This is a genomic window from Maritalea sp. YIW29 (assembly GCF_057219265.1).
Window position 1 is genome coordinate 57194 of the sequence record NZ_JBXVVF010000002.1, and the last position, 57671, is coordinate 114864.

The following is a 57671-nucleotide window of genomic DNA, read 5'->3' on the forward strand; positions in this document are numbered from 1 at the left end:
GCGCATAGCCTCAGTTAGCGCGATGCGTTCTTCCAGTTCCATATTCTGAAAAAAAACGGCCATCGCGAACGCTGCGGCCTGTTCAGGCTTAACCGCTCCTGACACCATGCCCGCGATGAAGTCGCTGATTTCTTCTTTAGAAAGTCGTTCTCCATCGCGTTTTCTGGCGATCACTTCTTGTGGCAAAAAGACCATAATACATCACCTTTATGCGCCGTAGGGCACCCAAACATTTTTGATTTGGGTCGTGCGTTGCAAGAAATACGGGCCATCGCAAATTTGCTTGTTGGTCCAGTCAATCTGCTTACCCTTGTTGGTCCAAGTTTGCTTGAGATTGTGGATTGAAAGCTCTTCAACGCGCTTTCCACCCGCTTCATCGCCAACATAGAATTGTGCGTCCACGCCATCATGCTCAACTAAGGTTTTGGTCAGGCTGTCTTTTTCACCGGTTACGATGTTCACAACGCCACCAGGCAAATCAGATGTTTCCAAAATTTGGTAGAAATCCGTCATCGCCAAGGGTGCATGTTCAGATGGCACCAACACCGTGGTGTTGCCCATAGCAATGGCTGGGGCCAACAGTGAAATAGCGCCAAGCAATGGCGCTTCATCTGGTGCTGTAATTCCGATTACGCCAATCGGCTCGACCATTGCAACCGTCATATTGCGCACAGGTGGGTTGTGCACCGCACCATCATATTTGTCTGACCAGCCAGCAAAGGCAAATAGGCGTTCGATGGAAAGATCGACTTCTTTGTTTGCAGCAGCAGCCGTCGCGCCCGTCATTGCCCGCAAACGATCCGCAAATTCGCTTTTTCGATAGTCGAGATTTTCACCCATGTAATAAAGGATTTGCGCGCGCAGGTGGGCCGTCTTGTTGCCCCAACCTAAAGAACCGCGTGCCGCTTCCACCGCATTTCGAATGTCTTTGCGGTTACCTTCACCAACTTCAGCAATAAGCTTGCCATCTGTTCCGGTGATTGGTCGTGCATATCCGCCATCAGGGCGTGACTGTTTTCCGCCAACATAAAGCTTCGCGGTACGGTCCACACCATCAGTTTCGAACAGTTTTGGTGCGGCAGGTTTCGGTGTCGCTGGAAGCGGCTTGAGTTTGGTTTCCCAAACCGGGCGAAGATAGGCCGCCATGCCCTCTTTACCGCCCTCGCGACCGAAGCCACTTTCTTTGTAACCACCAAATCCACATGCGGCATCGAATTGATTTGTGGAGTTAACCCACACAATCCCAGCCTTCACGCGCGGTGCGATATCAAGCGCTAGATTAATATTTTCACTCCAAACACTGGCCGCCAATCCATAACGAGAATTGTTAGCCAAAGCGACAGCTTCGTCTGGCGTGCGGAAACTAATCGCCACCAAAACGGGGCCAAAAATTTCTTCGCTAGCGATAATGTTGGCTGGGCTGACATTGGTGAACAAGGTCGGCTTCATGTAGCAACCATCATTTGGCACATCGCCATCTGGCTGATACTTAATCGCGCCTTCTGCTTCACCCTTTTTCATCAACTCAGTAACGCGCTCAACCTGAATTGGCGCAATTAGAGCGCCAATATCGATGGCTTTATCCAGCGGATCGCCGACCCGCAATTTGGCCATGCGTGCTTTTAGTTTTTTGATGAAACGCTCTTCAATGCTCTCTTGGATGAGAAGCCGTGATCCAGCACAACATACTTGCCCTTGGTTGAACCAAATGGCATCAACAAGCCCTTCAACAGCGCTATCTAAATCCGCATCTTCAAATACAATAAATGGCGACTTGCCGCCCAGTTCAAGCGAAATGCCTTTGCCTGATCCGGCCGTTGCTTTGCGGATAGCTTTTCCGACACCTGTTGATCCCGTAAACGCCACCTTGTCGATGCCATCATGTTCCATGATCGCCGCGCCGACTTCGCCATTGCCTGTGACGATGTTCACTACACCGGCTGGCAAATCAATTTCCTTGCAAATTTGAGCGAACAGTAATGCAGTAAGAGATGTCAGTTCCGCCGGTTTAAGCACCACCGTGTTGCCAGCAGCCAAAGCAGGCGCAATTTTCCACGCCATCATCAATAGGGGGAAATTCCAAGGAATAACCTGCCCACACACACCGTATGGCTGATGGTCAGGGAATTCGCGATCAATATGCTGTGCCCAACCTGCATGGTGATAGAAATGGCGAGCCACCAATGGGATGTCTAAATCGCGGCTCTCGCGAATTGGTTTTCCGTTGTCCATTGTTTCAAGCACCGCAAACAAACGCGCATGTTTTTGCAACTGACGCGCGATGGCATAAAGATATTTAGCGCGTTCAAATCCCGACAAAGCCTGCCATGGGCCCGTTGCTTTGCGCGCAGCCTTCACCGCGCGGTCAAGATCCGCTTTTGTGCTCTGTGTGATTTTTGCCAGTTCCTTGCCATTGGCAGGGTTCGTCGTCGCAAAGGTTTTGCCCGGTTTTGTAAAGTCGCCATCAATGAAGCTGCCGAACTTGCGGCCATGGCTTTCAAGCCACGCCATCGCTTGCTCATCACCCTCTGGGGCTGGACCATAATCTAGGTTCTTAAAAATCTCAGGAATGTTCATTGTCCCGCCTTAGACCATCGGTTGGCGATAATCCGCCGCATAGCGACCGGTCGCGTTATGTTCGAGTTGTCGTTCGATATCTGTCAAAAGGCTTGACGCGCCAAAGCGGAAAAGGTGTGGCTGCAACCAATTATTGCCCAGTTCCTCTTTCATCAACGCCATGTAAGTCAGCGCATCTTTCGCCTTCGAAATACCACCGGCTGGCTTATAGCCAATTTCAATGCCGGTTTCTTCATGGAACCAGCGGATCATGCGGATCATCGACAGGGATGTTTGCAAGTCTGCGTTGACCTTTTCCTTGCCCGTCGATGTTTTGATGAAGTCAGCGCCCGCCAACATGCAAACCAAAGAGGCTTTTGCCACATTGGTTTGGGTGGCTAATTCGCCAGTGCCCAAAATGGTTTTCAAATGCGCTTCACCGCATGCTTCGCGGAAGGCCTTCATTTGATCGTAGAGCGCTTGCCAATCACCGTTCAGCACATGATGACGTTCGATAACGACGTCGATCTCTTTCGCCCCCGCAGCAACAGAAGCTTCAACTTCTTTCACTCGGGTTTCAAACGGGGTTAAGCCCGCAGGAAAACCAGTGGAAACCGCAGCAACGGGAATGTCAGATCCCTTCAACGCCTCAACGGCCGTTGCAACAAAATTGTGATAAACGCAAACTGCACCAGGATTAACTTTGAGCCCGTTGGCACCCACCGCATCCAAAATCTCTGGACGCACCGGTTGGCGTGCTTTTGCGCATAGTCGTTCGACACGCCCCGCACTGTCGTCGCCATTTAGCGTTGTCAGATCAATCATGGTGATCGCCCGCAGCAACCAAGCGGCTTGCCATTGTTTTTTAACCGAACGGCGGGTGCCGATGGTTGATGCGCGACGCTCAAGTGCTGAGCGGTTCATGCGTACCTGACGCATCCAGCCCAAATCCAAATCAAAACCCGGGTTTCGTTTGTGATTGTGGTTGTGCGCGTCGATTTCTACAGCTTTTAGGGTCATAACTCCCCAACCAATCTCTCAAGCAATTGCTCGAGTTTTTTCGCGCCTTTAAGCGCCATTTCTTTCGTGTGGTGGTGCGAGATATTTTCGTCAGAAAGCCCCGCACCCATATTCGTAACCGATGAACATGCCCAAACGCGCATACCCAAAAATCGTCCCAATATCGCCTCAGGTACCGTCGACATGCCGACTGCATTTGCGCCGAGGGTTTGAAACATGCGAATTTCAGCAGGCGTTTCAAATGTTGGACCCGAATACCAAGCGTAAACGCCCTCTTTCAACGTGATCCACAGTTCGTCGGCAATGGCTTGCGCCTGTTTGCGGATTTGTGGGTCATAAGCATCAACCATATTGACGAACCGGTCGTCGGTTGGCTCGCCAATTAGCGGGTTGGTGCCATTATAATTGATATGATCGGCGATCATCATCAATTCGCCCGGCGGAATGTCTTTTTCCAATGAACCAGCAGAATTGGTAAGCATCAGCGTGTTCACGCCGACGGCCTTCATTGTTTCAAGCGGCACGCGCATGACGTCCGCTCGACCTTCTTCGTAAAAGTGCGCGCGGCCAGTCAAGATTGCGATGCGTTTGCCGTTCAACAGACCAACAAGAAGCGACTTGCCGTGTCCGGAAACGCCACCGGTTGGAAAACCAACCAATTCGTCATATGCGATTTCGATGCGATCACTTAAAAGGTCGCCGACGCCGGATAAGCCTGAGCCGAGCACCAAAGCAATTTCAATTGGCTCACTTCCCGCATGATCATGAATAATCTCGGCATTTGCTTCTGCAACACTCATTTTACAGCCTCTAGGCTTTCCGGACCAAAACTATCCGGCAAGATTTCATCCATCGTATAGCTTTTCTCGTCGCCGTCTTCGCCTGTGCAAATGATGACGGTGTCCTTTGTGGCGAATTCCCGAATGCGCTGGCGACAACCACCGCATGGTGTCACAGGATCAACCCCCTTGCCGATCACAAAAATGCGGTGAATTTTCTTACCGCCTGCGCCAACCATGGCAGAAATTGCAGATGCTTCAGCGCAATTGCCCTGCGGATAAGCAGCATTTTCAACATTGCAACCGGCATAGACGTTACCATCGTCAGCAAGAATTGCCGCACCAACAGGAAATTGAGAATATGGCACGTGTGCATGCTTGCGTACCTTTTGGGCCGCATCATAAAGGGCTTGCGTTACCGCATCCATTTTATCTCTCCTTGACGTAGGGAACACCCACCGCTTTTGGTGGCACCGCACGGCCGATAAAGCCAGCGAGCAACACAACTGTCAGCACATATGGCGCAGCCTGAATAAATTGCACTGGCACCTCGCCGATCAGCGGGAACTCAACACCCTGCAGACGAATTTGAGCTGCACTGAGGACACCGAACAACAGGCACGTCCACAGTGCGTTCCAAGGTTTCCACTTCGCGAAAATCAAAGCCGCAAGCGCGATAAATCCACGGCCAGCAGTCATGTTATCGCTAAAACTCGCGCCCTGTGATGTCGATAGATAAGCCCCTGCAATACCGCAAAGCACGCCAGTGACGATCAAAGCCTGATAACGCAGCGCGAACACCGAAATACCTGCTGTATCCAATGCTTTAGGGTTTTCACCCACAGCGCGAAGGCGAAGGCCAAAGCGTGTTCTAAACAAAATCCAGGCGGTTATCGGCACAGCCGCAAAAGCGAAATAGACGATAATTGAATGTCCAGAAATCAGTTGTTCATAGATTGGGCCTACAAACGGAACTTGTCCTATTTCTTGCGCAAATGGCAATTCAATTGGGCCAATACGCGCGTCTTTGGGTAGGTTTGGCGTACTGCCGCCGCGCTTAAAGAGCCAGTGACCAACAAAAACAGTGCCGCCTAGCGCCAAGAAGTTCAAGGCGACCCCTGAGATCACTTGATTACCACGCAAGTTAATCGACGCAATCGCGTGGATCATCGACATGCAACATGAAACGAAAATCGCTGCGAGCATGCCTAGCCAGACATTGCCTGAAATGGCTGCAACGGCGGCAGCGGCGAACGCCGCGCCCAGCATTTTGCCTTCAAGTCCAATATCCACAATGCCTGAGCGCTCAGAATAAAGGCCTGCGAGACAAGCGAGGAGAAGCGGTACGGCAAATCGTACGCTGGAATTAAGCAGAGATAGAATATCGTTCAAGTCCATTTACGCCTCCTTCGCTTCAGTCTCAGCGTCGTCCTTCGGTCGTCGAAACACACCAAACACACGTTCCAGCATCGGCTTAAACATCTCGTCCATAGCGCCAGAAAACAGGATAACCAGAGCTTGGATCACCACGACTAGATCGCTTGGCACTGATGGCATCACAAAGGCCAATTCTTGTCCGCCTTGATAAAGTCCACCAAACAACAAAGCAGCAAGCGCAATCCCGATTGGGTGCGCTCGTCCCATAAAGGCCACCGCAATCCCCACAAATCCAAAGCCTTGCACATAGCCGACGACCAATCGTTTTTGCACACTAACGGCTTCGTTGACCGCCATTAGACCTGCAAGCGCGCCAGCGATCGCCATGGCAATCATAATGATTGTAACAGCAGAAATACCCGCATAGCGCGCAGCATCTGGGTTTGAACCCAATGTACGAATTTTGAAACCAAGTTTGGTGCGCCAGATCAACACATAGACGAAGAACAAAGCCAAAATACCAAAGATGAAAGTGATATTGACCGGAGAGTGTTTGAAGAACTCAAAATATTCGGACAGGAGTGGAATGCGTCCGGTTTCTGCAATCGTTCGCGTCTCAGCATTTGCACCCGGATTGGTGATTACTTGGGCGAGCATGTAGCTCATGAATGCTGACGCAATAAAGTTGAACATGATCGTGGTGATCACGATATGGCTGCCACGCTTAGCTTGCAAATAGCCAGGTATAACTGCCCACAGCGCCCCAAGCGTCATTGCACCAACTGTGGCGCCAACGAGCACGAAAACCCAATGGGTTTGATCAAGCCACAAAGCCATCATAATCGCGCCAAGTCCGGCCACATAGGCCTGCCCCTCGCCACCAATGTTGAATAGCCCAGCATGGAACGCCACAGCGACCGCCAACCCCGTGAATGTGAGGCTTGTGGCATAGTGCAACGTGAACCCTAAATTGTATCCGCTGCCGAATGCGCCATAGGCCAGCACTCTCATGGCTTCAATAGGATTTTCGCCGATAATTGCGACCGCGAGGCCGCCAACAAATAGTGCCAACAGCACATTCATGGCTGGCATCAGGACGTTCAACGCCCAATTTGGCAATGGTTGTCTTGCGCTCATTGCTACTCCCCGACTTATTGTTGGGCTGGGTCTAACCCGGCCATTGCCAATCCAAATTCTTTTTCGCTGGCTGTTGGTGGCAGCTCCGTGACGACTTCGCCGTCAAACATCACAAGCACTCGATCTGACAATGCGCGGATTTCATCCAGCTCGACGGATACGAGCAGCACTGCTTTTCCTTGATCTCTTAGTTCAATGATTTGTTTGTGAATGAACTCGATGGCGCCAATATCAACACCACGTGTGGGCTGACCGATCAGCAAAATGTCCAGATCCCGGTCCATCTCCCGCGCCAGCACAATTTTTTGCTGGTTTCCGCCAGAAAAGTTTGCAGTTTTAAGCCGTGCATTTTGCGGACGAATGTCGAATTTTTCGATACGCTTGTTCGCTTCAGCACGGGCAGCATCCAGTGACAGAATAAGACCTGATCCATATTTATCTGCGTCTTCATAGCCCAGAAGGGAATTTTCCCATTCCTCAAATTGAGTAACCAGGCCCATTTTGTGACGATCTTCAGGTACATGGGCAAGCCCCATGCGCCGCACTTCATCGGCTACACCATCACCATCAAAAACGATGGGTTTCCCATTAATCCGTACTTCACCCAGCAGCGGTGCAAACATGCCTGAAATGGTTTCAAGAAGTTGGCTTTGACCATTGCCGGCGACGCCCGCAATACCAACGATTTCTCCTGCGCGCACATCAAACGACACGTTTTTAACGCGCGGCACGCCAATATCATCGGTTACGGAAAGGCTTTCGACCTCAAGCACTTTATCTGTCGGTTTTGCTTCAGTTTTTTCAACTTTCAACAACACACGACGGCCAACCATCATCTCAGCCAATTTGTCTGGCGATGTGTCTTTAGTGTCCACGGTTCCCACCATGGTTCCACGACGCATTACGGATACCGTGTCCGTAATTGCCATAATCTCACGCAATTTGTGCGTGATCAAAATAATGGTTTTCCCCTCGTCTCGCAGTTGCTCCAAAATGCGGAAAAGCTGATCTGCTTCGGTAGGAGTCAAAACACCGGTAGGCTCATCTAAGATGAGCACATCTGCGCCACGATAAAGCGCTTTTAGGATTTCGACACGCTGCTCTTGGCCTACAGAAAGATCCTCAACAATCGCGTCAGGATCTACATCCAGACCATAATCGTCAGCTAGTCGCGCCAGTTCTTTGCGCGCCGCAGCCTTGCTTGGTGCGAGAAGATTTGACCCTTCAACGCCCAAAATTATGTTCTCTAAAACCGTGAAATTTTCAACCAACATAAAATGCTGGTGCACCATGCCAATACCCAATTCGAGCGCATGGCTTGAATCTTTGATTTTCACCTTTTCGCCATGGACATAAATGTCTCCGGCGTCGGCCGTGTAGAAGCCGTAAAGGATTGACATCAAGGTCGATTTTCCAGCACCATTCTCCCCCACGATACCGTGGATTGAATTGCGCTTAACCGTCAAGTTGATGTCTTTGTTGGCCTGCACCGGCCCAAAGGATTTTGAAACGCCCTTTAGGTCAATTGCAGGAACTGACCCAGCAGCCTGATGAGGCTGCTGGGCTGATTGTGTTTGGTTCTCAACCATGTCGAGTTACCGTTCCCAAGTCCAGATTAAGAAACTGGGCAAGAATTATCTGAACGATAATCGTGCACTGCAATTTCACCCGAAATGATATTCGCGCGCAATTCTTCTAGAATCTTTTGCATATCAGCAGTAATGAGGTCCGCATTGTAACGATCCACCGCTGCATCAACACCACCTTCGGCCAAACCAAGCACCTGAACGCCAGATGTCCACTCATCGTTCAGCTCGTCTGTGAATGCAGATTGCACAGCCAAATCAACGCGTTTAACCATTGAAGTTAGCATGTTGCCTGGGAACAAATAGTTTTGGTTGCTATCAACGCCAATGCCTAACTTGCCTGCATCAACAGCGGCCTGCAAAGCGCCTTCACCAGCAGCACCTGCCGCGGCATAAATTACATCTGCGCCGCGCTCAAGTTGAGAACGTCCAACTTCGCCCGCTGTGTTAACATCGTTAAACGCGCCGAAGTCAGTGCCAATGAAGTTTTGCAGAACTTTAACATCAGCATTTGCTGCTTTTGCACCCTGCACATATCCGCAACCGAATGCCTGCAACAATGGAAAATCAAACGCAGTAACAAAACCGATTGTACCGCTTTCAGATTTCATTGCAGCCATGGCACCAACCATGAATGAGCCTTCTTGCTCTTTAAACAACACTGAACGCACGTTTGGAAGGTCAACAACACTATCGATAATGGCGAAGTGTGTATCTGGGAATTCCTGAGCAACAACTGTTAGTGGCTCTGCCCATGTGAAGCCTGGCACAACGATTGGGCTTGCGCCTTGTTGTGCGAAACGACGAAGCGCTTGCTCACGTTGGGCGTCTGTTTGAATCTCTAGATCTTGATATGAATTGCCGGTTGCTTTGGTGTATGCTTCAGCACCATTCCAAGCCATTTCGTTGAATGACTTATCGTTTTTGCCAGCCGCGTCATAAATTAGCGCAGGGTCAGCAAAAGCTACCCCGGTCATTAGAGCTGCAAATGTCGCTACGCCAAGAACGGCTTTCGCGCCACCTGAAATTTTCTTATGGACAGTCATTGAATTCTCCCTTGTCACATCTTCATATGGTTAAGCTCCCCAAGTAGGAATACTTGAAAGGCGTCCATCTGATATTTTTAATTCAAGCGCTTTATGAGTTCCTCCGCAAGCAAAAACGCCAACTTGCACCCCTCAATCGATAACGGGTGAAGAATTCAAATTCAAGTGTTTTTTGACCGAAAGGTCAAATTCATTGTCAATAATGTGCGATTTCAGTGTGTTTTACCGTATGGTAAAACTTTACAGTGTGATGATCTGGCCACCGGATTTATCTGCGTCGGCCTGATCGTGCGTGACCAAAAGTGTGGGTAAATTTTTTGCTTTTGCTTGGGAAAATACAAAATCCCGAACTTTGTCACGCAATCCAGAATCAAGGGCCGAGAATGGCTCGTCCAGCAAAAGCGCTTTTGGTTCAGAAAGCAAAACACGAATGAGTGCAATGCGAGATTGCTGGCCGCCTGATAACGTCATTGGATCACGATGACCAAGATCCGCCATATTTACCGCCTCAAGCGCAGCGTTCACTTTCGCGCATCGTTCCATTCGGCTGCCCTTGGCAGGTAAACCGAACAGCAGGTTTTCTTCAACGCTAAGATGCGGAAACAAAAGCGGGTCTTGAAACATCAAGCCGACTTTGCGATCCGCTGGGTCCGCATGCGTTATGTCGGCGCTCGCAAGCATTACAGACCCCGTGAACGTAAAGCTCGGCGGAAGAAATCCCGAAATCAGGTTGAGCAATGTCGACTTACCAGACCCCGACGGCCCCATAATCGTTACCACTTCGCCTGGTGAAATATCGACGTCCAGCTCAAAAAGTTTTTGCCTGTCCTGAAACAAAACAAGTTCTTTGAGGCAGAGGGCGTTTTTGTGCGGCTGATTTATGGTCATTTACTTGAAAAATACTCTATTGGGATAAGCAAGTCGCGGAATAAGCGCTGCCGCCACAAATCCAATGGCTGGCAACAATGTCTGCACAAGCGCGTAAATACCGATGATACGCCTGTCGCCACCCGATGCCAATGCCACAGCTTCAGTTGTTATGGTCGGTACGCGCCCAGCGCCGATTAACAAGGTGGGCAAATATTGTGCAATCGAAATCGCCACGCCAAGCGCCGTCGCAAGCAAAATTGGTTTTAGCAACATCGGCAAACGCACCATAAACAAAGCTTTATTTTCACTGGAACCTAATGATGTCGCGACACGCAAGTAACGCAGATCAAAGTTTCGATAGGGCGCTGCGAGCGACAAGAAGACATATGGCAGAACAAAGACGGTGTGCGCCAACGCGACAGGCCAGAAACTTCCATCTAGGTTGAACCGGACAAGCAGCACAGAAATGCCGAACAGGAATGCAATTTGAGGCACTATGAGTGGCAGATAGAGAATGCGCATGGCTGTCGGCGTGAAAGTGACATCGCGCCGATATTCGTTTTCAAGGCACGCGACGGTCAAGGTGATAGAAATTAATGTTGATGTGATCCCGATTGCCATGGCGTTGGTTGCCGGCGTCAGAATTGCCGGCAAGTTTGCAACCCATCGGGAGATCGTAAACGCAGATGGCAAGGCGTTTGGGAACCGCCAAAAACCTGCAACTGACCATATTGCTAAAATCACCAATCCAAGAATTGAAGTCAGCACCGTTAGACCCATCACGCCCGTGGACGCTGCCTTGAACCAGACGTCAGATTTATGCCGATGTCCATTGATGATGGCGCGACGTCCCACATAGGAAACGACAGCTTCGCCAATACGCCACAGCACCAAAGCGGTGACGGTCGCCCCCAATTGCCAAACCGCACCAGCGGCAGCAATAAAGCGCATTTCCAACTGTGGATCGTTCATCCAGCGCAACAACTGAACCGGCAGCATTGCAGGGAAATTTGGCCCCAAGATCAAAGCCACGTCCACGACAGAAGACGAAAAGGCGACAACCGCATAAATAGGTAGTCGCATTTGCTTGTAGAACGAAGGAAACACCGTCGAGAACCAAGCCCACACTTGTCCGTAACCGAATGAACGCCCAACTTTTAGACGTTGATCGACATTAATCTGGCTGGAGACTGACAAGCCTACCAAAAACAGAAACGGAATTTCCTTCAGCACCAAACCCCATAGCAACGCGTTACCAATCGGATCGTTGACGATCAGCCAATCAGGCGGGTGGTGGGTGAACCCGGTTGCCCACGGCGATAATAGTCGAACGATCCAGCCTGAAGGAGCGATTAAAAACGCGAAGCCGAACGCTGCTGCTGCATGGGGCACCGACATAAGGGGTGAAATGAAATGGGTGAGCGTGCGAAATAGTTTGTTGCCCCATTGGGACGCAAAGAAGCTAACAACGATGACCAACGACAAAAATGTCGTCGCCAGACCGATCCAGATCGACAGATGAACCGAGTGCCAAAAGCCCGGTTTATGGGTCACGTCATGTAGATATGTGAACGTGAGCTGTTCGCCACCAAGAGAAGGAAAGAAGCCAAATGCAGGCAATAGAACGCCGACCAGCCCCGCAACCAGCGGCCCAATCAGTGCAAAAATCATCAAGACTGGGGCAAAATCCAGCGGCTCTTTGCCCCAGCTTTTCACGTGTAACTTCATAAGGGTCTAGGCCCTAATTTGCACGGACGTATCTTTTTGCCCATTCTTCTTCAAGCTTAACAGCCCAAGTGGCGTCGGGTTCAAGCAATGTTGCGCCAAACTCATCGGCGGCCAAAGTGGCAGGTCCACGCACCAAGGCATCAAACAATGCTTTGCCTTCAGCAGGCAATGCGTTGATGTTTAATACAGATGGGTCACCCCATACATTCTCGTCAGCCTTCTTGGCTTGCGCTTCAGCGGACAAAAGGAAATCTGCCACAACCATCGCGCCTGCCCTGGCGTTTGCATTATATGGAATGGTCACAAAATGAGAGTTACCCATTGAGCCATAATCAAGAACGAAGGAACGTACAGTATCCGGCAATTCAGATGCCGCGATCGCAGATGAAGCTTCACCTGGGTTAAACGTCATCGCAATGCCAATTTCGCCATCTGCCAGCAAATTCTTCAGTTGCGTCGTATCGGCTGCATAGACTTCGCCTGAACGCCATAGATTCGGTTTTAGACGATCCAAATAAGCCCAAAGGGGCGCCGTCACCGCGTCAAAATCTGCTTCGTCTGCTGAAGTGCGCAAAATAGCTTGGTCTTCAACCAAACCATAAAGCACTTGCTTTAGAAAAGTTGTTCCGATGAAGTTCGGGGGAGCTGCGTAAGTGAAACGACCGGGGTTTGCTTCAACCCACTTGGCCAAGTCTTCTAAGTTCGTTGGCGGTGTTTCCATCCATGCACTATCGTAATAAAAAGTCAGCTGCGCCATGCCCCATGGGCTCTCTTGCCCATCAACTGGCACGGTAAAATCATAAGTCAGCGTTGGTTTGCCGGCGACATCTGCATATTGATAGTTAGGCAATTTTTCGGCCCAATTGCCGCCCACCAGCAGGTCCTGACGTTTCATCGAAGCAAAATTTTCACCATTGATCCAGATTAGATCAACCGATCCGCCTTCATCGCGCCCTGCAGCTTTTTCTGTCACCACCCGGTTTACCGCGTTCGCAGTGTCGTCCAATTTCACATGATTGAGGGTGACGCCATATCTGGCTTTCACTTCGTCACCAACCCACGCGATATAGGCGTTGATATTAGGCGCACCGCCCCACGCATTGAAATAGACCGTCTGCCCTTCGGCTGCTTTGGTGACTGATGCCCAATCGGATGGATCAAGCTCTTGTGCAAGGCTCGTTCCAGCGAGTACCGTCGATGCTGCAATGCCCAATGCAGCCACTTTTTTTACAAGTGTTTTCAAGATTTTCCCTCAACAAAGTTCATTTAGTTCGCTGCACAAAAGCACCTGCGCGTAAAAGAATGCAACACACTTTGATGTTATAGCAATGTGAGCAGAAAAACTGAAATGGCTTTCAGCAACGACCGTTAATCGTCGTCTTTGTTGACTGGCGTCGCGGTTGCGCCAAACTCGGCGGCAAATGTTTCAAAGAACCTATCGATTACCCCTTGGGCAGCTCCGCTTACCAGTTTTGAGCCAATTTTCTCAACAGAACCGGATAATTCACCAAAAGCGGAGAACTTTAGTGTTGAACCATCTTCATGGTCCCCAAGTTCAATGTCTGCAAAGCCTTTGGCAAGGCCTAAAATACCACCCCGACCTTGCCCAGAAAGCGTATAACTTTGCGCGGGTTTGATGTTGGAGAGGACCAAGTCGCCAACGATCTTGGGCTTGAAAAGGCCCAAATTGACTTTGATAGTTGCCTCAAGGGCGTCATCTTCAATCCACTCAATTCTTTCACAACCAGGAATACAGGCTTTAAGGATATCGGTGTCATTTAGGGCTTCCCAAACAGCCAATTTGGGTGCGGAAATGATGTAATGTCCAACAAATTTCATGAAAGCCCTTTACCTCTGCCGATAATGACACAATATCTCCAACACATGGTAACATGGTTGCAAGCTGTCAATTGTTAGCTGTAAAAAGCTTTGAGGGCATTAATTTTTAAGGGCGGAACGCCCAAACATTTGGGAAACATCATCATGGCAAATGAACTTGCAGAAAAGCCGTTGCAATATTTGGACAAAGCAATGGGCGCAATTCGCGAAATGGGCTTGTGGCCCGAAAATACCGAAGAAGCACCAATTACTGCGCTTCTGGAACAAATTACAGAGTTGGACGAGACCCGAGTCATTCTGATTGGTCGAACGTTAAACCAGGCCAGCATCTTCAACGAAGTTGTTCGCACCCAAATCGCAGCGATGAGCATTGGTGAGCGTTACGAGGATATCACCAACGGGTTTGATTCCATTCGTGACGATGCCAAAGGCATGGTTGACCAACTCGAAGATGGCAAGTTGGACATTTTTGAGCGCGCGTCGAACGTGTGGATGAAAGTTTCTCGCGGCGATATTCCAACGCGCTTTGATAAAATTCGTGACATTTATCTAGCGGTTACCGCCGACACTAAAGATCAGATTGATCGCGAGCACACCATTTTGGAAGCCTACCGTGATTTCCGTGGTGCGCTTAAGCAATCCGAAGTGATGGCACTTGAAGTGTTCGAAAAGGCTGAAGTTGCTTTGCAGGAACGTAAAGACGCTTTGTCTGCTGCAACAAAAAAGCTTGAAGATTTTGCTGACGGCACCCCAGCTGACCGTGCGCGCCTCGAAATGGGACGCGACGAACGCCTTCGGGAAATGCAGAACGAAGAACGTCGTTATCAGATCGCGAAAGACCTTTCCGACAACCTGACCATTTCTTACAACACTTCAGAAGTTGTGATGGCGCGTTTGATGCAAACAACGAATGCAAAAGAGCGCGTATATCAACAATCGATCTCGTTCTTCTCTACCAACGAGACAGTTTTGACTGCCCTAAGCGCGTCATTTACCGGTCTGTTCGGCTTGCATGAAAGCACTGAAACTTTGAACGCGATGAAAGAAGGCATGTCCAAAAGCCTTGAGACATTGGCTGATATTGGCGACACCGTGCAGGAAGAAGCGCTTAAAGCAGGCTATGGTCCTACTATTCGTGCCGATGCTGTCACCAAGCTCGTGGATAGTGTCGTGAATTTCCAAGAAAAATCTCGCACCATCATCAATGAAATGCGCGATCAGGCGACGAAGAACTCTGCCGAAATTCGCGATTCTGTAGAAGATGGCAAGCAGCGCTTGGCGAAGCTGGCCGCCGAAGGTAATACAATTATGCTTGAGCAAAAAAGCTAGTAAAACGAAAAAGCATCTGGCGTGTTTTAGCGAACGCATGGTGAGTTGAGCTGAATGAACAAAACCAAAACAAATAATGCAGCACCGCTTGATGAGGTGATGTTGGCAATGGATGTGGTGGACACACTACGCCATAGCGAGAAACTTGTGGCTCGGGAATTGAGCGAAGAAGATCGTGCCAGCGCGCTAACAGAGCGGCTGCGCGAGGTTTATCGTCAGCAAGGCATCGACGTGCCAGATCGCATTTTAAACGAAGGTGTGGCCGCGCTTAATGAAGCGCGGTTCGCCTATACCCCACCGTCTGGCGGTTTGGGCTACATGCTGGCACGGCTTTATGTTTCTCGTGCCAAATGGGGGAAGACCTTTTTGGGCTTGGCCCTAGCCATAATCGTTGGCGTAGCGGGATACAATTTCGTTTATAAACCATTTGTCGCCGGGCAATCTGTGGCAGAAATCGCGCGGGTGCAAGTCGAACTTCCGGCGCAAATGGACGGCCTGTTGGCTCAAATTCAATCCATCTCAAAGGTTGAAAGTGCCGTCGTTTCTGCTCAACAAACGGTGGACCGTGGCAAAAGCGCAGCTGCCGCTTCAAACAAAGAACGCGCTGAGTTAGCTCTCGCAACGTTGACCGGCACCCTCACTCAATTGCAAGACGAATACCGGCTGCAAATTGTAAATCGCGAAGGCGCGGATACTGGAGTTTGGACATTTCCAGATGTCAATCAAGAGGCACGCAACTTTTATGTAATCGTTGAAGCGATAGGAAGCGATGGCAGTGCCCAATCGCGCAGCATTACCAATGAAGAAACAGGTCAGGCTGAACAAGTTGACCAATGGGGTGTGCGTGTGAGCGAAGTTGTTTTCAACGGCGTGCGCGACGATAAGTTGGATGATGGTATCATTCAAAATAACATTCTTGGACTGAAGCAATTTGGCTATTTGGATGTCGATTATGTCATCCCAGTTTTGGGCGGTGAGATAACGCAATGGTAAAAAGACGCAAAAAAGTTTCCGGCCCCGAAGCGCTGCGCTCGCTTGATCGCGCACTTGACGAAATTCGTCACGAAGAAAAGCAATTAACTCGGCTATCGGCCGACGCATCGTCGCGCATTGGACGTTTGCGCGAAGTTGAAGCAGAACAATTCCTTTCCCTGGCAGAACTGCGCCTTGATCCGGCCCGAAAAACAGAAGTCTCCGGCGAGCTATCTCGCGCTGAGAAACAAGCACGTTCGATTCTTGAAAAGCACGAAAGCCAAAGCAAAGATATTGGCGAACGTTTAGACGCCATCGATGACGAAATTAAGAGCATTTCCGCCAAACGCGATGACGCGCAGGCCATTTATGAAAAAGCGGAAGCGGAACTCGATGATCTAAGCGGCGAAGTTTTTCGTGGGTTGAAGTCTGACGAGAAATATCAGGCGCAACTAGCAAAGTCTGACGAAGCGAAAAGCATCGCGGAACATGCTTTAAAGAAAACTGAGACTGCCGAAGCCGACAGAGAAGAAAAGGGTCGGCCATATCGGGAAGACCCACTTTTCATGTATTTGTGGGAAAATGGCTATAACACCAGTTCCTACAGCGCCAACAATCTGGCTCGGTTCTTCGACAAAATGATCGCCGATATGGTGCGCTATCATGATGCGAAACCAAATTTTGCGATGCTCAACGAAATACCGATGCGCCTGCGCGAGCATGCGGAGCGGTTGCTGGTGGAAGCCGATGACGAACACCAAAAACTCAAAAAGCTAGAAGACAAAGCCTTTGATGCTGCAGGGGGTAAGACTTACCGCTTAAACTCGGAAAAAGCGGCAAAGGAAATTAGTGCTATTGATGAGGCGCAAGTACGGCTTGAAGATGAACGCGACGACCTTGCACGTAAGCAGGCCAAACTTTCTGACGGTAGCGATGGCGCCTACAAAGAAGCTATAGAGACATTAACAGACGGACTTCAACGCGAGACGTTGGACGAACTCTACGCGGCGGCACGCCAAACTTCGTCTAGAGAAGATGATCTAATTGTCCGCAAAATCGATGCAGTACGTGATCAAATTGTTGAACAAGAAAATGAGATATCTGAATCAAAAGGCCGGCTGAAAACCCTCGCTTCGCGTCGCCGTGAGCTGGAAGACATTGAATGGGAATTCAAGAAGTCCAACTTTGATGATCCGCGGATGAAATTCGACGATGATCTGGTTGAAGACCTGTTGGGCGAATTCCTGAAGGGCGCAATTTCAGCTTCCGGATATTGGGGTCAGTGGCAAGACGCTCAGCGTGGTTCGGGCTACTCCAAATCCAAGAGTAAATCCAAACGCTCTAAATCCGGCCCTTGGAGCAAGGGCAATTTGGACTTTGGTTCATTCGGCACGCCCAGCGGTGATTTTTCACGTCCGCGCAGATCGTCGCGCAAGGGATCAAAAGGCAGCCGCAAGCATGGAAATTTTAAGACAGGCGGCAAATTTTAGTCTGGGGAAAATATGACAGGTGTCCATGAAAGTGCGGCAGCGGGATATCAGTCTGCTGCAGAAACCTATCAACGTGGACGCCCCACTTATTCACCGAAAGTTCTAAATTGGCTGCGCGACGAGCTTGGTATCAAGCCAACAAACATTGCCGTTGATTTAGGCGCCGGCACCGGAAAATTCACGCAACGCCTTATAGAGATTTGCGACAATGTCATTGCAGTCGAGCCAGTCAACGAAATGCGCCAGCAGCTAACGAAAGCTCTACCCGACGTTGGAACATTTGAAGGCACGTCAACCAAGATCCCACTAGAAGATTCATCTGTTGATTTTGTGATCTGCGCCCAAGCATTTCATTGGTTTGCAACTCCAGAAAGTCTGACAGAAATTGAGCGTGTCCTAAAACCTGGCGGGCGACTTGGCTTGGTGTGGAATGTCCGGGATGAAAGCGTTGATTGGGTTGCCGAACTGACTAAAATCGTCACCCCTTATGAGGGTGACGCGCCGCGTTATTACAAGGGCGATTGGAAAAAAGTGTTTCCGAGCGATGGTTTTAGCTCGCTCAAAGAAACCAGTTTCGTCCATGCGCAAACTGGCACCCCCGCCGACGTCATCCGAAATAGGTTCATGTCCGTCAGTTTTGTCGCCGCACAAAACAAAGAAACGCGCGCGTCAATTAAAGGTCAAATTGATGAACTGATGGCAACACACCCAGCGCTTATAGGCAAAGAAGAGATTTCTTTCCCTTACGTCACAGAGTGTTTTTGGTGTGAGAAATCCGCTTCCTAGCAGTCACGAACCGATTTATTTTTCGTTTGTTCCAACAGCTTCTTGAGAGAAAAATTCTCTAGGAGTGGCATAAGGTCTGATGAAGGTGAACGCGCAATATAGATGCTGAATTTTTCGCGATCATAGTTCAGTTGCACCGTTTTACAGAAGTCTGGTTCAACACCGATAGACAGGCTTGTGCCCTTGGTCCTCTTCGACTTCATGTCGCGCATCAAAGCTTGATGTTCTTTGACCTTCACTTTTGCATCTTCAGAGAATTTGAACAGGTGTAGAACTTGATTGCGATCTTGTGGAAGGTTTGTCAGCGCTAGGCCGCTGGCTTTAACAGGTACCAGCGCAAATCTAGTTTCAACCGGCGCGCCGCCTTCCGCCTCAATATTCATTGTGAATTTTGTCGTTTCAGGGTGCACTTCCAACATTGGCGAAGCCTGAACGCCAAATATCATGCTAGCGATATCATCTTCCAACGGATCGAAACTCGACATGGCATGCATGGTTCGTACTGTATTTAGGGACATACATGCGCTTAGCGTTAGAGCCAGCGCTGCTGCTGAAATCAATTTAAAGTATAACAAATTTTCCACCCACGAAATTATCTTTCGCGGGTGAATTAATCTTGCAATTTTGACTTTATTAGGGCGTTACCTAAACGAGTTCACCCAATGCACTAGCGCCTTTATCCGCAGAGCCTACCATCGCACGGAATCCAGAGAACAATTCACGACCAAGTCCATGGTGCGAAGCGCTGAGATCTTGTGTCGCCAAAGGACGTGCGTTGAACTCGTGTGCATCCACAAGAACTTCCAGCGTGCCCGCTTCTGCGTCCAGCCGCAGCATATCGCCGTCCTGAATTTTTGCGATAGGGCCACCATCAACTGCCTCTGGTGTAAGGTGAATGGCGGCAGGGATTTTGCCTGATGCGCCGGACATACGTCCGTCGGTCACCAAAGCAACCTTGTAGCCACGACCTTGAAGAATACCAAGCGGTGGCGTCAATTTGTGTAATTCTGGCATCCCGATAGCTTTTGGACCAGAGAAGCGCACTACGGCCACCATATCGCCCTCTAGCTCGCCTTTTTTGAACGCCTCCTGCATTTCATCTTGTGAATGGAACAAACGCGCTGGGGCTTCGACAAACCTATGTTCTTCTTTCACCGCAGAGATTTTGATCACGGATTGACCAAGATTGCCGTTGAGCAATTTCAGGCCGCCAGTTGCAACAAAAGGTGCTGAAGCTGGCGCTAGGACTTTATCGTTGCCCGAAGTCTTTGGCGCGGCTTCAAATCTGATTTTTTCACCATCCAATTTTGGTTCCTGTGCATAGGTGCTCAGGTTCGAACCCCAAATGGTTTTTACGTCATTGTGCAACGCACCATCATTGAGCAATTGATCAATCATGAAGCCCATGCCACCTGCGGCGTGGAAATGGTTCACGTCTGCCATGCCGTTCGGGTAAACCCGCGCGAGCAAAGGTGTGCAGTCAGAAAGATCTGACATGTCTTCCCAAGTGATTTGTATACCTGCTGCAGCAGCCATCGCAATCAAATGGATCGTATGATTGGTCGACCCGCCTGTGGCGTGCAAACCGATCATGCCGTTGACGATGGCTTTCTCGTCGATCACTTGACCAGCAGGTGTAAACTCGTTGCCAAGCGCCGTAATGGCCAGTGCCCGTCGTGTCGCTTCCTTGGTCAATGCAGCACGCAATGGCGTGCCCGGGTTTACAAAGCTAGAGCCGGGAATGTGCAAGCCCATAATTTCCATGAGCATTTGGTTGGTGTTGGCCGTGCCATAGAATGTACAAGTGCCGGGCGAATGATAGCTGTCGCTCTCAGCTTGCAGCAGTTCATCCCTGCCAATTTTACCCTCAGCATATAGTTGGCGAATGCGTGCTTTTTCGTCGTTCGGCAGACCAGATGGCATAGGGCCCGCTGGCACGAAAACGGCCGGGATATGACCAAAGGTAAGCGCTGCAATAACCAATCCGGGAACGATCTTATCGCAAATGCCCAAGAACATCGCCGCGTCGAACATATTGTGGCTCAAACCGATGGCCGCTGACATGGCAATTACATCGCGCGAAAACAGCGAAAGGTCCATGCCCGGCTGACCCTGGGTCACCCCGTCACACATGGACGGGACGCCGCTTGCCACTTGTGCCGTTGCGCCTGCTTCACGCGCTGCCGCTTTAATCACATCAGGATAGTCATAATAGGGCTGATGGGCGGATAACATGTCATTGTATGACGTGATGATACCGATATTTGGGGTAATGCCGTCCGATAGCTTTTCTTTGTCTCCGGGGGCGCAAGCCGCAAAGCCGTGGGCTAGGTTGCCACAAGAAAGCGCTGAGCGGTGAACACCGCGTTTAACCTGCGCATCCATGCGATCAAGGTATATGCGGCGGGTTCGTTCGCTGCGCTTAATAATCCGGTCGGTGACGTCCTTGATTTGTTGATTAACGCTCATCGGTCATCTCCATCTATTTGATTGTGGCACCAACTATGGGCACCAATATACATTCAGTGGTGTCTGGTTTTGGCGCAAAACGGCGCGAACTGGCATACCCTGCGTCGCGCCTTCACCAAGCGCATTTTCAAGAACTTCAGCTTTGGCATCGCCTTCAATATGAAGCGCCAAAAAGTCTGTCTTCAACAAGGCCGGTAGCGTAAATGTGATACGTTCTTCACCCGCACCTGCGGCGCGCATAGAAGAAAACATTGCGCTTGAATTCATGTCTATTGAAGCGTCAAGATTATCGCCACCGGGGAAGAAACTTGCCGTGTGGCCATCTGTTCCCATGCCCAAAATCACGACTGACACTGGTTGTGCCATATCATCAAATTGAGCGCTTAGTTCAGGAATGCCCTGATCAGCAGACTTGCCCTCGACAAACAGCGGTTCAAACCGTGCCGCGGCGGCTGGACCTTGCAGCAGGTTATCTTTGACCAATTTTGCGTTGGATCGGTCAGAAGTTGGCGAAACCCAACGTTCGTCTACAAGCGAGATAAACACTTTAGACCAATCTAACTCCGCCGTGCCGAGATGTTGAAACAACAGTTTGGGTGTTGAGCCGCCGGACACCAAAAGGCTTGCCTTGCCATTTCGGGCAATTGCGGACGACAACGCTGCAGCAATATCGTTTGCTAGCGCTACAGCCAATAGATCTCTATTTGCAAATTCTGACTTAGAGGGCTTGGGGGTCATCAGATTCCTCGTGCCATGTGCGGCCATCTCGTTCAATTAGGGCGATGGAACTGGTTGGTCCCCATGTCCCGGCCGTATAGGTGTGTAGCGGGGAGCTATCGTTGTCCCATGCTTCACGGATTGGATCGATCCAACGCCATGCGGCTTCTAGTTCATCACGGCGCATAAACAATGTTTGGTTGCCACGTACTACGTCCATCAACAAGCGCTCATAGGCTTCAGGTGTCCGCTGCACAAATGTATCGGCGAAACTCAAATTTAGTGGAACCTGACGCAAGCGCATGCCACCGGGACCGGGGTCTTTAATCATGAGGAACATTTTCACGCCCTCATCAGGCTGCAATCGCAACACTAAACGGTTGGCTTTTGGTGCACCTTCAGACCGAGAAAACATCGAGTGCGGGATCTCGCGGAATTGAATGACAATTTCAGAAGCCCGCGTTGCCATCCGTTTGCCGGTGCGCATGTAAAACGGCACGCCGTTCCATCGCCAGTTTTCAACTTCAGCCTTAATCGCAACAAAAGTTTCCGTGTTTGATGTCGCGCCTTCGCCCAACTCTTCAAGATATCCGGGAACTTTTGTTTCCTCAGAAGCAACGCCGCGATATTGGCCGCGAACTGTCAGTTTTTCAACTTCGTCGCCGGTAATGGGCTTAAGGGCACGCAAGACTTTTAGTTTTTCATCGCGCAACGCATTTGCCTCGTCAGAAGCAGGCGGCTCCATCGCCACAAGGCACAAGAGTTGCAACATATGGTTTTGCACCATATCGCGCAGCGCGCCTGATTTCTCGTAGTAACTACGCCCACCAGAACCAACGCTTTCAGAAACCGTGATCTGAACATGATCGATATGGGCAGAGTTCCAAATCGGCTCAAACAGCGCGTTGGCAAATCGCAGGGCCAACAGGTTTTGCACTGTCTCTTTGCCCAGATAATGGTCGATCCGATAAACCTGCTCTTCGCTGAACACTTTCGCCACTGTATCGTTGATGTCGATCGAAGATTCCAAGTCCCGGCCAAGCGGCTTCTCCAGAACAACCCGAGCATCAGGCGTCCAGTAATTTCTGGTCGCTAAATAATCGCAAATTGGTTCAAATAGGAAAGGCGCAACAGCCAGATAAAAGGCCCGTACAACTTCAGGGTCATCGCGCAAAGCATTGTCTAGTTCTGACCAACCATTCTTGTCAGTAACGTCGTTCGCAATGTAGGAAAAACATGACGTAAAGACTTCGAGTTGCTCTTCATCAACCGCATCGGCTTCTACAAATTGATTTACCGCATCTTTGGCGAAGGCACGAAACTCATCGTCTGACATTTTAGTCCGCGAGACGCCGATAATGCGAGAATTATTGTCAAATTGGCCATCGACAAAGCGGTGATACAAAGCTGGAATAAGCTTTCTTTGAGATAAATCACCGTTTGCGCCAAACACCACATAATCAAATGGCTTTACTGGAATTATTCGGCTCGACATATCTTGCCTCCTAGCTCTGTTGAGCGGCTTTTGCCATCAAAAGCGCTCCATGCTGTGCATCTGCGCGCGCGCCCAAAACGAAATTGGGGTGACGTTCTTCTAAAACTGGCAGCAACCGCTCACCAAATCCACCAACGATGGCCAACTTCTTAGCGCCGCGTGCCTTGAACCAAGTCGCAAATTGATCGATTTGTGCGAACTCAAAAGCCATCATTTCATCAGCGATTGGATCGCCTTTTTCATAAAAATCCATGAACAATGGCACCAAACTGGCAAAATCTTTCGGCCAAGCCTTAAACGACCAAGCCATAATTTCATCACAAGAACCGCCAAGTTTTTTCGCGATTGCATCTGTTAGTGGCGAGCCGGAAACCAACCCGTCCAAAGCCTCAATTGAGCGACGTGCCAAAGCGCGGCCCAAGATCGCTCCAGAAGCTGTATCTGAGATATGAAATCCCCAACCACCGACAGGATGAAGCTTGCCGTTGACCTTAGCCAACCCAGCGGACCCCGTGCCAACGATTAGCACGGCGCCATCTTCGCCCATATGCGCGCCTTCGCGTGCTGTCTCTACATCATTGTGGACAAGCGTTTGCGCAAACGGATAGCTGCGGGCGGCAAAGTCGCGGCGCGACGATTCAAGGTGTGCGCCAGCAAGCCCCAAACAAGCAACCGTTTTGCTCATCTCGGCTTCGCCCAATCCGGCCATTTCAAACACTTTTTGGCCGACTTCGATTATTGAACCATACGCTTGCGAGCCATCACCAATGGTGGTGTTCGCTGGACCGCCACGGGCTTCCGCAATTGTCTCAAGATTTTGATTGGCAAGTCTGGCGCGGCAATTGGTGCCGCCGCCGTCTATTCCGAGGTAATAGTTTTGCCCATTTTTTTGGTTTAGCACCTGGCGCTCTCCTGCATTGTGCGCGGGTGGGAAGACACGATGCGATACATAATGGCAAATCATCTTAGACGAAAGTATTATTCGCGCCTTTTGTAACAAAAAGTCCACCTCTTGCGTTTTTTTACGTTTCGACGCAGTTTCAGCCGCTGATATCACCTCTTGACCCACCGAGTAGAAATTGACCCAAAAACTAACCATCTGCACCACCTGCAAGTTCTCAAAAGAGAGCGCATTTGATCAAAATGGACAAACCGGCGGTGAGATATTGCGCGATAAGTTGATCCAAAAACGGGATGAGCGGGAACAGCATTTGGAGATCATTGGGCACGAATGTTTATGGGCTTGCAAACACTCCTGCGCCATATTGTTAGAAGACGAGACACGCACCGGCTATCTTGGTGGATATTTTAGACCCGAGGACGATGACGCAGAAACGCTGTTGGACTGGTGCGAGGCCCACGCCAAAACGAGCGACGGCAATGTGCCGTTTATCGAATGGCCCCAAGGTATGCGTGGTCATTTCATCGCGCGTATCCCGAATTATGATAAAGGCAATAAAGAATGAGCGGACACCATCTGGTTTTAGGCGGCGCAAAATCGGGCAAAACTCGTTTTGCAGAAGAGTTGGTTTTAAATGAAGGCGAAAAGCTCGCCTACATCGCCACCGGTCGCGCATGGGATGACGAGATGACATCGCGCATCAGCAACCATCAGCAAAGCCGCTCCTCAAGATTCAAAACTATTGAAGCGCCGATCAATCTGATTTCAAGTTTGGAAGAAGCCCGGCGCAAGAAATTCGACATGGTGTTAGTGGATTGCCTAACACTTTGGATCACCAACTTAATGATGGCGGAAATGGAACCGGGCGAAAGCGTGGACGCTCTCGTTCATTGGCTTGAGACAAACACAAGCTTGCGCGTTGTTTTGGTTTCAAACGAAGTTGGTCAAGGCATTGTGCCCGACAATCCAATGGCCCGCGCATTCCGCGATCATGCAGGTGCCAGCCACCAAAAACTGGCCAAGATTTGCAGTGAAGTCACTTTCGTAACCGCTGGCATTCCCCAACGGCTTAAGGGCTAACCAAAGATCAGCGCCAGACCGAGCAATAGGGCCAATGTTAGCGTTAGCATGTGTCCATAAAGCTTTAGTGCGCGATCAATGTCGTCCGCTTCGAGCACGTCTTTTCCCTCACCCATTGTCGCCAACTCAATGGTTTCACCATCATAGGCACGCGCGCCGCCTAGTTTCACGCCAATTGCACCCGCAAGTGCGGCTTCCGGCCAGCCCGCATTTGGCGAACGATGATGCTTTGCATCTCGTTTCACACTGCGCCATGCCGCATCGCTATCCATCTGTTTGGAGAACCGCGCTGTTGCCGCGAACAGGAATGCACTCAGGCGTGCGGGGAGAAAATTGGCAAAGTCATCAAGTTTCGCGCTTGCAAAGCCAAAAGCAGAGAACCGGTCATTTTTATGGCCAACCATGGAGTCTGCAGTGTTAATCGCCTTGTAAACAGCGATACCCGGCAGCCCGAAAAAGAAGAGATAGAATATCGGCGCGATAATGCCGTCTGAGGTGTTTTCAGCTAGGCTTTCAATAGCGCCTCTTGCGACACCATCTTCATCAAGTTCTTTCGCATCGCGCCCAACGATATGTGAAACAGCCTCACGCCCCTCAGTGAGCGAGCTACGCAAACCTTCCGCTACTGCGCCAACCGCCCGGCCAAGTTCTTTTTGCGCAATTAGAGTACTGGCGAGGAAAATCTTGATGGCCAAACCTATTGGCCCTTCTGGCAACAAAGCCGAAATAAAGAGCGTGATCACAAGCGTGACAGCAATGAGCACAGCGAGCATGATATAGCCATTTCGACGGCGACGCTCTTCAGAAAGAAGCGGATCATTGCCGCGCTGCTCCATAATATCAATGAGCTTACCCATCCACATAACTGGGTGGCCAACTGTGTTGAGCAACGGTCTTGGATAACCGATCACCCGCTCCAACAGTGTCGCCGCAAAGACTGAAATCACACTCAACATTTATTTTCCCGTCGCTTTTCGCATTGTGTTGGCAATGGCATTCAAATCCACATGTTTTTCAAGATGGGCCGCGAACCCGTCTAATATCTGGTCTATCCGGCGCTCATATTCAAGCGTTTGCGCAGTTTTGGCACCCAACTCCTGCAAATAAGCACGCCTAAACTGATCCGAGCCAAATAGACCGTGCAAGTAGGTCCCCATCACCAAGCCATCTGCCGACGTGGCGCCTTCAGCCTGTTCGCCAACATTCGCGAAAGGGGATTTAGTATCATCCCCAGCTGTTTCACCCATATGCATGTGATAGCCGGTCAGCGGAATAGACGTAGCGCCGTAGGACGCACCTTCAAGCCGCAATTGTTTTTGCTCTGAAAGCACGGTTTCAACATGCAGCAGGCCCAACCCATCAACCTCGTTTGGCACACCCTCGATCCCATTTGGATCAGACAGTCTTTCCCCAAGCATTTGATATCCGCCGCAAATCCCCAATACCGGCTTACCGTGGCGATGATGGGCTTTGATATCAATAACCCAGCCTTGCAGTTTCAAAAATTCCAAATCGGAAATCGTGGATTTTGAACCCGGAAGTATAACTAGATCAGCATCAATTGGCAGGGGATTGCCCGGCTCAATGATATGAACACTAACGCCTTCTTCCTGTCGAAGGGGATCAAGATCGTCAAAATTCGCAATTCGGGGCAGGCGTGGAACAACAATTTTGAAACCACCCGACACTATGTCAGTGGGGTGATCTAGCGCCAACACATCCTCAGGCGGTAGCAATCGCGCATCTGGATAATCCGGCAATGGCCCCCAACATGGCAGATTGGACCGTGATTGGATGAAAATCTTTCCATCCTCGAACAGGCTTGGATCACCATGAAAACGATTAATCAGAGAGCCGACCAGCAGGGCTTTGTCATCTGGATCGATAACCTCTAACGTTCCAATAATCGAGGCGATCACCCCGCCCCGGTGAATGTCGCCGACCAACATCACCGGCAGGTTTAAAGCACGAGCAAAGCCAAAATTGGCGATATCGGAACTACGCAAATTGATCTCAGAAGCGCTACCAGCGCCCTCAACAAAGATCAGGTCTGCTTGGTCTTCCAACTCGCGAAACGCTTCGATTGTTTGCGGCAAATATTCGCTGCGTTTTTTGAAATACTCGCGGGCGGTCATTGACGCAACCCGTTTACCCCGCACCACGACTTGCGCACCGGTTTCTTTTTCGGGTTTCAACAAAACGGGATTCATCGCTGTAGTCGGCTCAGTTCTGCAGGCACGCGCTTGCAGGGCCTGCGCCCGACCGATTTCCCCCCCATCAGCAGTCACCGCAGCGTTGTTCGACATATTTTGCGGCTTAAACGGGCGAACTATCAGCCCTCGATTGGTGAAAGCGCGACATAGGCCCGCGGTGACAAGGCTTTTGCCAACGTCTGACCCAGTGCCCATAATCATCAGCGCTTTGGCCATCAGCTCTGTTCCATCACTTGATCGATTATATGAGCGTATGAGCCCATAACGTTTTTGCTGACGCAACCCATAGTCTTCAGATTTTCGCCCTGCGCGTCACTTGCATCAAATAAATGCTTGGATGCGCCCCCGGATTGGGACGAATAATGAAATTCATGACCGCGCAGATTTTTAGGCCAAGGCAACGGACTGTTATGGGTGAGCTGTCGATAACCAAGTTGGCGTCTGGGGCGGTCAATCGCTGAACTATGGGGCAAAAGGCCAAGCATGTTGAATGTCTCGCCAGCCTTGTTTGTTAGCGCCTGCCCCAACACCATATAGCCACCGCACTCGCCATAAATAAGGCTTCCGCGGTTCGCCGCATGGCGCATCATTGTTGAAAAATTGCTGGCATTCGCCAGTTTTTCACCGTGTAGTTCCGGATAACCACCCGTCAGAAAAACAGCATCCGCATCAGAAGTTGGCCCTTCATCTGCAAGGGGAGAAAAGAAAGCCAATTCAGCACCACGGGAGCGCCAGTCGTTCAAGATATGCGGATAGATAAAGGCAAATGCCTCATCTTTCGCAACGGCAATTTTTTGCCCCAACGGTGCGAGGGATTGAACTTCATCGTTTGTGGCAATCGGCTTGGACAAAGATTGCAAGGCAGCTAGATCGATTTGTTTTTCGATCCGATCAATTGATGCTGTGGCAACGGCTTGAGCAGCATGAAAATCATGCGGCAAGGTGAGGCCTAAATGACGCGATGGAATGCTCAATTCATCATCACGACCCAGCGCACCAAGATAGGCTATATCGAGCGGCTTTAATGCAGACTTCAGCATTTGCTCGTGCCGTGCGCTTGCAACACGATTGAGGATAACGCCTGCAACATCAATGTCTGCACGTAGGGTTGAAAATCCATGTACAAGTGCGGCGATGGATTGCGCCATTGATCCAACATCGACAACCAAAATCACTGGCAAGTTTAGCGTTGCGGCGAGATCGGCAGTTGAACCGTCGCCGCTTACCGCGCCGTCAAATAGGCCCATAACGCCTTCGATCAACAGTAAATCGCATCCGCTTGCAGCCTCTGCTGCACGGGCGCGGAGTTGGCTTGATGACATGGCCCACGGGTCTAGGTTCGTCGCCGTTTTGCCTGTCGCCAACGCATGAAACGACGCATCAATATAATCAGGCCCTGTTTTGGCTGACCCTACTGATACGCCACGATTTTTCAACGCGCCAAGCAGCCCTATTGTGATCAGGGTTTTGCCAGAACCAGAACTAGGTGCAGCGATGATCAATCCGTTAGCCAAGACGGTTCTCCGATGGCTGATACCAGTTCAAAATTTCCCGGTAATTGACAACATCGCCCACCACGACGATAGCAGGGGTTGGTACGTTGTCTTGTTCCACAAGATCACCAACATGGGCCAGTGTTGTTGTCAGCACCGTTTGCTCCGGCAATGTCGTATTAGAAAGGATCGCTAGCGGATCGCTTGGTTTGCGGCCTGCATTCACGAGTTTTTGCGAAATTGATCCAAGATGTTTGACGGCCATAAACATAACGATCACTGGCGCTGCGGTGGCAATCGCATTCCAATCCACAGCTTGAGGCACGGCGCCCGTTTCATCATGTCCGGTGAGGAAAATAACCGCCTGATTAGTGTCACGATGGGTAACGGGAATGCCAGCATAGGCCAACCCGCCAATGCCTGAAGTGATACCCGGCACGATGCGGAATTTAACGCCTGCTTTAGCGAGGGTTTCACTTTCCTCACCACCACGACCAAACACGAACGGGTCACCGCCCTTTAGCCGCAATACCTTTTTGCCCTCTTTTGCCCAATCAAATAGGCTTAAAGAAATATCTTTTTGCTTAGGTGAAGGTTTACCGCCGCGTTTACCTGCATAAATGCACTGTGCTTTTGGGTTTGCATATTTAAGCAGTTCTTTGCCCACCAAAGCGTCATAAACAATAATATCTGCCTCGCCCAGCGCGTAATATCCCAACATGGAAATCAAACCAGCAGCGCCGGGGCCCGCGCCAACAAGCCAAACGGAACCCGTCTCAAATGGCGGGAACTGCGCGTCATCCATACGCGCAAAATGGCCTTTTGGCTCATCTGCGGCGAATAGATTTTTAATGCGGTTCCAAAGGCTCATCGAAAGTTCTTTCTTTGCGCTAAATACCTATCGCTAAATAGGGGCATGGCGCTATATAGATTATTGATATGAGTGCTGACCAAGAAAAACAAGCTGATCAATTGCGCCGTGGCTGGACGACGGGCGCATGTGCGACTGCCGCGACCAGCGCTGCTCTTGAAGCGCTTTTGAGTGGTGAGTTTCCGGATTTCGCGGCGATCACCCTGCCCGGTAGTCAAACCCCTAGCTTTGCTTTGGCTATTGAAGAGTTGGGCCAAGATTTCGCGCAATGTGGGATTGTAAAAGATGCTGGCGACGACCCGGACGTTACCCATGGCGCAATGATTATCTCGACTGTTCGCCGAGCGGCCAAAGGTTCCGGCATCATTTTCAAAGCTGGTGTTGGTGTTGGCACATTTACCAAACCCGGTTTGCCATTGCCGCCTGGCGAGCCCGCGATTAATCCCGTTCCGCGCAAAATGATGAGCGAACATGTCACGGCCATCTGCAAAAATTTTGACATCGTGCCGGATATTGAAATCACGATTTCCGTGCCAACCGGCGAAGAAATGGCGCAAAAAACGTGGAACCCACGGCTTGGCATTTTGGGCGGCATTTCGATTTTGGGCACCACGGGCATAGTGATCCCCTATTCCTGCGCGGCGTGGATCCATTCCATTCACCGTGGCATCGACGTGGCCAATGCCATCGGGCTCACCCATGTCGTCGGCTCCACCGGTGACACATCCGAGAAAGCAGCGCAGGCGCACCTCAAATTGCCGATTGAGGCCTATTTGGATATGGGCGATTTTGTTGGTGGCTTGCTGAAATATCTCAAGAAACACCCGGTGCCTAACCTGACCATTTCTGGCGGTTTTGCAAAGCTTGTAAAACTGGCGCAAGGACATTTGGATTTGCATTCAGGCCGTTCCCAAGTTGATTTCAACTGGTTGGCAGAAAAAGCCAAACTGCTGGGTGCGTCGGACGGGCTTTGTGGTGAAATAACTAAAGCCCAAACGGCGAAACATGTTTTGGAACTGTGTCAGGATGACGGCATAGACATTGCTAGCCGTGTAGCGAAATTGGCCAATGATAAAGCGCAAAAGACCCTGAGCGGTACCGGCATTAAAACAAGTATTTTGGTGGTTGACCGAAAGGGCGTTATAATCGCACAAAATTAATCGAAAACGGGAGATAAGCGCATGAGAATTTTGATTTTTGGCGGTACCGGAGAAGCGATTGATTTGGCCGATGCGATGGTTCGACAGGGTCATCAAGTCACGACTTCGTTGGCCGGTCTCACCCGTAAACCCAGATTGCCGAATGGGCATATCCACACTGGTGGGTTTGGCGGCGGTGACGGCTTGGCGGACTATATTTCGCGCAATGGTTTTGAAATGGTCGTGGACGCAACTCACCCATTCGCCGCGCAAATGTCGGCCAACGCTGTAAAAGCGTGTGCGCAATTGAAAGTGCCGATGCTGCGTTTGACGAGAGAAGCTTGGCAGGCCGGGGTGGCAGACAATTGGCATCATGTGCCCAATATTGAAGCAGCGGCAGAGCTTTTGGACGCAGGATCCCATGTTTTGGTGACTGTTGGTCGCCAACATATCGAACCGTTTGTTCTGCGCACTGATTGCACAATTTTCATCCGCGCCATCGAGCATCCCGAAGTAATTTTGCCTGCTCATGTCAATGTGATTTTGGAGCGCCCGCCGTTTCGCCTGTCCGACGAGTTGGCGTTTATGCGCACCCATGAAATCACCCATTTGGTGACCAAGAATGCCGGTGGCGTCCAGACCGCTGCTAAGCTGGAAGCCGCACGAATGGTCGGCGCGAGCGTGATCATGATTGAACGCCCAGCGCTTCCCGAAGCGGTTGAAGTCTATTCTGTTGAGGCCGCGCTGCAACATATTGGCGATCATTCGGCCTCTGCAGCCTGACGCTTTTTCTTTTTGCCTTTGTTGCGCAGCACATGGGCAAATTCAGCACTGTAAAGTTCGCTATCGCGGAATTCTTTTTGGCCGAAAACCTTGCCGACAAAAATCAACGCTGTTCGGGTAATCTTTTCTGCCCGCACGTCAGCACGCATATCTTTAAGCGACGTTGTGATGAACTTTTCATCTGGCCAAGTCGCGCGATAAGCGACCACTACAGGACAGTCAGCACCGTAAAATGGTGTCAGTGTTTCTTCGACATATTTCAAATTGCGGATCGAAAGATGGATCGCCAATGTGGCCCGCGATTGGCCGAGCACTTCAAGCGTTTCATGCTCTGGCATGGAAGAGGCTTTGCCGGAAGTGCGCGTGATGATGATGGTTTGCGCAATCTCAGGCAGCGTTAATTCGGTTTGCAGTTTCGCCGCTGCACCTGCAAATGCGGGTACACCGGGCACAACTTCATATGGGATTTCTAGAACATCTAGCCTGCGCATTTGCTCGGCCACAGCTCCATAAATCGATGGATCACCAGAATGCACCCGCGCGACATCTTCACCCCGGTCATGGGCGGCTTTCATGTCATCTATAATTTCACCCAAATTCATCGGCGCTGTGTCTTTCACCAATGCCGTATCAGGCGCAGCTTCAACGATTTCTGCAGGCACCAGAGATCCAGCGTAAAGGCACGTCTGGCAGCGTTCGATCAGTTTAAGGCCGCGCACTGTGATGAGGTCAGCCGCACCGGGCCCCGCCCCTATGAAATAAACGGTCATGATGCTTCTTCCAATTTGGCGGCTTTTTTCGCATAGCCGCGCGGGGTGTAGGCGACATTTTCGCCCGAACCGCGTTTAAAACTTTTCGATTGAGACGAGCCGAACATCACAATGGTCAGCATATCGATCTCTTCGGGATTGAAGGCACTTAGTTCCACCACACGCACTTTCTCCGCTGGGCGCCCCAAGTTTGAAGCAATCACTACTGGGGCGTTTGCAGGGCGATGCGCCAAGAATTTTTCCTTAGCGATTTCGATCAGGTCGGTGCGGCGCATGGATCGCGGATTGTAAAACGCGGTGACAAAATCCCCCGCTGCTGCCGCGTCTAATCGTTTCAGAATATCTTCGCGCGGGGTCAAAAGATCAGACAATGAAATGCAACAAAAATCATGGCCAATCAACGCACCCGATTTCGCCGCTGCTGCTTGGAAAGCGGAGATGCCCGGACAGGTTTCAATCGCTACCCGTTTCGCCTCATCCGAAATTGCCCGCTCGCCAGTAGCTGCCAGCAATTCATAAATTAGTGCGCCCATGGCGAAAATATTCGCATCACCTGAACAGATCAGTGAGACCTGTTTACCGCCCCCTGCTAACTCCAACGCATGTCGCACCCGAAGCTCCTCTTCACCCAAAGCAAAACGATGTTCGACTTGATCCGTTTTCGCGTCAGAAGCAAGGTCAAGATATAGGCCATAACCGACCCAATCCGTCGTACAGCGCAAAGCCATATCCGCAACAGGCGTACGCAACTGATTGGTGCCCGGCCCAAGCCCCACGAGATAAAGTGCGCCCGGTACTGCGCCAAACACTTCAACATCAATCGGCAATTCTGAAATGCCAATTGCGCAAGTTGCCTTGCTCGTTTTTTGTTTTTCAACCAGCAGTGTTCCTGCCTTTATAGCAGCCGCTTCGGCAACAGACGGCGTGCCAACTTCTCCCATAACAACCGTTGATGGGTTCGGCACCCGTTTGGCTTCTTGTGCCAATTGATCAGCACTGAAGGTACGTAGAGGAACGCCAAAATGTTGCGCGGCACCCAACAAGCCCGCCTCGTCCGACTTCAAATCGATTGACGCGATGGCTGCAATAGCCTTTGGCGAGAGATTGTTGGCTTCCAACACCTGCTCGACCAACTCAATCACATGTTCTGCCGGGCAGAACCGTTCACAGCCAATGCCGACAACAAGATTTTGCGGCACAAAATGCACTTGCTCATCTGCCTGTTTGAAATGACTAATGGTAACCGGAACAGTTCCAGCTGGATCAACAAACTTGGGTTGCTCCAACCAAGGTGAGGCGCCACTCAATTTGATTTTTTCACCTGCCAAAAGTTTGGCCATCGCTGGTTTTGCAGCATTTGGGTTTGCGAGCACATATCCAACAGGCGGTTCATCAAGCGAGAAGCCAAGAGCGTTATCGCTCGCCGTGGTGATCGCGGCGTTGCCAGTTAGCACTTCAGCCAGTTCTACCGCCAGCCCATTTGCACCATGATGCCCGCCCAGCAGTGGCGCAATGTTTTTGCCGTCTGGCGAAACCGCAATTACCGGGGGTTCTGACTGTTTATTAGTCAGTAGCGGCGCCAAAAAACGAATGAGAATACCTGCGGCGCAGACACCGATGACCGGCTGATCTGCGCTAAACGCGGCGGCAGTAAGCGCTTTTCCATCACGCCCATCGGCAGCACTTTTTAGCCAAATTTTGGCATCTAAATGCGCAGCGATTTTTTGCGCGGTCTCATCACCGGCGACTGAAAATGAGACGACCAATGGTGGGTTCATTTGCCCCATGTTTCATCTCCTTTGTAACATAAAATGGTTGAGAAATAGGGACGCTCATCAGACACAAACTCAAGCAACGGCGTGATCTTTTGTCCGTCTTGGGTCGCCCGTTCAACAATCATCGCGTTCTGCGCATGGCCCGTAGTCTTAAGTACGTCGCGCACCCGATCAAAATGCCGACCAACTTTGATGATCGCGGCACTTTGTGTGTTGTTCAGTTCCATTGCCAATTTTTCACTTGGCAGCGGTGCAGGTAAAATTTTCAATGTCTCATTGCGTGCCGCCAGTGGGCGACCAACAACCGAGGCCGTCGCGGTTAGCGACGTGATGCCCGATACAATTTGAATATCTGCATCTTGTAGGCGCTCAATCAAATACATGGCCGAACCATAAAATAGTGGGTCGCCTTCACACAGATAGACAACAGTTTTGCCAACTGCCAGATGTTCCTCAATGTCACCTGCGATCCGATCATAGGCACGCTGCGCTGGCTCACGCTCAACTTTCATGGGTAAGTCAATCGGCAAACGCTCAGCACTAGTACCTATATGTTGTTCAGCAATCGAGAGAGCCAAAGACGGCTCGTCTGGTTTTTGCGGGAACACAACAATATCTGCGGCGCCAATGACGCGGACAGCCTTTAGTGTCAATAGGTCGGGATCGCCCGGCCCTACACCGACAAGGGTAAGTGTGCCGCTCACTTTTCGTCACCCACCGGTTTGGTAACATTCCATTGTGTCACGGCCATACGCGGTCGAAGTGTTTTATGCGCACCAATGGCGTCCAGATGCGACACTTCGATGCGCGCAAAATCTCCGCCAAACTTTTCAAGTCGCGCGACCAATGCAACTTCGCCATCAAGTGTCACCGCGTTTGCCACCAACCGACCGCCGGGTTTTAATGCTGCCCAACAGGCCTCAAAAAGTTCTTCCTTGCCAACATCTCCTCCTATGAAAATTGCATCTGGAGGCGCGATGTCCTGAAAGCTTTCTGGTGCCTGACCAGAGACTATTTTTAGGCCCGGCGCACCAAGTGCCATCCGATTTTTTTCAATCATCTCAATACGGGCACCATGACGTTCAAAACATGTCGCAGTGGCACGCGGAGCGGCCCGCATCCATTCAATTGCAACCGAACCACTGCCGGCACCAACGTCCCACAGATGTTGGCCAGGCAATGGGCAAAGCTTTGCCAACGTGGCGGCCCGCACTTCGCGTTTGGTCAATTGTCCATCATGCACAAATGCGCCGTCTGGCAGGCCAGGGAGCGGTGGTAAGATCGGCGCGCGTTCATCAGCCACGCAATCAACTGCAACCGTGTTAAGATTGCCAATGCCTTTGTTTGAAAAGTTCTTTGCTAAGAACTCTACGCGGCTTTCCGTTTCGCCACCCATGGCGTTTAGAACGGTGATTTGGCTTTCGCCATAGCCACGTACATTCAGAATATTGGCGATGGATTGGACCGTAGTTGCGTCGCTGGTGAGCGCTAGAATGCGTTGGCCCGGCACAATATGGCTGTGCAATATCTCAACCGGACGTCCATGAACGGATATGCATTTGACGTTTTGCAATGGCCATTTCATCCGCGCGGCAGCAAGCGAAAAAGCGCTCGGCGCAGGGTGAATGGCAAACTCGTCTTCCTCTAGATATGCCGTCAGCGTTGCACCAATGCCATACCAGGTGGGATCACCGGTCGCCAAAATGACGGTCGGCGAGCCTCGATATGACAGAATTTGCTTGACCATATTTTCTAAGGGAGATTCCCAAACAACAAACCGATCATCGGTGTCGCGGACCTTGGGCAGGCTGCGCGGCGGACCCACAATAATCTTTGCTTGATCCAACAATGTCTGTTGTTCAGGCGCGAGGGAATGAATACCACGGGCGGTCACGCCGACAACATTTAGCCAACATTTACTCATGCCCATTTACCCCTGCCCAATCCTTCTCAATCGTCATGGCGTTCAGCGCGGCACTTGCCATGGCGGAACCACCACGACGACCAAGCACAGTGACAAAGGGTATATCCAAATTGGCCTGTGCCAAAGCTTGTTTGCTTTCAGCGGCCCCAACAAATCCAACCGGCGTTGCAATAATTGCGGCTGGTTTTGGCCCCCCCGCCTCAATTAACTCAAGCAGTTGAAATAGCGTGGTCGGCGCATTGCCAATCACCACAACTGCACCCTCAAGTTGTTCGCGCCACAATTCGACGGCAGCGGCAGAACGGGTTGTTTTTAGTTGTTTCGCCAATTCAGGTGTTTGTGGATCATTCAAGGTACAACATGGCTCAAACCCATCGGGCAAAAACCGTCGAATAATCCCCGACCGAACCATCTCACAATCACAAAAAATCGGCTTTCTTGCATCAATGGAGGACGCGGCGGCAGCTGCCACGTCGCCATGCCAACGAATGTCTTTTGTTAAATCCACCATGCCGCACGCATGGATCATGCGTACCACGACAGAGCGTAAGGACGCTGGAAATTGATCCAGCGCCGCTTCACGTTCAATGGTTGCAAAGCTTTCCATATAGATCGCTTGTGGATCTTTAAGCCAATCCACCCGCCTATTCCTTGCCCGTTTTCTTTTCCATGGTTTTCGGCCCCAATGGATGATCAGCAAATGGATAAGGATGGTGCGCATGGTCGTGAGCATGGTCATGCGTATGCTCGTGATCATGACTGTGGTCGTGGCCATGATCATGATCGTGTGAGTGAACCGGCGTCCACTCTAGGCCATGTTTTTTGCAAAACTCTTCGTCTCGACAAGACGCATCGCAATCGCCCTTACAGGGGCAATTTTCCATGCCGCCGCCAATGCCTTCAACATGGTGGTGATGGCTTTCTTGGGCCAACCCAACTTCAGCTTCAAAGCCCAAAACTTGCTCTCGATATTTGCACATCTGGCAGTTCATTTTGTTTTCGCCTTGAAGCGTTTCTTCAATGCGATCAATGAACGTATCCACCACCAAATCATGGTCGTTGAGATAACCAGCTTTGATAAACTCAATGTCAGGATATTCAGCTGCGACTTCATCCGTGTAGCTATGTATCCGTTTCACAAGCACACCGGTGAAAAGGAAATAGGGGAACACCACAATGCGTTTATAGCCAAGCTTGGTCGCGTGCCGCAGTGCAGGTGCGGTCAACGGGAACGTCACGCCAGAATAGGCAACTTCGCCCCATCCAAAGCCCATACCTTCCCAAAGCATGCGCATAACTTTAGCGACGTTTGAATTGGCATCCGGGTCCGAGGCACCCCGACCAACCACCACCAAAAGCGTTTCTTCGCGCGGCACATCACCGCCGGCTTTTTCAAGCGCTTCTTCAATACGAGCACCTGCAGCGCGGATCATTTTAAGATCCACACCCAGTTCACGCCCATAAATCACTTCCATTTCAGGATTTTTCGCCTGATAGGAATTAAGCACCGATGGAATGTCGTTTTTAGCGTGGCCAGCAGCAAACAACATGCCTGGAACCGCCAGTACTTTTTTGATGCCCTGATCTTTGAGTTTATTCAGCCCATGATGAATGACCGGGTCTGCAAATTCGAGATAGCCATATTCAACTGGTACATCGCCCAGCTTAGCTTGAAGCCGGTCTTTAAGGTGGGCAAATTCGCCAACTGCAAGTTGGTTTCGGCTGCCGTGCCCACACAGCATTACAGCTGTGTCGGCAGGTAACTTGAGACGACCGCTCACGACTTTCGACCACGCACAACTAGGACCAGACCAAAGATGGCGAGCCCCAATGCAACTGGTGCCAGCCCCATCAATGCAAGATCAACAAGCGTGTGGGAGTGGCCGTCAACAATTTCGGTGTGACCCGAATGCGCGTTGGCATTGTTGATTGTAATCGAAACAGTGCCAAGAAGAGTGGCGGTGGTGAGAACTATATTTTTCATTTTCTACCTCTGAGATTTAAAAAGAGGCAGAGTTCACTTATGTCAAAACATCGAGCAGCTCTGGGTTTGGTCCCCTATTTGGGTCAACCGCACCGGAATCGCTTTCAGTTCCTAGTTGGAACGCTGCGAGGTTTTTGTATGCGGTTGAAAATCGGCCGTCAACAATCGATCTGCTGTGACATCCGGTATTTCATGTTCTTTTACTCTTGTACCGTAGAGTTCCTGCTGACTTTGAAACCCAATTGAGCTCAAATTAGGTGAACGGAAGGGATACAAATTGATCAATACGGCAGCAACGCTTTTGGGCATTCCATCCCAAGACCGCAAATACGTTTATCCCACTCTTGTGAGAGCTTTACCGCTTGTTCTTTTTTGTTTCATCGCCGTTGAGGCTTTGGTTACCCTTGTTTACTGGCATTTAGGCTGGCCTCAGCTTTTTGCTGAATGGCTAATTTCCGGATCTATCACCTTGTTGGTCGCCACCCCAACATCTGTGTATGTTTGTTGGCAACGCGTGAAGTTATGTGACCTAACAAAAAAACTCGCGCACCTCGCAGCGACAGATCAGTTATCGGGATTGATGAATAGAACGGCATTGTTTGACGCCGTCGAAGACGCTCTTCATACACCGTTAGCCGGCCCAACTGCTGGAAGCTTTTTGTACATCGATGTTGATAATTTCAAATCACTGAACGATCATTTTGGTCACGCACGTGGTGACTATGCCATCCAGCTCATCGCTTCTGCAATCAAAGAACAAACGTCACCAGACGCATTTGTTGGTCGCATTGGTGGGGAAGAATTTGGTGTGTTTCTGCCGCGAACAAATAAAAGCGTTGCATTATCAATTGCCGAAAACATTCGCTCAAAGGCAAACGAGATCACATTTGAGGATGGAACCTATAGTCAACGACTTAGTGTTTCAATCGGCGGCGCATTGCACCAGGCGTCCCAATCGCTGAGCGATTTTGTCCAAATGGCGGACGGTCGGATGTATTTGGCGAAAGCAAACGGGCGAGATCAGGTTATCTTTGACAACCCTACTCAACCTGAAATCATGCACGCCGCAACCGCCTAATTATTTGCAGGTATGAACCCAAGCTCAACGCATTGGTCGATGGCGGAGCTGGCCAACTTCCACAGTTGATCCGACCCATCTCCAATGACGACAAGTCTTTTGCGGACGGTAGCTGCGCTCACCCCAAAGCTCTGCCACCGCACACCCTTGGTGTAAAAGTTGTTCAGGAGTGGCGAAAGACGATCCATGGATCGTCCGAACTGGGCGTCGGCAGTTTGGTGAGCCTCAAATTCTGACCACAGCTCATGCAGATGATCTCCAATGTCTTTTGGCAACATGCCAAACAAACGCTCGGCCGCGGCAATCTCGCGATCTTCCTTGCCAACTTGCGCATTTGAATCGTGAAGTGGTGCATCTCCGGCATCTATTTCCACAATATCGTGGATCAGAAGCATCTTGAGCACACGCAACAGATCGACCTCTGTATTTGCGTATTCGCGCAAGATCACCGCCATAATCGCCAGATTCCAGGAATGTTCCGCGTCATTTTCTAACCGATCAACACTGATCAGTTGTGTCTGCCGGATGATGGATTTTAACTTATCCATCTCCATTATGAATTGAAAACGTTGCGTGATATCCGGCGTTGAGAACTGGGTATCTCGCATATATTTGGCCAACTGTTCGTGCTGATTAGCTGGTTCAATGGATGGGTTTTTGCTGTCACGCACGACCCCGAACTTCTGGTAGGTGCTCAGCAAGGTTTCATACAATTCTTTTAGAGCCGGAGATGCATCATCCAAACTCACCATTTGTTCGCGTACCATGGCGTCGTCAACGCCCTGGCCGACCCAACAGCCCTCCCCTGCAAACCCATAATAGATGAATGGCGACAAGCGGTCGATTGCCTTAGCAAACTTGGCCTCGGGCGTTTCGCGTGCTTCAAACTCGCGCCATAAGGTCATTTGCTCTTCGGCCTGCTCTTCAGGCAAAAGACCAAAAATACGCGTTGCAGCTTTTAGTTCTGTTTCAAACTGTTCATCCGCATCAGTACCAGCATAAATGTAGGTGTCACCGGCATCGATCTCGACCACATCATGCACCAGCAACATCTTGATGACCCGCTCAATATCTACGTTTCCGCCCGCATAGGGTTCAAAAACCAACGCCATAAGCGCCACGTGCCAAGAATGTTCTGCGTCATTTTCCACCCGATCCACGCAGATGATTTTGGTCATCCGGTCGATGGACTTAAGTTTGTCCATTTCCATGGTGAAGGCGATTTGCTTTTGCAAACGGTCATTTGGAATGGAGAGGCGAGGCAATTCAGTGGGCATTTCGGTGGGCAATTCGGTGGTCATGGGGCCAAGGTCCTTGATCTTTGAAAAAGCGGAAATGTCCCTTCAATTTAAAAACTGAAGAGAGAAATTAGTCACGAGGCGCAGCTGCGTCTAGTGCTCAGTTTGGCAATGATTGTGGTCGCCTAAGACTTGCAAGATACGGCATTTATTTACCGTGCCATGCTGACAATCATTCAACATAGATTGAAGCTCATCCCTTAAGCGCTCAAGCTTTTGAATACGTGTCTGCACATCGTTTAAATGACGTTGTGTGATTTGGTCAAGGTCCTCGCATGGCGCATCTGGATGTCCGGCTAGGCGATTAAACTCACGAATAGCATCAATTGAAAATCCTAAATCCCGTGCATGGGCAATCATGTTGAGCCGCTCAAGTGCGCCTTGATTATATCGGCGCTGCCCGCCATCCGTCCGCCAAGGTTCTTCAAGCAATCCGATTTGCTCATAATAGCGGATGGTCGGCACTTTTACGTCCACTAGTTTTGAAAGTTGGCCGATTGAATATTCTTTGAAATTTTTGTCCATTTGGGCTTGAACCTCTAGTCGCTATAGCAATTACAAGTAGCATCAGAAACGACAAAAATAAAGAAAGACCGTTCCAAAATGAGCGAAAGTTGTTGTGGCAAAACCAAAAATTTTGACGGCATGTCCACTGAATATAAAAAAAGGCTGATTTGGGTCACCATCATTAACTTGGTGATGTTTGGCGTTGAAATGGCCGGCGGCCAACTTGCCGGTTCGCAAGCGCTCAAAGCGGACGCTCTGGATTTCCTGCAGGACGGCGTGACCTACGCAATCAGTTTTTGGGTGATTGGTCGCCCACAATCGATACGTGCGAGTGCGGCGCTCTTTAAAGGTTTAACCTTGCTCGGCATGGGGCTTTGGGTTGCAGGTTCAACCGCATATCAGTTCTTTTATGTCGGCCTGCCCCACGCTGAAACAATGGGCGTCATCGGCTTTTTGGCCCTTGCGGCCAACCTTGCCAGCGTGTTCTTGTTGGTCGCCTATAAGGACGGCGATGCGAATGTCCGCTCGGTTTGGTTATGCTCGCGCAATGACGCGATCGGCAATGTCGGGGTGATGCTAGCCGCAGCTGCGGTTTGGTTCACCACCAGCGGCTGGCCCGATCTGGTCGTCGCGATCATCATGGCCGGGTTGTTCCTATCCTCCGCGTGGCAAGTGTTGGGACACTCCCTTCGTGAATTGCGCGAAGGCGAACCAGCGCACGAGCATAATCATTAGAGATCACCTAGCATCTCAACCAACTTAGTGATGGTGCGTCGGTTACGAATAGTGATCGGCGCGCCAATTTTTTTGGCGAAATTTAGGGCGCCCAACTTTGAACGGCCAGACCCATTGCCAAAATAAAAATGCACGTCTTGGCCGTCAATATTCACAAGCTCGCCTTCAACCGCGGCCCCATCTAAAATATCCATTGCATCTTCATTCAACGTGCCGCGCGCAAACCCGGTCATCATGAATTTAAGTTCACGCGCATCGTCGAAATAGGGATAGCCACCAAGGGCAGCCTGCAGCTCCGCTTCATTTCGGATCACTATGCTAACCCGATAGCCAAATTGTTTTTCAAAAATGTCTTCTAGTTTATCCTGCAATTCATTGCCGGATAACTCGTGTAAAAACACCGCATTTCCAGATTGAATATATGTCGAAACTTTTTGGCAATTTGCTTGGGCTAACATCAATTTAAGATCTGCCATTGTTATTTTGTTGTGACCGCCCACATTTAGGCCACGAAACAAAGCCACATATTTGTTCATTATTCTGTCGCTTCCTTAAGGCAGAAACTGATTTGAAATCCAAATACTCGTTTTAAGAAGTGAAACATGAACGCTATCGACAACGCAATTGAAAACCAGCTTGGTAATTGGCCTGATAAGGTCGATGCGGTCATTTTTGATATGGACGGACTGCTGCTCGATACGGAACGGGTATATAAACGCGTCATGCAACAAATTTGTACAGAGTGGGGACTTGAAATGACCCACGATATGTTTGCTGCATTTGTTGGCATTCCACAGACTGAAAACGTCGCGATCTATCATCGGTTCTTCGGCACAGATTTTCAGGTTGAAAAGTTTGAAGATATATTGGTCACACGTGCCCATGAAGAAATGGCACAAGGCATTCCCCTTAAGCATGGTGCTCAACAATTGGTCACAGGGCTAAGCACACGGGGCGTACCGATCGCAGTTGCCACATCAACTGGCGATGCGGCCCACAAGCATCTCAAACAAGTTGGCCTGCACGACTATTTCGACACAATTGTCACCCGCGTGGATGTCACTAAAGGCAAACCGCACCCCGAGCCATTTTTGACCGCCGCGGCACGACTTGGGGTAAAACCACAGAACTGCATCGCGTTCGAAGATAGCCATAATGGCGTTCGATCTGCCAGCGCCGCCGGGCTTGCCACAGTGATGGTGCCCGATATGCTTGACCCAACAGACGAAATCGCCGCCATGTGCGTTGCGATCCTGCCAAGCCTTTTGCATTTTAAAGCAGAGATCGATCACTTTTTTGGGCCCATGCCGAAATGAAGTAATTTGCCTAACGGACAATGATCTCAAATGAGAATTTAAAACCCAAATTAGGGGCCGTCTTAGCGGCCCCTAATTCATGGCAGGATTTTTGTTCAACAAAATATTCCTACTTCAAAGAGTTCAACCCAAAAATATTACCCTCGGTGTCTCGGCACAGGCTAACCCAACCGAACTCGCCGATTGAGAATTTGGGCCGAATGACCTTGCCACCGGCTCCGGCGACTTTTGCTTCCTCAACCGAACAATCATCGACAGAAAAATACACCACAGTGCCACCAACGCCTGGGCCAGCATGTTCTGACTTTGTCAACGCGCCAGCGGCGCCGTAGGAATTCATGTCCGCTGGAAGGCTCATCATTTGAGTTTCACCTGTTGGGTCACCCATTGCTTCAAGCTTCTTGCCCAAAACGGCTTCATAAAAAGTTACCGCACGGTCCAGATCATTTACATAAATGTCGAACCATCCCACTGCATTCATCATTGCCATATCAAACTCCTTTTGGCGTTGGTTATGGCAGATGATTAGCAAGCGGGGATTGGAGTGTATTGTAGATATCAGACATCGAATTTCTTGGCATATTTGCCAGGTGTGTATCCGGTAGCATTTCGAAACGAGTGAATGAAATGGGACTGGTCTGCATAAGACAGAGAGGGCTCGCCATTTAGCGCTTGTTGCAAACGTAATACTTTCAGAAAGTCGTGTGGTGCAAACCCTGTTGTTTGTTTGAGGATGCGTTGCAATTGTCGAGCTGAAATGCTGGAAACTTCAGCCATGTCGGCGACCGAATGAATATCATCAATATGCAAAAATATCTGCTCAGTAACGGGGTTCGCTACAACCAATTTTTGATCAACTAGTGTCTCCACAAACTTGTTTAACAGCGTTTGTCTTTCAACAAAGTCGACACTGGAAAGTTCGCGATTGATATCGATGAGAGGCAAGTCCCCGTCATATGGCTCAGCCACCATGCCGTAAGATACCGGCAACTTGTCCCGTTGCCACACGCCGGGCAAAAACCTGATATTTGTGAAGTGAAATGCTTTGCCCAAATTTAGTTCTTCGGACGAAGCTCGTAGTTTAGTAAGGCCCGTCACTTCTGAGTTTAATTGATCGAAAACAATATAGGTACAGGCATCCGGTAACGCGTGAAACCGATAGTCAGCGATAAGTTCACCTTGAGTTTTCACATCCAAATATCGATGAACAATACTCCGCAAGTGGCTTGGAGGTTCCACCTCAACAAATTGCACTTCTTGAACAGTTTTTTCTCTGCTGTTCCCTTTTGGATTGTACATGTTTGCGGTGCTTCTGATGCTCTTTTATTCAAGTCCATTATCATATTGTTATACCCGAGGCGACCAGTACCCTGCACCACAAAAAACAAAGGGCCGCAAGAGCGGCCCTCCAATTCGTGCTGGAACTGTCCGTTCTACATTTGCGAAGGCAAGAACAAAGACAAAGCTGGAATACCAACCAAAAGGGCGAGCCGGATGATATCGGCTACCCAAAATGGGGTCACGCCCTTAAAGATTGTTGCAGTGGATACATCTCCAACAACGTTTTTTAGGATAAACACATTCAGCCCGACCGGCGGGGTGATGAGGCTGATCTCTGTTACCACCACGACAACCACACCGAACCACACGGGGTCAAACCCTAGACCGACAACAAGTGGGAAGAAGATCGGTACTGTGAGCAGCAGCATTGAAAGACTCTCAAAGATCATGCCGAGCATGATGTAAATACCCAAAATGATGGCCATGACCATCCAAGGGGCGAGATCATATGACGTGATCATTTCACGCAAGCCTTCGGTCAGTCCCGCAACATTGATGAAGTTGGAGAAGATCCACGCGCCGATCAACACGCTGAACAGGGACGCCGTTGTGATGGCTGTTTCTTTAAGCACCTCAAGCACCGCACCAAAACTTAGGTTTCCACGGAACAAAGCAATTAGGAAAGCGCCCGCTGCGCCCATTCCAGCCGCTTCCGTCGGCGAGAATGTCAGGTGAATTGGCCACACATCTAGCGCGCCATAAAGCCCACCAATAACGATGAAAAACAAAAGCAAAACGGCCCAAACGCCTTTCAGCGCGCCAAACCGTCCGACCCAATTGGTCCGCTCGCCTGCCGGACCAGATTCTGGGTTTCGCGATACGGTGAACCCGACGGCGAATAGGTAAAACAAAATACCCAGCAGGCCCGGGATAATGCCCGCGATGAACAATTTGCCGATCGATGTTTCCGTCAAAAGTCCATAAATCACCAAGATAACGGACGGCGGAATAAGAATGCCAAGTGTGCCACCAGCGGCAATTGAGGCCGTTGATAGACTATCCGCATATCCATATTTGCGCATTTGCGGCATCGCCACTTTTGACATGGTCGCTGCGGTTGCCAATGACGATCCACAAATCGCAGCGAAGCCGCCACATGCGAGAATTGTGGCCATGGCGAGCCCACCACGAAGGTGACCTAAAAAAGCGTAGGAGACTTGATAAAGCTCACGAGCGATGCCGCCCTTGTTGACGAAAAGCCCCATGAGAATGAAAAGTGGAACAACCGACAGCCCGTAATCTTGAGACGTGTCGATGATCAATCGTGACACCATGGAAATGGCACCACGAAAGCTTGTTTCGTGCATGTAGCCGACCATGCCGACCAAGCCCATTGCAAAGGCGATCGGCATACGCAACAGCACCAAAACCAATACGGCGGCAAACCCAATAGCTGCTTCAATCATTTGGCTGCTCCAACAGTTGAGGGGCAAACAAGGTGATCAGCCCACGCGCGATCAAAACAAAGGCGCTAAGAAATGTCATAATGGCGATAAACCATCCGATATAGAATTGAGGAATTGCAAGATATTCTGTCACGTCTCCGTAAGACCGGGCACGCTCTGCAAGAACAACCACTTGCCGTGCTGGCAAAAACAACATCGCGCCGCACGCCAAATTGATGATCGTGTCGCGAATGCGCACAGACCAGTCGCTCTTAAAAAGTGGATCTGCAAGATCAACGACAATATGTTCCTGACGGCCGCTGATAATCGGCAGGATCAAAAACACAATGATCGCGATAAACATACGCGTTAATTCTGTGGCGGCTTCAATTGGCGAATTGAACGTTGACCGCAAAACGACATCGGCGAATGTCATCGCCATCAACAAAAACAAAACTGCCGATGCGAGAAGAATGGGTATTTGCGAAAGTCTACTGATCAGTTTCAGGACAGAATTCATGCGAATTTCCTAGGGTCTACAATAATTGGGCGCAGGTCAAACAGACCCGCGCCAAACCAATTAGTCAAATCAACTGCACTTATTGTGCTGCCATATCTGACTTCACCATGTCGTAGGCTGCTTCAGCATCGACACCTAGCGCACTAATTTCAGCAAAAACTTTCTTCCTGATTTCGTTCGCATGCAAACCGTAGAGTTTGACATCTTGCTCGCTTGCAACGGTGACAACATTGTCGCCAGCTTCGTCTGTCGCTGCGCGACCAATATTGTCGATCTCGTCCCAAGCAGCGCCCAGCATGCGACTTGTTGGTGCACCAAACACTTTTTCGTCCAATGCTTTTTGAATGTCAGCTGGCAATGCATCAAATGTTTCTTGGCTCATAAGGAACGCAAATGAACCACGGTAGAAACCGCCAGGCATTTCGTAAACATTTTTCGCAACTTCAGTTAGCTTAAAGCCTTTACGACCTTCCCATGGCATAGCCACGGCGTCAGCACTGTCAGATGCAAGTGTTTCGTAAACCTTTGGCGCAGGCACTTGTATACCGATCAAACCCAACTCGCGACCAACATCACTTGCAACACCACCGCCAAGACGTGTCTTAAGACCATCTAGATCGGCAAGCGTTTTCACTTCTTTGTTGGAGTGGATTTGCCCCGGGCCGTGGGTTGTAAGACCAATCAACTTCACGCCGCGGTGCTCGTTTAGCTTTGCAAGATGCTGCTCATAAACATTCCAGTAGGCAACGGAAGCGGCTTCTGCATTGCCTTCATAACCAGGCAACTCAATCAGTTTTGTACCGACAAAGCGACCGGGCTGATAGCCGTGGAAAATGATGGTCAAATCGGCAGCGCCATCCATCACCAAATCCATTTGGGCAGGTGGCGGGGCCAAACCAAGTTTCACTTCCGCGCTAACTTTGCCGTCAGTCGCTTCTTCGATCATCTTAATAAGGTTTGGCCACATGATGGCGTTGATGCCATGGCCTGGACCAGTCCAACTAGAAATCGTTAGGTTGTGATCCGCAGCAAAAGCACTTGTGCTTGTGGTAATAGCAACGGCGGCTGCCGCTGCGAGTTTAACAAATTTGTTCATTACTACCTCCCTGAATGAACTCTTCTCCGTGTGGAAGAACCTAACAAATTGGTTCATTCCGCTTCTTTCGTGAATCGTGAAACTCAGCGTTTCTCCAATCCTCTTATTCCGCCCAAAAGCAAATCAGTTGCTAGATCGGCGTAATCTGAACGCGTCATTCCTTTGCCGCGCCGATACCAAAGATAGAACCAATTTAGCATACCGAATAGTGACATGGTGATTGGTCTTAGCGTCTCTTCACGTTGCTCAAAACACATCGGAGAAGTTGCATTGATTGCATCCGAAAGTGTAACTACCAACTGTCTTTGCATATCAGCGAGTGTTTTTTGATTGGCCTGTGGCAATGAGGTCGTGGCTTCAAGCTGCAATTTATGCTCGGCATCCGCATCACGATATTGATCTAGAATTGCATGCACCAAATTGCGCAGATGCTGTTCGGGATCTTCAACTTTTGCTACCACTTCAACTGCATCTACAAGATCTTTAAGGTGAGTGTAGATGATATCGTAAAGTAACACTTCTTTGCTTTGATAATAGTGATAAATCAAAGCTTTAGAAACACCGCATTCAATGGCCAACTGGCTCATCGACGAACGATCAAACCCGTTTTTCGCAAAAAACTTAGCGGCCTTCTTCAAGATGGCCAGGCGCTTTTCTTCGTGATCTTTCGCGATAGTACGAACCACTATACTGCCCCCTTGGCCCGATTGTCGATGACGCGAACGGCTTTGCCCTGTGATCTTTGAACACCGCCGGGCGCTTTCACACTCACTCGGGCTGAAACGCCAATATTGTCTTTGATCTTCTTGGTCAGCATTTTACCCAATGCTTCACGTTGCTCGTTCGAGGCTGCTGCAGGGGTTGCTTCTACATGAACTGCCATAGCGTCCATGCGCCCAACTCTGCTCAATTCGATCTGGAAATGTGGTGAAAGTCCTTCGACCGCCAACACCTGCACTTCAACCTGTGTTGGAAACACGTTGACGCCGCGCAAGATGATCATGTCGTCGGATCGCCCAGTGATCTTTTCCATTCGGCGCATGGAGCGAGCAGTGCCCGGCAAAAGCCGCGTTAAATCACGTGTACGATAGCGAATGATAGGCAGTGCTTCTTTGGTTAGGGATGTGAACACCAGTTCACCCTCCTCGCCATCCGCGACCAGTTCGCCCGTTTCAGGATTGATGATTTCAGGGTAGAAATGATCTTCCCAGATGTGCAGACCATCTTTTGTTTCGACGCACTCGTTAGCGACACCGGGTCCGATAATTTCAGATAGTCCGTAAATATCAACCGCATGCATGTCGAAGGCATCTTCAACTTCTTTGCGCGTTGCATTCGTCCACGGTTCAGCACCAAAAATGCCGACCTCCAGCGAACTTTCGCGCGGATCGATACCTTGTTTGCGGAACTCATCCAACACGGCCAACATGTAAGACGGCGTGACCGTGATTGCATGGGGCTGAAAATCTTCGATCAGTTGAACTTGACGCGCAGTCATGCCGCCCGATACTGGCACAACAGAACAGCCGAGTGCTTCCGCACCATAATGCGCGCCTAAGCCGCCGGTGAACAGACCATAGCCATATGCGTTATGCAGAATATCGCCTTTGCGCACACCAGATGCACGCAGCGACCGGGCAACAACAGACGACCATGTATCAATGTCGTTTTTGGTGTACCCAACAACTGTCGGCTTACCCGTTGTGCCGGACGAGGCATGGATACGAACGACTTCTTCGCGCGGCACCGCGAACATGCCAAACGGATAATTGTCACGCAGGTCAGATTTAACGGTGAACGGAAACTTGGATAAATCCGACAAGGACTTCAAGTCATCCGGGTGCACACCAGCATCGTCGAACTGTTTCTTGTAAAACGGCACATTGCCATAGGCGTGCGCCAACGTGGCTTTCATGCGCTTCAACTGAAGCGCACCAATTTCATCACGCGAAGCGATTTCAATCGAATCCAGGTCAGCCTTGTTTGGTGTTAAGTCTTTCATTCTTCCTGCCCCGATTATTCTACGCGCTCAAGCATCAAAGCGATGCCTTGGCCAACACCTATACACATTGTGCACAAAGCTCGTTTGGCCCCAGAATTTACCAATTCAGTCGCCGCGGTTAATGCAAGTCGTCCGCCTGACATGCCCAACGGGTGTCCCAGCGCGATGGCGCCACCGTTCGGATTTACGAAATCAGCATCCTCAGCAACCCCCAATTGACGCAAAACGGCGATGCCTTGGGAGGCAAACGCCTCATTCAATTCAATCACATCAATGTCTGTGATTTTAAGCCCCAAACGATCCAAAAGCTTTTGCGAAGCCGGCGCAGGCCCGATGCCCATAATGCGTGGTTCAACGCCTGCTGTGGCCAAACCAGATATTTTTGCTTTCGGCGTAAGCCCATATTTTTCAACCGCTGCTTTTGAAGCAATGATCATCGCAACTGCACCATCATTCACGCCAGACGCATTGCCCGCGGTTACAGATCCACCTTCACGGAAGGGCGTGCCAAGTGATCCAAGTTTTTCAAGCGAGGTTGCGCGTGGATGTTCATCCTGCGCAAAGATAATCGGGTCTTTTTTACGTTGTGGAATTTCAACTGAAACGATCTCTTGTGCCAATCGACCCGAAGCAATGGCCTTTGCTGCCTTTTCTTGCGAGCGAAGCGCAAAAGCGTCTTGGTCCTGACGTGAAATGGCAAACTCCTCTGCAACATTTTCACCGGTCTCTGGCATCGAGTCGATGCCATATTGTTTTTTCATCAGCTTGTTGACGAAACGCCAGCCGATGGTTGTATCGTGGATTTCTGCCTTGCGCGAAAACGCTGCGTCTGCCTTTGGCATCACAAACGGAGCCCGGCTCATGCTTTCCACACCACCGGCTAAAATGACTTCAGCTTCACCCGCTTTAATTGCCCGCGCGGCCATGCCAACTGCGTCCATACCAGAGCCGCAAAGTCGATTGATCGTCGTGCCGGGAACAGAAGTTGATAGGCCTGCAAGAAGCGTCGCCATGCGTGCAACGTTGCGGTTGTCTTCGCCCGCTTGATTGGCGCAGCCCATATAGCAATCATCAATGGCTTGAGCATCAAGGCCGGGTGCTGCTTCCATTGTCTTCTTGATCACGTGCGCCAGCATATCGTCTGGCCGCACGGATGAGAGGGTCCCGCCAAATCGGCCAATCGGCGTTCTAAAACCCTCGCATAAATAGGCTTCGTTCACGCCTCATTCTCCTCAAAATGTGTTCCCTTGATGGTGCGCGAATGGCCACGAAAATGTGCCAGCGCCTCATCTTTTTGATTTGTTACAGTGACATCATATACGCCGGAGCGGCCAGTACGCCCGACCTCAATTGCTTTTGCAGTCAACACATCTTCCTTATAGCCGGGTGCGGCAAAGGTGATTGAGTTCTGATGCGCTACAGCCAGTTGATTGTAGCTGTTGCACGCAAAGGCAAATGCACTGTCTGCCAACATGAAGATAAACCCGCCATGGCAAATTTTGTGACCGTTTAGGTGATCATCGCCGACAGACATGGAAAGCGTCGCTGAACCCGGCCCGACGGCTTCCAGCTTCATGCCCATGCGCTGAGATGCAGAATCATTGTCCCACATAATCTGACAAGCTTTTTGCGCCCGTTCTTGTGGTGACATTATTCGACCCCACCAAAATTTGTTGGTCTCTTATCCAAGAAAGCGCTTACGCCTTCTGCATAATCTTTAGACCGTCCGCAACGCCCCTGCATTTGCGCTTCAACATCAAGATGCTCGTCCAAAGTGTGATCGAATGAGGATTGCAGCGCTTGCTTCATCATCCCCAAACCAAAGGTTGGGCCTTGAGCCATCTGCGCCGTAAATTCGCGCGTTTCTTCCATCAAATCATCGTTTGCAACGGCTTTATGAATCATACCCCATTCAACCGCTTGGGTTGCAGCAACCGGGGTCGCGGTCATGCAGATAAATTTTGCGCGCGCTTCGCCTATCAGGCGAGGCAAAATCCAACTTCCGCCTGCATCTGGCACCAGTCCAACCTTGGCAAATGACTGAATAAATTTTGCACTTTCAGCTGCAAAAACCACGTCGCAACCCAAAGCGATGTTGACACCAGCACCAGCCGCCACACCATTCACCGCACAAACGACCGGTTTATTGATGGACCGAATAAGGCGAACCAGAGGATTGTAAAAATTGGAGATGGTCGCCTGCAGATCCGGCGGCGAAGTCATTTTGCGCGGATCTCGCGCATCCAAATCCTGTCCGGCGCAAAAGCCACGACCAGAGCCGGTTAGCAAAATTGCCCGGATGCTGTCGTCTTCATCTGCCTCACGCAGCGCCGATTGCAAAGCTGCATGCATTTCATCATTGAACGAATTTAGCCGGTCAGGACGGTTGAGCGAAATCTCGACCCAACCTTCATTCTTGGCAACCTTAATTGTCTCGCTCACACGATCCTCCCCATATACTCAAGCCAATCAAGTGCTTAGCTCAAGCAAATTCCTCATCGTTAAATTTAGCTTTACATAAACCGACTGGTTGGTCAATATATGATCGAAATTTGAATTTGACCTGCTTGGGGGAACAATATTGTCGGACGTGGTTCAGGTTAAAATTGAAGGCGAATTAGCACTCGTTCAAATCAACAATCCACCGGTCAATGCGACTGGTGTTGCGGTGCGCATTGGTTTAGCAAATGCTGTAAAAGAAGCAGAAGCCGCTAGTGTAAAAGCTGCGATTGTTTATTGCGCGGGAAAGACATTTGTTGCCGGAGGCGACATTTCAGAATTTGGAAAACCGCCTCAACTTCCCCACCTGCCCGATGTTTATCAAGAGATTGAAGATAGCACTGTTCCTTGGATTGCAGCCGTGCATGGCACGACCCTTGGCGGCGGGTTTGAACTGGCGATGGCTTGCAATTTTCGCATAGCACAAAAAGGCACACGTTTCGGCCTACCCGAAGTGAATTTGGGCCTTGTACCAGGCGCTGGCGGATCGCAGCGCCTTCCGCGTCTGATTGGCATTGAAGCGGCAGTTGAATTGGCAACCACCGGCCAACTGATTGATGCGCAAAAGCTCTATGATTTGGGTGGATTGGATCTTGTTTTTGAAGGTGACCCCGTCGATGCCGCGCGTACATTCATATCGGATTTACCACCTGTTCCTTCACCGCTAAGTGCCCGTACACCAGCTGCCGTTGCGCCGGATTATTTTGAGACTAAGCGCAAGGAAATAACAAAACGGGCCAAAGGCCAAACATCGCCACTGGATAATTTGCGGGCAATTGAATGGACTGCATCCCTGCCCTTTAGTGAAGGCCAACCAAAAGAACGCGCGCTACATCTTGAACTGCGCGACAGCGCGCAATCTAAAGCGTTACGCCATGCCTTCTTTTCTGAACGCGCGGTAGGCAAACCCAAAGCGATCGATGGCGGCTCGCCAATTGATGTGAAGAACATCACGGTTGTTGGCGGCGGTCTTATGGGTGCCGGCATTGCTTTTACGTGCCTTAACGCAGGTTATCAGGTCACACTCATTGAACGTGATCAAGACGCTGTAGATGCAGGTCGTGAACGCATTGAAGGTCTAATCGCGGGTGGCGTAAAACGCGGCAAAATTTCTGCTGACAAGGCTGATAGGTTTAAAGCTTCTTTGATCGCGTCAGACGACTATGCGGCATCTGCAAATGCAGACCTTGCCATTGAAGCCGTGTTTGAAGATTTGAGCGTCAAGCAACAGGTTTTCCAATCACTCGCCGCTCATATGCGCGAAGACGCCATTTTGGCGACCAACACATCCTATATAGATCCGACCCAGATTTTTGATGGGATCACCAACCCATCGCGCTTTATTGGACTGCACTTTTTCTCGCCAGCACACATCATGAAGCTGCTGGAAATTGTGAAGTTGCCAACGACATCAAAAGATGTGTTGGCCACAGGCTTCTACCTTGGAAAAAGGTCACGCAAGGTTGGCGTTTTGTCCGGCATTTGCGATGGATTTATCGGCAATCGCATCCTGTCTGCCTATCGTCGCCAAGCTGACTATTTGCTGATGGACGGTTGTACGCCCAAGCAAATCGACGATGCAATGCGCGGATTTGGCATGCCGATGGGCCCTTATGAATTGCAGGATTTAACGGGCCTGCAAATTTCATGGGCCAACCGTAAACGCCAAGCCCCAACACGCCCTGCTGATGAGCGCTATGTGCGCATCGGCGACCTCTTGTGTGAGGCAGAACGATTTGGCCAACGCAGCAAGATGGGTTGGTACAGATACGAAGACGGCGACCGGAAACCGCACGAAGATGGCTACGTGACGGAATTGATTGAACAAGAAGCGAAAATTGCGGGCGTGAACCGACAGGCATTTACCAACGAGCATATCATTGATCGGTTGCTCGCCGTCATGATCAATGAAGGCGCGCGAATTGTCGAAGAAGGTATTGCCGAACGCGATTTGGATGTCGATTTGGTCAAAATTCATGGCTATGGATTCCCCCGCTGGAGGGGCGGCCCGATGCATTATGGCCAAGAGCTAGGCATTGAACGCATCAAAACCTCGATGGCGGATGTTGTTGCGCAAAGCCCAAATAGCTGGACCGTTTCGGAGCGATTAAAATGAGCGAAATCAGTCGTGAAATGATAGAAGAATTTGACCTTACAAACCCGCCCGAAGGGTTTGTTCAAGATCCATTTCCTTTCTATCAAGCATTGCTGAAATATGCACCGGTTTGCCCACAGCCGGACGGTTCATTTCTTGTGTCACGATATGCGGATTTAGACCGAATTTATCGCGACACGACCCTTTATTCTTCTGACAAAAAGCAAGCCTTTCTGCCCAAATTTGGTGGCAGTGCGCCCTTATATGAGCACCATACAACGTCTCTTGTTTTCAACGATCCGCCTTTGCACACACGCGTTCGCAAAATCATGGTTGGCGCGCTAAACGCAAGAGCCATCGCGAATATGGAGCCTGGGCTGATCGATACAATCGACATGCTTTTGGAACAGATGGCTGGCCGAGTTGAAGTTGACTTAATCGAGGATTTTGCCAGCAAGATCCCAATTCAAATTATCGGCAATATGTTTGATATGCCAATGGCAGATCGCGAACCATTGCGCGATTGGTCGCTTGCGATATTGGGTGCGCTTGAGCCGACCCTCAGCGAAGAACAATTGCGCATTGGCAACAAGGCGGTTGCCAATTTCAAGGCATATTTGAAAGACCTTGCAGATGATCGCCGAAAAAATCCGGGCAATCCTGAAACTGATGTGTTGACCCGCCTCATCCAGAGTGAAGAAGGCGAACTGTCCGAAACCGAGTTGCTACAAAACTGCATTTTTATTCTCAATGCGGGCCATGAAACAACGACGAATTTGATTGGCAATGCCTTGGCAGCACTGCATGAAAATCCGGGGCAAAAATACGCGCTTAAGTCCAATCCTGACATCATTAAAACCGGCGTTGATGAGTTCCTACGTTATTTGTCGCCCAATCAATTGGGCAATCGCGAAACGACGGCAGATATAGAGATTGACGGGATCAAAATTCCAAAAGGCACCAACCTTCACCTGATCATCGGCGCGGCCAATCGAGACCCAGCGCAGTTTGAAGATCCGGACGAGTTAAAATTGATGCGCAAACCAAATCGCCATTTGGCATTTGCAGGCGGACCACACCTTTGTGTCGGGTTTTCGCTCGCGCGGATGGAAGGGCGAATTGCGGTAAATCGCTTCCTTAAACGTTTTCCAAATTACAAATTGACTGGCAACGCAGAACTGGGTGGCCGATTGCGCTTCCGTGGTTATGCGAAATTGCCGGCGACACTGAACTAGGGGTTAGAAATGACGTTGATGCAACTTGAAAGCTATGCGGGCGGCCAATGGGTTGCACCGTCCGGCCGAACCAGAAAAATCTATTCTGCGGTAACGGGCGCGGAACTGGCAGAGGCTGGATCAGACAGTTTAGATTTCCAAGGCATGCTGGATTTCGCAAAGCAAAAGGGCGGACCCGCTTTGCGGGCCATGACATTTCATGACCGGGCGCGGATGCTGAAAGCACTCGCGACCTATTTGAATGATCGTCGCGACCCGCTTTATGAACTTTCATACAAAACCGGCGCGACACTAGCGGATAGCAAAGTGGATATCGATGGCGGTATCGGCACCATGTTTGTGTTCGCATCCAAAGGTCGTCGCGAAATGCCAGACGCCCATATATATCCTGATGGCAATCTAGAAATTTTGTCGCGCAACGGCACTTTTTTGGGCCAGCATTATTGCACGCCAATGCTTGGGGTTGCGGTGCATATCAACGCCTTCAATTTCCCGGTTTGGGGCATGCTTGAAAAATTGGCACCTACATTGCTCGCTGGCGTACCAGCAATTGTAAAACCTGCAACCTCCACCTCATACCTCACAGAAGCATGTGTGAAGATGATGGTGGAAAGCGGCATTTTGCCTGAAGGCGCGATTCAACTTGTATGTGGCGGCACCGGTGATCTTTTAGATCGGCTTGATTGCCAAGACGTGGTGAGCTTTACGGGTTCAGCAGCCACTGCATCTTTTCTTCGTGCGAACAAAAACATACTTGATAATTCTGTGCGCTTTGTTTCCGAGCAAGATAGTTTGAACGCCTCAGTTCTTGGCCCAGACGCTACACCGGACACGCCAGAATTTGATTTGTTCATCAAAGAAGCCTCACGCGAAATCACCACGAAAGCGGGACAAAAATGTACCGCCATCCGCCGGATGATTGTGCCGAACGATCAGGTGCAAAATGTCATCGAGGCGATGAGTGCACGGTTGGACAAAACAACAATTGGTGACCCATCAGTTGAAGGCACGCGCATGGGTGCGCTCGCGTCGTTGGATCAAAAACGCGACGTGCTCGAAAAGGCGGCCGAGATTGGCACTGAATGTAAACTTGCCTATGGCAATCAGGATGGTTTGAACCTGAATGGTGAGGGGCTGGAAAATGGTGCGTTCGTCGCGCCAATGCTCTTCCATTGTGAAGACCCGGACAGCGCTTCCATCGTGCATTCGACAGAGGCATTTGGCCCCGTCGCAACGGTGATGGGATATCGCGATCTCGCCCACGCAATTGAATTGATGAACAAAGGCGGCGGCTCTTTGGTCGCTTCTGTGATGACGAACGACCCTCAAGTTGCGCAGGAAATCACCATCAAGGCAGGCCCGTTCCACGGGCGTCTATATTTCAACAACCGCGCTTCAATGAATGAGGCGACCGGTCACGGCTCGCCGCTTCCTCATATGGTTCATGGTGGCCCAGGTCGCGCAGGCGGCGGAGAAGAACTGGGTGGCGTCCGCGGTGTGACCCATTATATGCAACGCCTTGCGGTACAAGGCAGCCCAGACATTCTAACCGGCATTGGCGGCACATATGTGAAGGGTGCGGCCTTTATTGACCCACCCGCACACCCCTTTACGCGCACATTCCATGAGCTGCAAATTGGCGAGACAGTGCATACCGCCTCACGCAAAGTGAGTATTAAAGATATCGAACATTTCGCCCACTTCACCGGCGATACATTTTATGCACATATGGACGAAGATGCGGCTCAAGCCAATCCGTTTTTCCCGGGGCGCGTCGTCCATGGGTATTTGCTGCTCAGCTTTGCCGCGGGTCTATTTGTTGAGCCCAATCCTGGCCCTGTTTTGGCCAATACAGGCCTGAACGATTTATCTTTCCAAAAGCCTGTCAGCCCCGGCGATGCAGTGCGCGTTAGCCTAACCGTGAAACGCAAAACCAAGCGAACTGACGAGTATGGCGAAGTGCGTTGGCACGTCAATATGTTCAACCAAGAAGATGAACAAGTTGCCGAATATGAGCTTTTGACCATGGTCGCATTTGAGCGTACATAGGAGGGCATGAGCCCAACGAACCAACTGATTAAGCCGTTGATCGACCATCTACATTCAGATAGTCGTTTGCGCGTGTGGTCTATGGTGATCACCATTTTTGGCGACGCCATTCAGCCCCGCGGCGGGGTGGTCGCCATGTCAGACTTGCACGATATTCTTGGTGCCCTCAGCGTCGAAAGCGGTGCGGTGCGAACGGCCATGTCACGGCTAGCGAAAGAAGGCTGGGTGACCCGCCAAAAGCAGGGGCGCAATAGTTTTTACCAATTGTCAGAAGCAGGTTTGAATAGTTTTGTGCCTGCGACACAAAAAATCTATCACGCAGAATACGCACCTGCCCCAAAAGCAATTTACCTCGCCATTGGTCCAAACGTGGTTGGCCATGCGCG

57 protein-coding genes (2 of these 57 running past the window's edge) are annotated in these 57671 nt (G+C 50.3%); 15 read left to right on the top strand and 42 right to left on the bottom strand.

Annotated elements, in window-relative coordinates; all coding sequences use genetic code 11:
* From deoA to AC2D8L_RS09445, 13 genes are all read right to left on the bottom strand, one after another.
* Positions 1 to 195: the 5' portion of a thymidine phosphorylase gene (gene deoA, locus AC2D8L_RS09385; protein ID WP_484685220.1), read on the bottom strand. 1122 nt of this gene lie to the left of the window's left edge; only the first 195 of its 1317 coding nucleotides appear in the window; the start codon lies at positions 193 to 195; its stop codon lies off the left edge, out of view.
* A 12-nt stretch (positions 196 to 207) separates the two neighbouring features.
* The gene (locus AC2D8L_RS09390; protein WP_484685221.1) at positions 208 to 2577 is read right to left on the bottom strand and encodes an aldehyde dehydrogenase family protein; all 2370 of its coding nucleotides are present in this window, start codon (positions 2575 to 2577) and stop codon (positions 208 to 210) included.
* A 9-nt stretch (positions 2578 to 2586) separates the two neighbouring features.
* Positions 2587 to 3576, bottom strand: coding sequence for a deoxyribose-phosphate aldolase (gene deoC, locus AC2D8L_RS09395; RefSeq protein WP_484685222.1), 990 nt, complete (start codon positions 3574 to 3576; stop codon positions 2587 to 2589).
* On the bottom strand, positions 3573 to 4376 hold the full coding sequence (locus AC2D8L_RS09400; protein ID WP_484685223.1) for a purine-nucleoside phosphorylase: 804 nt from the start codon (positions 4374 to 4376) through the stop codon (positions 3573 to 3575). Before AC2D8L_RS09400 ends, deoC begins: the two co-directional genes overlap by 4 nt.
* The gene (locus AC2D8L_RS09405) at positions 4373 to 4783 is read right to left on the bottom strand and encodes a cytidine deaminase (protein ID WP_484685224.1); all 411 of its coding nucleotides are present in this window, start codon (positions 4781 to 4783) and stop codon (positions 4373 to 4375) included. The genes AC2D8L_RS09400 and AC2D8L_RS09405 overlap by 4 nt, the downstream gene beginning before the upstream one ends.
* Position 4784: 1 nt before the next feature.
* The gene (locus tag AC2D8L_RS09410; protein ID WP_484685225.1) at positions 4785 to 5753 is read right to left on the bottom strand and encodes an ABC transporter permease; all 969 of its coding nucleotides are present in this window, start codon (positions 5751 to 5753) and stop codon (positions 4785 to 4787) included.
* Positions 5754 to 6869, bottom strand: coding sequence for an ABC transporter permease (locus AC2D8L_RS09415; RefSeq protein ID WP_484685226.1), 1116 nt, complete (start codon positions 6867 to 6869; stop codon positions 5754 to 5756).
* A 14-nt stretch (positions 6870 to 6883) separates the two neighbouring features.
* Positions 6884 to 8458, bottom strand: coding sequence for an ABC transporter ATP-binding protein (locus AC2D8L_RS09420; protein ID WP_484685227.1), 1575 nt, complete (start codon positions 8456 to 8458; stop codon positions 6884 to 6886).
* A 26-nt stretch (positions 8459 to 8484) separates the two neighbouring features.
* Positions 8485 to 9501, bottom strand: coding sequence for a BMP family lipoprotein (locus AC2D8L_RS09425; RefSeq protein WP_484685228.1), 1017 nt, complete (start codon positions 9499 to 9501; stop codon positions 8485 to 8487).
* A 240-nt stretch (positions 9502 to 9741) separates the two neighbouring features.
* A complete protein-coding gene (locus tag AC2D8L_RS09430) occupies positions 9742 to 10389 on the bottom strand; it encodes an ATP-binding cassette domain-containing protein (protein ID WP_484685229.1) in 648 nt (215 codons plus the stop codon).
* Complete coding sequence (locus AC2D8L_RS09435; protein WP_484685230.1) at positions 10390 to 12099, bottom strand: ABC transporter permease; 1710 nt, start codon at positions 12097 to 12099, stop codon at positions 10390 to 10392.
* Between the two features lie 13 nt (positions 12100 to 12112).
* The gene (locus tag AC2D8L_RS09440; RefSeq protein WP_484685231.1) at positions 12113 to 13342 is read right to left on the bottom strand and encodes an ABC transporter substrate-binding protein; all 1230 of its coding nucleotides are present in this window, start codon (positions 13340 to 13342) and stop codon (positions 12113 to 12115) included.
* 125 nt (positions 13343 to 13467) lie between these two features.
* Complete coding sequence (locus tag AC2D8L_RS09445) at positions 13468 to 13938, bottom strand: SRPBCC family protein (RefSeq protein ID WP_484685232.1); 471 nt, start codon at positions 13936 to 13938, stop codon at positions 13468 to 13470.
* Positions 13939 to 14082: 144 nt separating this feature from the next.
* Here AC2D8L_RS09445 and AC2D8L_RS09450 point away from each other — a divergent pair, with 144 nt between their 5' ends.
* From AC2D8L_RS09450 to AC2D8L_RS09465, 4 genes are read left to right on the top strand one after another with little or no spacing between them, the layout of a single operon-like run.
* The gene (locus tag AC2D8L_RS09450; RefSeq protein WP_484685233.1) at positions 14083 to 15267 is read left to right on the top strand and encodes a cell surface protein; all 1185 of its coding nucleotides are present in this window, start codon (positions 14083 to 14085) and stop codon (positions 15265 to 15267) included.
* Positions 15268 to 15321: 54 nt separating this feature from the next.
* Positions 15322 to 16260: a DUF6384 family protein gene (locus AC2D8L_RS09455; RefSeq protein WP_484685234.1), complete on the top strand. Its 939-nt coding sequence runs from the start codon at positions 15322 to 15324 to the stop codon at positions 16258 to 16260.
* Positions 16254 to 17729, top strand: coding sequence for a hypothetical protein (locus AC2D8L_RS09460; RefSeq protein ID WP_484685235.1), 1476 nt, complete (start codon positions 16254 to 16256; stop codon positions 17727 to 17729). Before AC2D8L_RS09455 ends, AC2D8L_RS09460 begins: the two co-directional genes overlap by 7 nt.
* A gap of 12 nt (positions 17730 to 17741) precedes the next feature.
* Positions 17742 to 18515 carry a class I SAM-dependent methyltransferase gene (locus AC2D8L_RS09465; RefSeq protein ID WP_484685236.1) on the top strand — a complete coding sequence of 258 codons (774 nt, stop codon included), beginning with the start codon at positions 17742 to 17744 and terminating at the stop codon, positions 18513 to 18515.
* Here AC2D8L_RS09465 and AC2D8L_RS09470 read toward each other — a convergent pair.
* The 5 genes from AC2D8L_RS09470 to AC2D8L_RS09490 form a co-directional block, all read right to left on the bottom strand.
* Positions 18512 to 19090: a hypothetical protein gene (locus AC2D8L_RS09470; RefSeq protein ID WP_484685237.1), complete on the bottom strand. Its 579-nt coding sequence runs from the start codon at positions 19088 to 19090 to the stop codon at positions 18512 to 18514. The genes AC2D8L_RS09465 and AC2D8L_RS09470 overlap by 4 nt on opposite strands.
* A 70-nt stretch (positions 19091 to 19160) precedes the next feature.
* Positions 19161 to 20984, bottom strand: a complete 1824-nt coding sequence (gene edd / locus AC2D8L_RS09475; RefSeq protein WP_484685238.1) for a phosphogluconate dehydratase — start codon at positions 20982 to 20984, stop codon at positions 19161 to 19163.
* A 33-nt stretch (positions 20985 to 21017) separates the two neighbouring features.
* Positions 21018 to 21722, bottom strand: coding sequence for a 6-phosphogluconolactonase (gene pgl, locus AC2D8L_RS09480; RefSeq protein ID WP_484685239.1), 705 nt, complete (start codon positions 21720 to 21722; stop codon positions 21018 to 21020).
* Entirely contained in the window at positions 21703 to 23196 is a 1494-nt protein-coding gene (zwf, locus tag AC2D8L_RS09485) for a glucose-6-phosphate dehydrogenase (protein ID WP_484685240.1), read from the bottom strand. Before zwf ends, pgl begins: the two co-directional genes overlap by 20 nt.
* Before the next feature lie 10 nt (positions 23197 to 23206).
* Positions 23207 to 24097, bottom strand: a complete 891-nt coding sequence (locus AC2D8L_RS09490; protein WP_484685241.1) for a glucosamine kinase nucleotide-binding domain-containing protein — start codon at positions 24095 to 24097, stop codon at positions 23207 to 23209.
* Positions 24098 to 24275: 178 nt separating this feature from the next.
* Between AC2D8L_RS09490 and AC2D8L_RS09495 the strand changes: the two genes are divergently transcribed.
* Both AC2D8L_RS09495 and cobU read left to right on the top strand, forming a co-directional pair.
* A complete protein-coding gene (locus AC2D8L_RS09495) occupies positions 24276 to 24662 on the top strand; it encodes a DUF1636 family protein (protein ID WP_484685242.1) in 387 nt (128 codons plus the stop codon).
* Positions 24659 to 25177 carry a bifunctional adenosylcobinamide kinase/adenosylcobinamide-phosphate guanylyltransferase gene (gene cobU / locus AC2D8L_RS09500; protein WP_484685243.1) on the top strand — a complete coding sequence of 173 codons (519 nt, stop codon included), beginning with the start codon at positions 24659 to 24661 and terminating at the stop codon, positions 25175 to 25177. The genes AC2D8L_RS09495 and cobU overlap by 4 nt, the downstream gene beginning before the upstream one ends.
* Here the strand turns inward: cobU and cbiB are convergent.
* Genes cbiB through cobA form a run of 4 tightly spaced genes read right to left on the bottom strand, consistent with a single transcriptional unit; the run spans position 25174 to position 29688 of the window.
* Positions 25174 to 26133 (bottom strand): adenosylcobinamide-phosphate synthase CbiB, encoded by a 960-nt coding sequence (cbiB, locus tag AC2D8L_RS09505; protein WP_484685244.1) that lies wholly within the window; start codon positions 26131 to 26133, stop codon positions 25174 to 25176. The two genes, cobU and cbiB, sit on opposite strands and share 4 nt — an antisense overlap.
* Entirely contained in the window at positions 26134 to 27606 is a 1473-nt protein-coding gene (locus AC2D8L_RS09510; protein ID WP_484685245.1) for a cobyric acid synthase, read from the bottom strand.
* Complete coding sequence (locus AC2D8L_RS09515) at positions 27606 to 28904, bottom strand: cobyrinic acid a,c-diamide synthase CobB (protein ID WP_484685246.1); 1299 nt, start codon at positions 28902 to 28904, stop codon at positions 27606 to 27608. Before AC2D8L_RS09515 ends, AC2D8L_RS09510 begins: the two co-directional genes overlap by 1 nt.
* Complete coding sequence (gene cobA / locus AC2D8L_RS09520) at positions 28897 to 29688, bottom strand: uroporphyrinogen-III C-methyltransferase (protein WP_484686384.1); 792 nt, start codon at positions 29686 to 29688, stop codon at positions 28897 to 28899. The genes AC2D8L_RS09515 and cobA overlap by 8 nt, the downstream gene beginning before the upstream one ends.
* Before the next feature lie 134 nt (positions 29689 to 29822).
* Here cobA and AC2D8L_RS09525 point away from each other — a divergent pair, with 134 nt between their 5' ends.
* Positions 29823 to 30914 (top strand): cobalt-precorrin-5B (C(1))-methyltransferase, encoded by a 1092-nt coding sequence (locus AC2D8L_RS09525; protein ID WP_484685247.1) that lies wholly within the window; start codon positions 29823 to 29825, stop codon positions 30912 to 30914.
* A 21-nt stretch (positions 30915 to 30935) separates the two neighbouring features.
* Positions 30936 to 31676, top strand: coding sequence for a cobalt-precorrin-6A reductase (locus AC2D8L_RS09530; RefSeq protein WP_484685248.1), 741 nt, complete (start codon positions 30936 to 30938; stop codon positions 31674 to 31676).
* Here the strand turns inward: AC2D8L_RS09530 and cobM are convergent.
* From cobM to AC2D8L_RS09565, 7 genes are read right to left on the bottom strand one after another with little or no spacing between them, the layout of a single operon-like run.
* Entirely contained in the window at positions 31655 to 32446 is a 792-nt protein-coding gene (gene cobM / locus AC2D8L_RS09535) for a precorrin-4 C(11)-methyltransferase (RefSeq protein WP_484685249.1), read from the bottom strand. The genes AC2D8L_RS09530 and cobM overlap by 22 nt on opposite strands.
* On the bottom strand, positions 32443 to 34233 hold the full coding sequence (locus AC2D8L_RS09540; RefSeq protein ID WP_484685250.1) for a bifunctional cobalt-precorrin 5A hydrolase/precorrin-3B C(17)-methyltransferase: 1791 nt from the start codon (positions 34231 to 34233) through the stop codon (positions 32443 to 32445). The genes cobM and AC2D8L_RS09540 overlap by 4 nt, the downstream gene beginning before the upstream one ends.
* Positions 34221 to 34925 (bottom strand): precorrin-2 C(20)-methyltransferase, encoded by a 705-nt coding sequence (cobI, locus tag AC2D8L_RS09545; RefSeq protein ID WP_484685251.1) that lies wholly within the window; start codon positions 34923 to 34925, stop codon positions 34221 to 34223. Before cobI ends, AC2D8L_RS09540 begins: the two co-directional genes overlap by 13 nt.
* Entirely contained in the window at positions 34922 to 36145 is a 1224-nt protein-coding gene (cbiE, locus tag AC2D8L_RS09550) for a precorrin-6y C5,15-methyltransferase (decarboxylating) subunit CbiE (RefSeq protein WP_484685252.1), read from the bottom strand. The genes cobI and cbiE overlap by 4 nt, the downstream gene beginning before the upstream one ends.
* Positions 36138 to 36785: a precorrin-8X methylmutase gene (locus tag AC2D8L_RS09555; protein ID WP_484685253.1), complete on the bottom strand. Its 648-nt coding sequence runs from the start codon at positions 36783 to 36785 to the stop codon at positions 36138 to 36140. Before AC2D8L_RS09555 ends, cbiE begins: the two co-directional genes overlap by 8 nt.
* Positions 36786 to 36789: 4 nt before the next feature.
* Positions 36790 to 37926, bottom strand: coding sequence for a sirohydrochlorin chelatase (locus tag AC2D8L_RS09560; protein WP_484685254.1), 1137 nt, complete (start codon positions 37924 to 37926; stop codon positions 36790 to 36792).
* Positions 37923 to 38129: a hypothetical protein gene (locus AC2D8L_RS09565; RefSeq protein ID WP_484685255.1), complete on the bottom strand. Its 207-nt coding sequence runs from the start codon at positions 38127 to 38129 to the stop codon at positions 37923 to 37925. The genes AC2D8L_RS09560 and AC2D8L_RS09565 overlap by 4 nt, the downstream gene beginning before the upstream one ends.
* A gap of 277 nt (positions 38130 to 38406) precedes the next feature.
* Between AC2D8L_RS09565 and AC2D8L_RS09570 the strand changes: the two genes are divergently transcribed.
* The gene (locus tag AC2D8L_RS09570; RefSeq protein ID WP_484685256.1) at positions 38407 to 39207 is read left to right on the top strand and encodes a GGDEF domain-containing protein; all 801 of its coding nucleotides are present in this window, start codon (positions 38407 to 38409) and stop codon (positions 39205 to 39207) included.
* Here AC2D8L_RS09570 and AC2D8L_RS09575 read toward each other — a convergent pair.
* Positions 39204 to 40508 carry an HD domain-containing protein gene (locus AC2D8L_RS09575; RefSeq protein ID WP_484685257.1) on the bottom strand — a complete coding sequence of 435 codons (1305 nt, stop codon included), beginning with the start codon at positions 40506 to 40508 and terminating at the stop codon, positions 39204 to 39206. The genes AC2D8L_RS09570 and AC2D8L_RS09575 overlap by 4 nt on opposite strands.
* A gap of 90 nt (positions 40509 to 40598) precedes the next feature.
* Positions 40599 to 41030 (bottom strand): MerR family transcriptional regulator, encoded by a 432-nt coding sequence (locus tag AC2D8L_RS09580; protein ID WP_484685258.1) that lies wholly within the window; start codon positions 41028 to 41030, stop codon positions 40599 to 40601.
* 78 nt (positions 41031 to 41108) lie between these two features.
* Between AC2D8L_RS09580 and AC2D8L_RS09585 the strand changes: the two genes are divergently transcribed.
* A complete protein-coding gene (locus AC2D8L_RS09585; RefSeq protein ID WP_484685259.1) occupies positions 41109 to 41747 on the top strand; it encodes a cation efflux transmembrane domain-containing protein in 639 nt (212 codons plus the stop codon).
* On the opposite strand, the gene AC2D8L_RS09590 is transcribed toward AC2D8L_RS09585, so the two are convergent.
* Positions 41744 to 42283 carry a DUF1697 domain-containing protein gene (locus AC2D8L_RS09590; protein WP_484685260.1) on the bottom strand — a complete coding sequence of 180 codons (540 nt, stop codon included), beginning with the start codon at positions 42281 to 42283 and terminating at the stop codon, positions 41744 to 41746. The two genes, AC2D8L_RS09585 and AC2D8L_RS09590, sit on opposite strands and share 4 nt — an antisense overlap.
* A 66-nt stretch (positions 42284 to 42349) precedes the next feature.
* Here AC2D8L_RS09590 and AC2D8L_RS09595 point away from each other — a divergent pair, with 66 nt between their 5' ends.
* A complete protein-coding gene (locus AC2D8L_RS09595; RefSeq protein WP_484685261.1) occupies positions 42350 to 43063 on the top strand; it encodes an HAD family hydrolase in 714 nt (237 codons plus the stop codon).
* Between the two features lie 109 nt (positions 43064 to 43172).
* On the opposite strand, the gene AC2D8L_RS09600 is transcribed toward AC2D8L_RS09595, so the two are convergent.
* The 10 genes from AC2D8L_RS09600 to paaG all read right to left on the bottom strand — a co-directional run bounded on the left by AC2D8L_RS09600 (position 43173) and on the right by paaG (position 51849).
* Complete coding sequence (locus AC2D8L_RS09600; protein WP_484685262.1) at positions 43173 to 43553, bottom strand: VOC family protein; 381 nt, start codon at positions 43551 to 43553, stop codon at positions 43173 to 43175.
* Between the two features lie 68 nt (positions 43554 to 43621).
* A complete protein-coding gene (locus AC2D8L_RS09605) occupies positions 43622 to 44362 on the bottom strand; it encodes a helix-turn-helix domain-containing protein (RefSeq protein WP_484685263.1) in 741 nt (246 codons plus the stop codon).
* Between the two features lie 134 nt (positions 44363 to 44496).
* Positions 44497 to 45810 (bottom strand): TRAP transporter large permease, encoded by a 1314-nt coding sequence (locus tag AC2D8L_RS09610; RefSeq protein WP_484685264.1) that lies wholly within the window; start codon positions 45808 to 45810, stop codon positions 44497 to 44499.
* Positions 45803 to 46309, bottom strand: a complete 507-nt coding sequence (locus AC2D8L_RS09615) for a TRAP transporter small permease (protein WP_484685265.1) — start codon at positions 46307 to 46309, stop codon at positions 45803 to 45805. Before AC2D8L_RS09615 ends, AC2D8L_RS09610 begins: the two co-directional genes overlap by 8 nt.
* Positions 46310 to 46388: 79 nt before the next feature.
* Positions 46389 to 47405 carry a TRAP transporter substrate-binding protein gene (locus AC2D8L_RS09620; protein ID WP_484685266.1) on the bottom strand — a complete coding sequence of 339 codons (1017 nt, stop codon included), beginning with the start codon at positions 47403 to 47405 and terminating at the stop codon, positions 46389 to 46391.
* 83 nt (positions 47406 to 47488) lie between these two features.
* Positions 47489 to 48091 carry a TetR/AcrR family transcriptional regulator gene (locus AC2D8L_RS09625; RefSeq protein WP_484685267.1) on the bottom strand — a complete coding sequence of 201 codons (603 nt, stop codon included), beginning with the start codon at positions 48089 to 48091 and terminating at the stop codon, positions 47489 to 47491.
* A complete protein-coding gene (gene paaK / locus AC2D8L_RS09630) occupies positions 48091 to 49407 on the bottom strand; it encodes a phenylacetate--CoA ligase PaaK (RefSeq protein ID WP_484685268.1) in 1317 nt (438 codons plus the stop codon). The genes AC2D8L_RS09625 and paaK overlap by 1 nt, the downstream gene beginning before the upstream one ends.
* Positions 49408 to 49421: 14 nt before the next feature.
* Complete coding sequence (gene pcaF / locus AC2D8L_RS09635; RefSeq protein ID WP_484685269.1) at positions 49422 to 50627, bottom strand: 3-oxoadipyl-CoA thiolase; 1206 nt, start codon at positions 50625 to 50627, stop codon at positions 49422 to 49424.
* Positions 50624 to 51058 (bottom strand): hydroxyphenylacetyl-CoA thioesterase PaaI, encoded by a 435-nt coding sequence (gene paaI, locus AC2D8L_RS09640; RefSeq protein ID WP_484685270.1) that lies wholly within the window; start codon positions 51056 to 51058, stop codon positions 50624 to 50626. The genes pcaF and paaI overlap by 4 nt, the downstream gene beginning before the upstream one ends.
* Positions 51058 to 51849, bottom strand: coding sequence for a 2-(1,2-epoxy-1,2-dihydrophenyl)acetyl-CoA isomerase PaaG (gene paaG, locus AC2D8L_RS09645; protein ID WP_484685271.1), 792 nt, complete (start codon positions 51847 to 51849; stop codon positions 51058 to 51060). The genes paaI and paaG overlap by 1 nt, the downstream gene beginning before the upstream one ends.
* Before the next feature lie 148 nt (positions 51850 to 51997).
* On the opposite strand from paaG, the gene AC2D8L_RS09650 reads away from it, so the two are divergent.
* The 4 genes in view from AC2D8L_RS09650 to AC2D8L_RS09665 are tightly spaced (at most 9 nt apart) and all read left to right on the top strand, a layout consistent with a single transcriptional unit that may run on beyond the window.
* The gene (locus AC2D8L_RS09650) at positions 51998 to 54022 is read left to right on the top strand and encodes an FAD-dependent oxidoreductase (protein WP_484686385.1); all 2025 of its coding nucleotides are present in this window, start codon (positions 51998 to 52000) and stop codon (positions 54020 to 54022) included.
* Positions 54019 to 55236, top strand: a complete 1218-nt coding sequence (locus AC2D8L_RS09655; protein ID WP_484685272.1) for a cytochrome P450 — start codon at positions 54019 to 54021, stop codon at positions 55234 to 55236. The genes AC2D8L_RS09650 and AC2D8L_RS09655 overlap by 4 nt, the downstream gene beginning before the upstream one ends.
* Positions 55237 to 55245: 9 nt before the next feature.
* Entirely contained in the window at positions 55246 to 57285 is a 2040-nt protein-coding gene (paaZ, locus tag AC2D8L_RS09660; protein ID WP_484685273.1) for a phenylacetic acid degradation bifunctional protein PaaZ, read from the top strand.
* 6 nt (positions 57286 to 57291) lie between these two features.
* Positions 57292 to 57671, top strand: the 5' portion of a protein-coding gene (locus AC2D8L_RS09665) for a PaaX family transcriptional regulator (protein ID WP_484685274.1). The gene runs 490 nt beyond the window's last position; 380 of the gene's 870 nt are visible here — the first part of the coding sequence; its start codon is at positions 57292 to 57294; its stop codon lies beyond the right edge, outside the window.

Excerpts from the sequence above, each read along its gene's own strand:
- AC2D8L_RS09390 (WP_484685221.1), bottom strand. The coding sequence starts at position 2,577 with ATGAACATTCCTGAGATTTTTAAGAACCTAGATTATGGTCCAGCCCCA.
- deoC (WP_484685222.1), bottom strand. The coding sequence starts at position 3,576 with ATGACCCTAAAAGCTGTAGAAATCGACGCGCACAACCACAATCACAAA.
- AC2D8L_RS09400 (WP_484685223.1), bottom strand. The coding sequence starts at position 4,376 with ATGAGTGTTGCAGAAGCAAATGCCGAGATTATTCATGATCATGCGGGA.
- AC2D8L_RS09405 (WP_484685224.1), bottom strand. The coding sequence starts at position 4,783 with ATGGATGCGGTAACGCAAGCCCTTTATGATGCGGCCCAAAAGGTACGC.
- AC2D8L_RS09410 (WP_484685225.1), bottom strand. The coding sequence starts at position 5,753 with ATGGACTTGAACGATATTCTATCTCTGCTTAATTCCAGCGTACGATTT.
- AC2D8L_RS09415 (WP_484685226.1), bottom strand. The coding sequence starts at position 6,869 with ATGAGCGCAAGACAACCATTGCCAAATTGGGCGTTGAACGTCCTGATG.
- AC2D8L_RS09420 (WP_484685227.1), bottom strand. The coding sequence starts at position 8,458 with ATGGTTGAGAACCAAACACAATCAGCCCAGCAGCCTCATCAGGCTGCT.
- AC2D8L_RS09425 (WP_484685228.1), bottom strand. The coding sequence starts at position 9,501 with ATGACTGTCCATAAGAAAATTTCAGGTGGCGCGAAAGCCGTTCTTGGC.
- AC2D8L_RS09430 (WP_484685229.1), bottom strand. The coding sequence starts at position 10,389 with ATGACCATAAATCAGCCGCACAAAAACGCCCTCTGCCTCAAAGAACTT.
- AC2D8L_RS09435 (WP_484685230.1), bottom strand. The coding sequence starts at position 12,099 with ATGAAGTTACACGTGAAAAGCTGGGGCAAAGAGCCGCTGGATTTTGCC.
- AC2D8L_RS09445 (WP_484685232.1), bottom strand. The coding sequence starts at position 13,938 with ATGAAATTTGTTGGACATTACATCATTTCCGCACCCAAATTGGCTGTT.
- AC2D8L_RS09450 (WP_484685233.1), top strand. The coding sequence starts at position 14,083 with ATGGCAAATGAACTTGCAGAAAAGCCGTTGCAATATTTGGACAAAGCA.
- AC2D8L_RS09455 (WP_484685234.1), top strand. The coding sequence starts at position 15,322 with ATGAACAAAACCAAAACAAATAATGCAGCACCGCTTGATGAGGTGATG.
- AC2D8L_RS09460 (WP_484685235.1), top strand. The coding sequence starts at position 16,254 with ATGGTAAAAAGACGCAAAAAAGTTTCCGGCCCCGAAGCGCTGCGCTCG.
- AC2D8L_RS09465 (WP_484685236.1), top strand. The coding sequence starts at position 17,742 with ATGACAGGTGTCCATGAAAGTGCGGCAGCGGGATATCAGTCTGCTGCA.
- edd (WP_484685238.1), bottom strand. The coding sequence starts at position 20,984 with ATGAGCGTTAATCAACAAATCAAGGACGTCACCGACCGGATTATTAAG.
- pgl (WP_484685239.1), bottom strand. The coding sequence starts at position 21,722 with ATGACCCCCAAGCCCTCTAAGTCAGAATTTGCAAATAGAGATCTATTG.
- zwf (WP_484685240.1), bottom strand. The coding sequence starts at position 23,196 with ATGTCGAGCCGAATAATTCCAGTAAAGCCATTTGATTATGTGGTGTTT.
- cobU (WP_484685243.1), top strand. The coding sequence starts at position 24,659 with ATGAGCGGACACCATCTGGTTTTAGGCGGCGCAAAATCGGGCAAAACT.
- cbiB (WP_484685244.1), bottom strand. The coding sequence starts at position 26,133 with ATGTTGAGTGTGATTTCAGTCTTTGCGGCGACACTGTTGGAGCGGGTG.
- AC2D8L_RS09510 (WP_484685245.1), bottom strand. The coding sequence starts at position 27,606 with ATGGCCAAAGCGCTGATGATTATGGGCACTGGGTCAGACGTTGGCAAA.
- cobA (WP_484686384.1), bottom strand. The coding sequence starts at position 29,688 with ATGGATGACGCGCAGTTCCCGCCATTTGAGACGGGTTCCGTTTGGCTT.
- AC2D8L_RS09525 (WP_484685247.1), top strand. The coding sequence starts at position 29,823 with ATGAGTGCTGACCAAGAAAAACAAGCTGATCAATTGCGCCGTGGCTGG.
- AC2D8L_RS09530 (WP_484685248.1), top strand. The coding sequence starts at position 30,936 with ATGAGAATTTTGATTTTTGGCGGTACCGGAGAAGCGATTGATTTGGCC.
- cobM (WP_484685249.1), bottom strand. The coding sequence starts at position 32,446 with ATGACCGTTTATTTCATAGGGGCGGGGCCCGGTGCGGCTGACCTCATC.
- AC2D8L_RS09540 (WP_484685250.1), bottom strand. The coding sequence starts at position 34,233 with ATGGGGCAAATGAACCCACCATTGGTCGTCTCATTTTCAGTCGCCGGT.
- cbiE (WP_484685252.1), bottom strand. The coding sequence starts at position 36,145 with ATGAGTAAATGTTGGCTAAATGTTGTCGGCGTGACCGCCCGTGGTATT.
- AC2D8L_RS09565 (WP_484685255.1), bottom strand. The coding sequence starts at position 38,129 with ATGAAAAATATAGTTCTCACCACCGCCACTCTTCTTGGCACTGTTTCG.
- AC2D8L_RS09575 (WP_484685257.1), bottom strand. The coding sequence starts at position 40,508 with ATGACCACCGAATTGCCCACCGAAATGCCCACTGAATTGCCTCGCCTC.
- AC2D8L_RS09580 (WP_484685258.1), bottom strand. The coding sequence starts at position 41,030 with ATGGACAAAAATTTCAAAGAATATTCAATCGGCCAACTTTCAAAACTA.
- AC2D8L_RS09585 (WP_484685259.1), top strand. The coding sequence starts at position 41,109 with ATGAGCGAAAGTTGTTGTGGCAAAACCAAAAATTTTGACGGCATGTCC.
- AC2D8L_RS09590 (WP_484685260.1), bottom strand. The coding sequence starts at position 42,283 with ATGAACAAATATGTGGCTTTGTTTCGTGGCCTAAATGTGGGCGGTCAC.
- AC2D8L_RS09595 (WP_484685261.1), top strand. The coding sequence starts at position 42,350 with ATGAACGCTATCGACAACGCAATTGAAAACCAGCTTGGTAATTGGCCT.
- AC2D8L_RS09600 (WP_484685262.1), bottom strand. The coding sequence starts at position 43,553 with ATGGCAATGATGAATGCAGTGGGATGGTTCGACATTTATGTAAATGAT.
- AC2D8L_RS09605 (WP_484685263.1), bottom strand. The coding sequence starts at position 44,362 with ATGTACAATCCAAAAGGGAACAGCAGAGAAAAAACTGTTCAAGAAGTG.
- AC2D8L_RS09610 (WP_484685264.1), bottom strand. The coding sequence starts at position 45,810 with ATGATTGAAGCAGCTATTGGGTTTGCCGCCGTATTGGTTTTGGTGCTG.
- AC2D8L_RS09615 (WP_484685265.1), bottom strand. The coding sequence starts at position 46,309 with ATGAATTCTGTCCTGAAACTGATCAGTAGACTTTCGCAAATACCCATT.
- AC2D8L_RS09620 (WP_484685266.1), bottom strand. The coding sequence starts at position 47,405 with ATGAACAAATTTGTTAAACTCGCAGCGGCAGCCGCCGTTGCTATTACC.
- paaK (WP_484685268.1), bottom strand. The coding sequence starts at position 49,407 with ATGAAAGACTTAACACCAAACAAGGCTGACCTGGATTCGATTGAAATC.
- paaI (WP_484685270.1), bottom strand. The coding sequence starts at position 51,058 with ATGTCACCACAAGAACGGGCGCAAAAAGCTTGTCAGATTATGTGGGAC.
- AC2D8L_RS09655 (WP_484685272.1), top strand. The coding sequence starts at position 54,019 with ATGAGCGAAATCAGTCGTGAAATGATAGAAGAATTTGACCTTACAAAC.
- paaZ (WP_484685273.1), top strand. The coding sequence starts at position 55,246 with ATGACGTTGATGCAACTTGAAAGCTATGCGGGCGGCCAATGGGTTGCA.